General features: G+C 69.0%; 54 protein-coding genes and 1 pseudogene (1 of these 55 cut by a window edge). 31 read left to right on the forward strand and 24 right to left on the reverse strand.

Annotated elements, in window-relative coordinates; all coding sequences use genetic code 11:
• Positions 1 to 185: 185 nt before the first annotated feature.
• The 3 genes from E3O48_RS17130 to E3O48_RS17140 all read right to left on the reverse strand — a co-directional run bounded on the left by E3O48_RS17130 (position 186) and on the right by E3O48_RS17140 (position 3,231).
• Complete coding sequence (locus tag E3O48_RS17130; protein ID WP_198413100.1) at positions 186 to 1,241, reverse strand: maleylacetate reductase; 1,056 nt, start codon at positions 1,239 to 1,241, stop codon at positions 186 to 188.
• A gap of 311 nt (positions 1,242 to 1,552) precedes the next feature.
• Positions 1,553 to 2,242 carry an alpha/beta hydrolase gene (locus tag E3O48_RS17135; RefSeq protein ID WP_134540958.1) on the reverse strand — a complete coding sequence of 230 codons (690 nt, stop codon included), beginning with the start codon at positions 2,240 to 2,242 and terminating at the stop codon, positions 1,553 to 1,555.
• 2 nt (positions 2,243 to 2,244) lie between these two features.
• Entirely contained in the window at positions 2,245 to 3,231 is a 987-nt protein-coding gene (locus tag E3O48_RS17140) for a ring-cleaving dioxygenase (protein ID WP_134540961.1), read from the reverse strand.
• A 200-nt stretch (positions 3,232 to 3,431) separates the two neighbouring features.
• Here E3O48_RS17140 and E3O48_RS17145 point away from each other — a divergent pair, with 200 nt between their 5' ends.
• Positions 3,432 to 4,226, forward strand: a complete 795-nt coding sequence (locus E3O48_RS17145) for a hypothetical protein (RefSeq protein ID WP_134540964.1) — start codon at positions 3,432 to 3,434, stop codon at positions 4,224 to 4,226.
• A 57-nt stretch (positions 4,227 to 4,283) separates the two neighbouring features.
• Here E3O48_RS17145 and E3O48_RS17150 read toward each other — a convergent pair whose 3' ends face one another.
• Both E3O48_RS17150 and E3O48_RS17155 read right to left on the reverse strand, forming a co-directional pair.
• A complete protein-coding gene (locus E3O48_RS17150; RefSeq protein WP_134540967.1) occupies positions 4,284 to 4,568 on the reverse strand; it encodes a glutaredoxin family protein in 285 nt (94 codons plus the stop codon).
• A gap of 223 nt (positions 4,569 to 4,791) precedes the next feature.
• A complete protein-coding gene (locus tag E3O48_RS17155) occupies positions 4,792 to 5,118 on the reverse strand; it encodes a cupin domain-containing protein (protein ID WP_134540969.1) in 327 nt (108 codons plus the stop codon).
• 351 nt (positions 5,119 to 5,469) lie between these two features.
• Here E3O48_RS17155 and E3O48_RS17160 point away from each other — a divergent pair, with 351 nt between their 5' ends.
• Together E3O48_RS17160 and E3O48_RS17165 are read left to right on the forward strand one after the other, a co-directional pair.
• Complete coding sequence (locus E3O48_RS17160) at positions 5,470 to 7,134, forward strand: diguanylate cyclase (RefSeq protein WP_134540972.1); 1,665 nt, start codon at positions 5,470 to 5,472, stop codon at positions 7,132 to 7,134.
• Positions 7,135 to 7,299: 165 nt separating this feature from the next.
• A complete protein-coding gene (locus E3O48_RS17165; RefSeq protein WP_134540975.1) occupies positions 7,300 to 8,091 on the forward strand; it encodes a nuclease-related domain-containing protein in 792 nt (263 codons plus the stop codon).
• Between the two features lie 116 nt (positions 8,092 to 8,207).
• On the opposite strand, the gene E3O48_RS17170 is transcribed toward E3O48_RS17165, so the two are convergent.
• The 3 genes from E3O48_RS17170 to E3O48_RS17180 all read right to left on the reverse strand — a co-directional run bounded on the left by E3O48_RS17170 (position 8,208) and on the right by E3O48_RS17180 (position 9,299).
• Entirely contained in the window at positions 8,208 to 8,486 is a 279-nt protein-coding gene (locus tag E3O48_RS17170) for an HPr family phosphocarrier protein (RefSeq protein ID WP_134540978.1), read from the reverse strand.
• 106 nt (positions 8,487 to 8,592) lie between these two features.
• Positions 8,593 to 9,069 carry a PTS glucose transporter subunit IIA gene (locus tag E3O48_RS17175; protein ID WP_134540981.1) on the reverse strand — a complete coding sequence of 159 codons (477 nt, stop codon included), beginning with the start codon at positions 9,067 to 9,069 and terminating at the stop codon, positions 8,593 to 8,595.
• Positions 9,066 to 9,299 (reverse strand): glucose PTS transporter subunit EIIB, encoded by a 234-nt coding sequence (locus E3O48_RS17180; protein ID WP_134507538.1) that lies wholly within the window; start codon positions 9,297 to 9,299, stop codon positions 9,066 to 9,068. Before E3O48_RS17180 ends, E3O48_RS17175 begins: the two co-directional genes overlap by 4 nt.
• A gap of 188 nt (positions 9,300 to 9,487) precedes the next feature.
• On the opposite strand from E3O48_RS17180, the gene E3O48_RS17185 reads away from it, so the two are divergent.
• The 4 genes from E3O48_RS17185 (at position 9,488) to nagA (ending at position 14,147) form a co-directional block, all read left to right on the forward strand.
• Entirely contained in the window at positions 9,488 to 10,237 is a 750-nt protein-coding gene (locus E3O48_RS17185) for a GntR family transcriptional regulator (protein WP_134540984.1), read from the forward strand.
• A 40-nt stretch (positions 10,238 to 10,277) separates the two neighbouring features.
• Positions 10,278 to 11,519, forward strand: a complete 1,242-nt coding sequence (locus tag E3O48_RS17190; protein WP_134540987.1) for a PTS transporter subunit EIIC — start codon at positions 10,278 to 10,280, stop codon at positions 11,517 to 11,519.
• Positions 11,520 to 11,842: 323 nt separating this feature from the next.
• A complete protein-coding gene (locus E3O48_RS17195; protein ID WP_134540990.1) occupies positions 11,843 to 12,625 on the forward strand; it encodes a glucosamine-6-phosphate deaminase in 783 nt (260 codons plus the stop codon).
• A 91-nt stretch (positions 12,626 to 12,716) separates the two neighbouring features.
• A complete protein-coding gene (gene nagA / locus E3O48_RS17205; protein ID WP_241982602.1) occupies positions 12,717 to 14,147 on the forward strand; it encodes an N-acetylglucosamine-6-phosphate deacetylase in 1,431 nt (476 codons plus the stop codon).
• Between the two features lie 488 nt (positions 14,148 to 14,635).
• On the opposite strand, the gene E3O48_RS17210 is transcribed toward nagA, so the two are convergent.
• Entirely contained in the window at positions 14,636 to 15,730 is a 1,095-nt protein-coding gene (locus E3O48_RS17210) for an NYN domain-containing protein (protein WP_134540993.1), read from the reverse strand.
• Between the two features lie 235 nt (positions 15,731 to 15,965).
• Positions 15,966 to 16,595 (reverse strand): LysE/ArgO family amino acid transporter, encoded by a 630-nt coding sequence (locus tag E3O48_RS17215; RefSeq protein WP_134540996.1) that lies wholly within the window; start codon positions 16,593 to 16,595, stop codon positions 15,966 to 15,968.
• 69 nt (positions 16,596 to 16,664) lie between these two features.
• Here E3O48_RS17215 and E3O48_RS17220 point away from each other — a divergent pair, with 69 nt between their 5' ends.
• Complete coding sequence (locus E3O48_RS17220) at positions 16,665 to 17,561, forward strand: LysR family transcriptional regulator ArgP (RefSeq protein ID WP_198413101.1); 897 nt, start codon at positions 16,665 to 16,667, stop codon at positions 17,559 to 17,561.
• 701 nt (positions 17,562 to 18,262) lie between these two features.
• On the opposite strand, the gene E3O48_RS17230 is transcribed toward E3O48_RS17220, so the two are convergent.
• Positions 18,263 to 18,883: an NUDIX domain-containing protein gene (locus E3O48_RS17230; RefSeq protein WP_134541002.1), complete on the reverse strand. Its 621-nt coding sequence runs from the start codon at positions 18,881 to 18,883 to the stop codon at positions 18,263 to 18,265.
• Positions 18,884 to 19,002: 119 nt separating this feature from the next.
• Positions 19,003 to 20,256: an HNH endonuclease family protein gene (locus tag E3O48_RS17235; protein WP_166788744.1), complete on the reverse strand. Its 1,254-nt coding sequence runs from the start codon at positions 20,254 to 20,256 to the stop codon at positions 19,003 to 19,005.
• 682 nt (positions 20,257 to 20,938) lie between these two features.
• Between E3O48_RS17235 and E3O48_RS17240 the strand changes: the two are divergent.
• From E3O48_RS17240 to E3O48_RS17280, 8 genes and pseudogenes are all read left to right on the forward strand, one after another.
• Positions 20,939 to 21,112: pseudogene (locus E3O48_RS17240) on the forward strand (ADP-ribosylglycohydrolase family protein); the annotation flags it as partial.
• A gap of 292 nt (positions 21,113 to 21,404) precedes the next feature.
• Positions 21,405 to 23,279: an ADP-ribosylglycohydrolase family protein gene (locus tag E3O48_RS18130; protein ID WP_241982603.1), complete on the forward strand. Its 1,875-nt coding sequence runs from the start codon at positions 21,405 to 21,407 to the stop codon at positions 23,277 to 23,279.
• 328 nt (positions 23,280 to 23,607) lie between these two features.
• Positions 23,608 to 23,907 (forward strand): hypothetical protein, encoded by a 300-nt coding sequence (locus E3O48_RS17255; RefSeq protein WP_134541005.1) that lies wholly within the window; start codon positions 23,608 to 23,610, stop codon positions 23,905 to 23,907.
• Between the two features lie 25 nt (positions 23,908 to 23,932).
• Positions 23,933 to 25,636 (forward strand): zinc metalloprotease, encoded by a 1,704-nt coding sequence (locus tag E3O48_RS17800; protein WP_134541008.1) that lies wholly within the window; start codon positions 23,933 to 23,935, stop codon positions 25,634 to 25,636.
• A 69-nt stretch (positions 25,637 to 25,705) separates the two neighbouring features.
• Complete coding sequence (locus E3O48_RS17265) at positions 25,706 to 26,662, forward strand: MvdC/MvdD family ATP grasp protein (protein WP_134541011.1); 957 nt, start codon at positions 25,706 to 25,708, stop codon at positions 26,660 to 26,662.
• A 180-nt stretch (positions 26,663 to 26,842) separates the two neighbouring features.
• Positions 26,843 to 26,983, forward strand: a complete 141-nt coding sequence (locus tag E3O48_RS17725) for a hypothetical protein (protein WP_166788745.1) — start codon at positions 26,843 to 26,845, stop codon at positions 26,981 to 26,983.
• Positions 26,980 to 28,392 carry an FAD-binding oxidoreductase gene (locus E3O48_RS17275; protein ID WP_198413102.1) on the forward strand — a complete coding sequence of 471 codons (1,413 nt, stop codon included), beginning with the start codon at positions 26,980 to 26,982 and terminating at the stop codon, positions 28,390 to 28,392. The genes E3O48_RS17725 and E3O48_RS17275 overlap by 4 nt, the downstream gene beginning before the upstream one ends.
• Before the next feature lie 391 nt (positions 28,393 to 28,783).
• The gene (locus tag E3O48_RS17280) at positions 28,784 to 29,620 is read left to right on the forward strand and encodes a nuclease-related domain-containing protein (protein WP_166788746.1); all 837 of its coding nucleotides are present in this window, start codon (positions 28,784 to 28,786) and stop codon (positions 29,618 to 29,620) included.
• 140 nt (positions 29,621 to 29,760) lie between these two features.
• Here the strand turns inward: E3O48_RS17280 and E3O48_RS17285 are convergent, their stop codons facing one another.
• On the reverse strand, positions 29,761 to 30,675 hold the full coding sequence (locus tag E3O48_RS17285) for a YDG/SRA domain-containing protein (protein WP_134541019.1): 915 nt from the start codon (positions 30,673 to 30,675) through the stop codon (positions 29,761 to 29,763).
• A 132-nt stretch (positions 30,676 to 30,807) separates the two neighbouring features.
• Here E3O48_RS17285 and E3O48_RS17290 point away from each other — a divergent pair, with 132 nt between their 5' ends.
• Positions 30,808 to 31,839 carry an NADPH:quinone reductase gene (locus E3O48_RS17290; protein WP_134541022.1) on the forward strand — a complete coding sequence of 344 codons (1,032 nt, stop codon included), beginning with the start codon at positions 30,808 to 30,810 and terminating at the stop codon, positions 31,837 to 31,839.
• 48 nt (positions 31,840 to 31,887) lie between these two features.
• Here E3O48_RS17290 and E3O48_RS17295 read toward each other — a convergent pair whose 3' ends face one another.
• The 3 genes from E3O48_RS17295 to tkt all read right to left on the reverse strand — a co-directional run bounded on the left by E3O48_RS17295 (position 31,888) and on the right by tkt (position 36,863).
• Positions 31,888 to 33,984, reverse strand: coding sequence for a nuclease-related domain-containing DEAD/DEAH box helicase (locus E3O48_RS17295; protein ID WP_134541025.1), 2,097 nt, complete (start codon positions 33,982 to 33,984; stop codon positions 31,888 to 31,890).
• Positions 33,985 to 34,100: 116 nt separating this feature from the next.
• Positions 34,101 to 34,805, reverse strand: a complete 705-nt coding sequence (gene deoC / locus E3O48_RS17300; RefSeq protein WP_134541028.1) for a deoxyribose-phosphate aldolase — start codon at positions 34,803 to 34,805, stop codon at positions 34,101 to 34,103.
• A 9-nt stretch (positions 34,806 to 34,814) separates the two neighbouring features.
• The gene (gene tkt / locus E3O48_RS17305; RefSeq protein WP_134541030.1) at positions 34,815 to 36,863 is read right to left on the reverse strand and encodes a transketolase; all 2,049 of its coding nucleotides are present in this window, start codon (positions 36,861 to 36,863) and stop codon (positions 34,815 to 34,817) included.
• A 95-nt stretch (positions 36,864 to 36,958) separates the two neighbouring features.
• On the opposite strand from tkt, the gene E3O48_RS17310 reads away from it, so the two are divergent.
• The 4 genes from E3O48_RS17310 (at position 36,959) to E3O48_RS17325 (ending at position 40,700) form a co-directional block, all read left to right on the forward strand.
• Positions 36,959 to 38,143 carry an ROK family protein gene (locus tag E3O48_RS17310; RefSeq protein ID WP_134541033.1) on the forward strand — a complete coding sequence of 395 codons (1,185 nt, stop codon included), beginning with the start codon at positions 36,959 to 36,961 and terminating at the stop codon, positions 38,141 to 38,143.
• Between the two features lie 192 nt (positions 38,144 to 38,335).
• Positions 38,336 to 38,794, forward strand: a complete 459-nt coding sequence (locus E3O48_RS17315) for a PTS sugar transporter subunit IIA (RefSeq protein ID WP_134510662.1) — start codon at positions 38,336 to 38,338, stop codon at positions 38,792 to 38,794.
• A 64-nt stretch (positions 38,795 to 38,858) separates the two neighbouring features.
• A complete protein-coding gene (locus E3O48_RS17320; protein WP_134510663.1) occupies positions 38,859 to 39,131 on the forward strand; it encodes a PTS sugar transporter subunit IIB in 273 nt (90 codons plus the stop codon).
• A 42-nt stretch (positions 39,132 to 39,173) separates the two neighbouring features.
• Positions 39,174 to 40,700 (forward strand): PTS ascorbate transporter subunit IIC, encoded by a 1,527-nt coding sequence (locus E3O48_RS17325; protein ID WP_134510664.1) that lies wholly within the window; start codon positions 39,174 to 39,176, stop codon positions 40,698 to 40,700.
• Positions 40,701 to 40,989: 289 nt separating this feature from the next.
• Here E3O48_RS17325 and deoC (E3O48_RS17335) read toward each other — a convergent pair whose 3' ends face one another.
• Genes deoC (E3O48_RS17335) through deoD form a run of 3 tightly spaced genes read right to left on the reverse strand, consistent with a single transcriptional unit; the run spans position 40,990 to position 43,871 of the window.
• Positions 40,990 to 41,691: a deoxyribose-phosphate aldolase gene (gene deoC / locus E3O48_RS17335; RefSeq protein WP_134510665.1), complete on the reverse strand. Its 702-nt coding sequence runs from the start codon at positions 41,689 to 41,691 to the stop codon at positions 40,990 to 40,992.
• A gap of 9 nt (positions 41,692 to 41,700) precedes the next feature.
• Entirely contained in the window at positions 41,701 to 43,107 is a 1,407-nt protein-coding gene (locus tag E3O48_RS17340) for an MFS transporter (RefSeq protein WP_134510666.1), read from the reverse strand.
• Positions 43,107 to 43,871: a purine-nucleoside phosphorylase gene (gene deoD / locus E3O48_RS17345; RefSeq protein WP_370250377.1), complete on the reverse strand. Its 765-nt coding sequence runs from the start codon at positions 43,869 to 43,871 to the stop codon at positions 43,107 to 43,109. Before deoD ends, E3O48_RS17340 begins: the two co-directional genes overlap by 1 nt.
• A gap of 86 nt (positions 43,872 to 43,957) precedes the next feature.
• Here deoD and E3O48_RS17350 point away from each other — a divergent pair, with 86 nt between their 5' ends.
• A complete protein-coding gene (locus E3O48_RS17350; protein WP_134510667.1) occupies positions 43,958 to 44,749 on the forward strand; it encodes a GntR family transcriptional regulator in 792 nt (263 codons plus the stop codon).
• Between the two features lie 45 nt (positions 44,750 to 44,794).
• On the opposite strand, the gene deoC (E3O48_RS17355) is transcribed toward E3O48_RS17350, so the two are convergent.
• Both deoC (E3O48_RS17355) and E3O48_RS17730 read right to left on the reverse strand, forming a co-directional pair.
• On the reverse strand, positions 44,795 to 45,487 hold the full coding sequence (gene deoC, locus E3O48_RS17355; RefSeq protein ID WP_134541035.1) for a deoxyribose-phosphate aldolase: 693 nt from the start codon (positions 45,485 to 45,487) through the stop codon (positions 44,795 to 44,797).
• A complete protein-coding gene (locus tag E3O48_RS17730) occupies positions 45,484 to 45,624 on the reverse strand; it encodes a hypothetical protein (RefSeq protein WP_166788747.1) in 141 nt (46 codons plus the stop codon). The genes deoC (E3O48_RS17355) and E3O48_RS17730 overlap by 4 nt, the downstream gene beginning before the upstream one ends.
• Before the next feature lie 232 nt (positions 45,625 to 45,856).
• Here E3O48_RS17730 and E3O48_RS17360 point away from each other — a divergent pair, with 232 nt between their 5' ends.
• The 3 genes from E3O48_RS17360 to E3O48_RS18430 are packed head-to-tail and all read left to right on the forward strand — an operon-like array spanning position 45,857 to position 46,346.
• Positions 45,857 to 46,078, forward strand: coding sequence for a TraY domain-containing protein (locus E3O48_RS17360; protein WP_134541038.1), 222 nt, complete (start codon positions 45,857 to 45,859; stop codon positions 46,076 to 46,078).
• Complete coding sequence (locus E3O48_RS17850; protein WP_198413104.1) at positions 46,075 to 46,215, forward strand: hypothetical protein; 141 nt, start codon at positions 46,075 to 46,077, stop codon at positions 46,213 to 46,215. Before E3O48_RS17360 ends, E3O48_RS17850 begins: the two co-directional genes overlap by 4 nt.
• A gap of 47 nt (positions 46,216 to 46,262) precedes the next feature.
• Positions 46,263 to 46,346, forward strand: a complete 84-nt coding sequence (locus tag E3O48_RS18430; RefSeq protein WP_370250397.1) for a hypothetical protein — start codon at positions 46,263 to 46,265, stop codon at positions 46,344 to 46,346.
• 9 nt (positions 46,347 to 46,355) lie between these two features.
• Here the strand turns inward: E3O48_RS18430 and E3O48_RS17370 are convergent, their stop codons facing one another.
• Entirely contained in the window at positions 46,356 to 46,730 is a 375-nt protein-coding gene (locus E3O48_RS17370) for a YccF domain-containing protein (RefSeq protein ID WP_134541041.1), read from the reverse strand.
• A gap of 262 nt (positions 46,731 to 46,992) precedes the next feature.
• On the opposite strand from E3O48_RS17370, the gene E3O48_RS17375 reads away from it, so the two are divergent.
• Positions 46,993 to 47,403, forward strand: a complete 411-nt coding sequence (locus E3O48_RS17375; protein WP_134541044.1) for a DUF3253 domain-containing protein — start codon at positions 46,993 to 46,995, stop codon at positions 47,401 to 47,403.
• Between the two features lie 17 nt (positions 47,404 to 47,420).
• On the opposite strand, the gene E3O48_RS17380 is transcribed toward E3O48_RS17375, so the two are convergent.
• Positions 47,421 to 48,077, reverse strand: a complete 657-nt coding sequence (locus tag E3O48_RS17380) for a triacylglycerol lipase (RefSeq protein WP_241982604.1) — start codon at positions 48,075 to 48,077, stop codon at positions 47,421 to 47,423.
• 59 nt (positions 48,078 to 48,136) lie between these two features.
• Entirely contained in the window at positions 48,137 to 48,964 is an 828-nt protein-coding gene (locus E3O48_RS17385; protein WP_134541047.1) for an alpha/beta fold hydrolase, read from the reverse strand.
• A gap of 188 nt (positions 48,965 to 49,152) precedes the next feature.
• Between E3O48_RS17385 and E3O48_RS17390 the strand changes: the two genes are divergently transcribed.
• The 5 genes from E3O48_RS17390 to E3O48_RS17410 form a co-directional block, all read left to right on the forward strand.
• Entirely contained in the window at positions 49,153 to 49,563 is a 411-nt protein-coding gene (locus tag E3O48_RS17390) for a DUF2256 and DUF3253 domain-containing protein (protein WP_134541050.1), read from the forward strand.
• A gap of 272 nt (positions 49,564 to 49,835) precedes the next feature.
• Positions 49,836 to 51,287, forward strand: coding sequence for a DUF3375 domain-containing protein (locus E3O48_RS17395; RefSeq protein ID WP_134541053.1), 1,452 nt, complete (start codon positions 49,836 to 49,838; stop codon positions 51,285 to 51,287).
• Complete coding sequence (locus tag E3O48_RS17400) at positions 51,284 to 52,033, forward strand: DUF4194 domain-containing protein (RefSeq protein WP_241982605.1); 750 nt, start codon at positions 51,284 to 51,286, stop codon at positions 52,031 to 52,033. The genes E3O48_RS17395 and E3O48_RS17400 overlap by 4 nt, the downstream gene beginning before the upstream one ends.
• On the forward strand, positions 52,030 to 55,422 hold the full coding sequence (locus tag E3O48_RS17405; protein WP_134541055.1) for an ATP-binding protein: 3,393 nt from the start codon (positions 52,030 to 52,032) through the stop codon (positions 55,420 to 55,422). Before E3O48_RS17400 ends, E3O48_RS17405 begins: the two co-directional genes overlap by 4 nt.
• Positions 55,422 to 56,128, forward strand: partial view of a Wadjet anti-phage system protein JetD domain-containing protein gene (locus E3O48_RS17410; protein ID WP_134541058.1) — the 5' portion only. It continues 571 nt past the right edge of the window; the window shows 707 of its 1,278 coding nt (coding positions 1-707); the start codon lies at positions 55,422 to 55,424; its stop codon lies off the right edge, out of view. The genes E3O48_RS17405 and E3O48_RS17410 overlap by 1 nt, the downstream gene beginning before the upstream one ends.

Here is a 56,128-nt window from a genome sequence, read left to right on the forward strand (position 1 = left end):
AGGGCTGGGCAGGGCTGGGCAGGACTGGGCAGGGCTGGGCCGGGCGGGGGCCGGGCTGGGCGGGACTGCGCTGGGCGGGGCCGGGCGGGGCGGGACTGCGCTGGGCGGGGCTGGGCGGAGCGGGGCTGGGCTGGGCGGGCGGGCCGGGCGGGGCCGGGCAGGGGCGGGAGGGACAAGGACCAGGGTCAGGTCGCCGAACCCGGCGCCGCACCGGACCAGGCCGCACGCAGGAGCGCGGAGAGGCCGTCAGCGGTCACCGTGCGCGGGTTCGACGTCGGCACCGCCGCGAGGATCAGAGTCACAGCCCGGGGGATGTCGCCCTCCCGGAAGCCGAGCTCCCGCAGAGCGGTCGGGGCGTGCAGGCGGTCCCGGAGCGCGACCAGCCCGGCCACGGCAGACGGCGCGCCGAGCGCGGTCGCGATCTGCGCCTCGGCCGCCGGGGCGGCGGGCACGTTGAACGCGACCACGTGCGGCAGCACCACGGCGTGCGTCTCCGAGTGCGGCAGCCCGAAGGTGCCGCCGAGCACGTGGCTGATCTTGTGGTGCAGTCCCGAGCCGGTCGCCGAGAACGCGCCGGCCGCCAGATGGGCGCCGAGGAGCGCGTCCTCCCGGCCGGTGAGGGAGCCGGGATCGGCGTCGACGGCAGGAAGGGCGACCGCAAGCATCCGGATCGCGTCGACGGCCACGGCGGCGGTGGCGGCGGTGGCGTCCGGCGCCCAGAGCGCGTCGACGGCGTGGGCGAGCGCGTTCAGCCCGCTCGAGACGCTGAGGCCGCGGGGGAGCGACCGGGTCAGCTCGGCGTCGTAGATCACGACGGCCGGCAGCACCCGAGGGTCGATTCCGGTGGTTTTCAGGCCGCCGTCGACCAGGCCCCAGATCGCCGTGGCCTCCGAACCGGAGTAGGTCGTCGGCACGGCCACGATCAGGAGCGGCCTCGCGGCGGAATCCCGTTGCCCGGCGCGCAGAGCGACCGCCTTGGCCAGGCCGATCGCCGAACCGCCGCCGATGGCCACGAGAGCGTCGACTCCGGCGTCTAGGGCCGCCTGGGTTGCGCGCTCGGCCAGCTCGACCGGCACATGCTGCACGACCTCGTCGAAGACGAGGGCCGGGCGGATGCCGCCGAGCACCCGCGCGGAGCGCTCCAGTTCGCGCCGGGTGCCGATCAGCATCGCCTGCCGCACGCCCAGCTCCGCCAGCACGGTCGGCAGCAGCTCCCCGGCCCGGCCGGTGCCGAACAGCACCCGCTGCCGGTCGGCCCGGCCCGAGTCGGCCGGGCCAGAGGCAGCCCGGTCCGAGTCGGCCGGTCCAGAGTCGGCCCGGTCCGAGTGGGCTGGGCCAGAGACGGCCCGGTCCGAGTGGGCTGGGCCAGAGACAGCCCGGTCCGAGTGGGCTTGGCCAGAGGCAGCCCGGTCCGAGTAGGCTTGGCCAGAGACAGCCCGGCCTGAGTCGGCCCGGTCCGGCTCGGCCCGATACTCGAAACCGAACGGCCGGTCCGGTGCAGCGGGGTCCGCGGCTGCGCCCGGGCCCTCGATGAGATCTTTCGGCGCGGGCATCAGCCGGCGGCCGGCTGCTGGCGGGCCAGCCAGGGCCGGGCGGCGGCGACATCCGTTGCGGCGATGCCGTGCCCGCCGCCCCGGAGTTCCTGCTCGACCGCTGCTCCCCGCGCGGAGAGCGCCGCCGCGACCGTGTCGACGCTGGTCAGCGGGGCCATCGGGTCGGTGCGGCCATTGAGCAGCAGCACCGCGGTCTCGGAGAGGTCGGTCGTGAGGCTGCGGCCGTCGAGCGGAAACATGCCGGAGAACGCGATCACCCGTTTCACAGCCTCCGGGTGCAGCAGCGCCGTGGCGAGGGCGATGTTGGCACCGTTGGAGAAGCCGACGGCGACGATGGGACGCTCGCCGAGGTCGTAGCGGTGACGGGCCCAGGCCAGGAAGCCGGCCAGTTCGGCGGCCCGGCGCACGACGTCGTCCACGTCGAACACGCCCTCGGACAGCCGGCGGAACCAGCGGCGCAGGCCGCCCTCGGTGACCGGCCCGCGCGGGGAGAGCAGGGTGGCGGCCGGGTCGAGGGCGTCGGCGAGGCCGAGGATCTCCTCTTCGTTGCCGCCGGTGCCGTGCAGCATCAGCAGCACGGGGTCGTTCGCCGAGGAAGGCTCACCCGCCCGGTAGACGTGGGTCCAGTCGGGGGCCGGCGGCCCGGCCGCGGTGTCCCGGCCGGGCGTGGGGTTCGTGTTCGCGGTCATCGCTACTCGGCGCCGGGGGTGGTCAGGGCCAGCGCAGGGTTGTTCTCGGCCGGCAGGGTGATCGGTGCGACGGCGTGCTCGATCTGGTCGCGGCTGGGCTCCAGCCACGGCGGCAGCTTGAGCGAGCGACCGAGTTCGAGCAGCGGTTCGTCGATGTCGAAACCGGGGGTGTCCGTGGCGATCTCGAAGAGCACCCCGCCCGGCTCGCGGAAGTAGATCGAGGTGAAGTACTGCCGGTCAAGGATGGCCGTCACACCGTAGCCGCGGTCGACGAGCTCGGCCCGCCACTGCTCCTGGGTGGTCTTGTCCGGCACCCGGAACGCGATGTGGTGCACGGTTCCGCCGGCGGTGAGGCCGACCTGACCCTTCGGGTCGGCGATGATGTCGACGATGTTGCCCGCGGCGCCGTCGCCGGCACCCACCCGGATTCGGTCGCCGGTCTCGGAGAGAATGCGCATGCCGAGGTCACGGGTGAGCACCTCGACGGTGCCGGTCGGGTCGGCGACGGTGAGCACGGAGGAGTGCTGGCCGCGCACGGCGAATTGGGCGGGCACGGATGCCGAGTCCCACGGATTGCGCGGATCCACCGTCGACGACGCCACGAGGTCCAGCTGCAGGCCGTCGGGGTCGCGCAAGGAGAGCCGCTCCTCATCCGAGGACCGGGAGACGAGCGTCGAGTCGACGCCGAGCGCCCTGAAGTGGTCTGCCCACCAGCCGAGGCTGCCGGCCGGAATCGAGAACGCCGTCGATGTCGACTGCCCGGAGCCGGGTCGGCCACTGGCGATGCCGGTCCACGGGAAGAAGGTGAGCAACGAACCGGGCCGGCCGGCGTCGTCGCCGTAGTAGAGGTGGTACGTGCCCGGGTCGTCGAAGTTGACGGTCTTCTTGACCAGGCGCAGGCCGAGACCCTTTACATAGAAGTCGATGTTGCGCTGCGGTGCACCGGCAATCGCGGTGACGTGGTGCAGCCCGGAGGTGCGCATGCTCATGAGGTCCCTTTCTGATGGTGACGCTGACTTTCATGCAAACGCATGTTTCTTCGGATTCATTCCCGATCAGCCGATCAGCCATCCGACCGCGCCCGCCCGACTGTCACCCTTGTCCCGTTCTCACCCGAACTGGGCATTTCGCTCTCCGCCGAACGGGAGCAATATGGAAATCCAACTCTGATCAGGTAGGAGAGCGGGAGATGACTGACGCAGCGTCTAACGACTCCGGCGACAACTACATCCACGACGACGACGAGGATGCCGCCACCACCGACGGCTACGAGGTCTACAACCCGCCCGCCGACCGCTTCCTGACCGCGCAGATGTGGTGGATCGCCAGCGAACTGGTGCGCCGGCATCCGCACCTCCGCATCTCGGGGGTGGAGGTCGACGACGGCGCCCGGCTGCTGATCGTGCACGACGAGCAGAACGCGATGAGCATCCAGTGGGATCTCGTCGGCGGCTGCAAGTTCCTGGTCAACGGGGTCGTGAACAAGATCAGCTGGATCGAGATGATGGCCGCCCTCGGCCCGCACGACATCGTGCGACGGATCGAGGTGGCGACCGGCCTCGGCATCCCGAAGACCCCGCCGGTCACGACGAAACGCGCGCTGACCTACCGCCTGATCGCCAGCGCCCTGGCCACCGCGACCAACGATCGGCAGGGCTGGTACGCCGTTCCGGCGCCGATGCTGCACGACGAGGACCCGGCCGAGCCGGGCTGCGACTACTTCCGCGGCTTCCCCTCCACTGTCGAGGCCCGCTCGCGCTACGTGGCGATGACCCTCGAGGAATTCGACGCCGGCAATCGCAGCGTCTACTTCTTCCAGCCGTTCTGGGCGCTGCTGCGCGACCTGGACCCGGTCGCCATCTTCGACGCGGCGGGCGTGATCCACACGGTCCGCGGGGCGACCGAACTGATGCCGGTCTACGAGCGCACGCACCGCACCCTGTCGATCGCGACCGTGCAGGTGCTCGGGGCCTACCTGCCGTAGCGGCAGCCGGCTGATGCGTCCGGCGACGGATGCCGCTGCCGGTGATTCCCCGGGGTGCTAGTTGATGCTGCCGAACTCGGTGAGCTTCGCGTGCAGCGTCGAGTCGCTGGGCTCGACCACGTGCGTGCCGTCGGGGAACACGATCACGGGAATCCGGGTGCGGCCGCTGATCGCGTGGGCACGGTCCGCGCCATCGTCGACGCTCTCGAGATCGACGTAGTCGTAGTCGACGTTCAGTACATCGAGCAGCTTCTTCGAGCGGCGGCAATCGCCGCACCACTCTGCGCCGAACATCGTGATGCGCTGGGCGGGGGCTGCTGTCGATGCTGCGAGTTCGGTCATCCGCCCATCCTAGGTGGACGCGGTGGGCGTTCTCTGGGCGCGACGAGTGGCGACCGTGCGCGCGCGACGACCGCCCCTCGGCCCAGGCGGGGGAGCTCGTGGCGCACCTTGAGGAAGCGGGCGCACGTTCCTGGGTGCGCCGGCTTCCCGAACCTGCGCCGCGACCGCCGCGACCGGCGCCGCGACGGCGCCGCGACCTGCGCCGTTACCGCGGATGCCCGCGCTACCCGATCATCGTGAGCATCAGCCGCGACTCCTCGAGCGCTTCGACCTCGTGCGTGAGCGAAGCGTCGAGACGCAGCAGCGCGCCCGCGACGAGATCGGTGACCTTCCCGCCGGCGGTGACGCGCAGGCATCCGTCGAGGGCCTGCATGAGCAGGGTCTTCGGCGCCCGGTGTTCCTTGAGCACGTGCCCCGCCGCGAAAGTGAGCACGACCACGCGCACCCCCGGAGCGTTGAGCACGGTGCTGTGCCCGAGGCCGCCGGGGGCCGGGACGGCACCGGCGCGGAGGTCAGGAATGAAGGTGATCGGGGCCGCGGAGGTGTCCATCCCTTCACGGTAGCCCCGAGCCGGTCCGTCCGGGGCGCTGATCGGCGGGATGCCTCGTCGCGAGTTCGCCTCACTCGCGGCGCACCTTGGGGAAGGCGGCGCACGTTCCTGGGTGCGCCGGCTTCCCAAACCTGAGCCGCGAGCAACCGGCTCCGCGCGCAGCTCTGGAAACCGCACCCCTGAGCGCCCGAACGCGTGCGAGAACCCGCCCCTCGCACCCCGAACGGGTGCCCGTGAAAAGTCCGACTTGACTCCAGAAGTGGGGGCTCAGACCCGACCGAAAATCGGCCCGCATCAGCGACAACGCTGCTAGGTTCAGAATGAGGCACGAGCAGTCGGGGGGACTGAGAAATGAACTCGAACCAGGCAGTCTCCGAACGGCGCAAACCGTCGCAGGACCCGATGACACAGACGACGATCGAGGACCTCCTCGACGCGAGCGAACGACTCTCCGCGGCCGGACGCCACCTCGACGGTGCAGTCGCGGCCGAGGAAGCCCTCGCCACCCCGGGCATCATCCCGGTGCAGCAGGCGCAGGCCCGCGAGATGCTCGCCCTGCACCGCCTGCGGCTGGGCGACTACCAGGCATCCGTTCAGAACGGCCTGCTGGCGCTCGAGTATTGGACAGTCAGCGGCGACCTGCTTCGGCAGTCGAAGGTTCACTGCACCCTGGCGCTCGCGTACACCGACACCGGCCTCACCGAGCAGGCCCTCAGCCACGCGGTTCCCGCGCTGGAGGCGGCACGGGCCTGCGGCAGCCTGCTGGCGGAGTTCTGGGCGCTCACCAGGGCGTCGACGGTTCACGGAGCCATGGGCGACGGAGTGCGAGGGGTCGACCTGGGGCGCCAGGCGCTGGCGCTGTCCAGAACGCTGGACGACACCGACGCCAGCCTCGCGGCCGTGAACAACCTGGGCGACAGCTGCCTGGAACTCGCCCGCGCCCAGCGAGAGGACGACCTCGACCCGTCGCAGGCGCTGCAGGAGGGCCTGGTGCTGATGCGCGAGGCGGTGGCCATGGCCCACGCCCGAGGGCACAGCTTCTTCGAGACCATCGCCCTGACCAACCTGGTCAGCATCCTGATCGAGCTGGACGAGCACGACGAGGCCAGGGAGAAGGCGCATCGCTGCACGGACCTGGCGCGCGCGAACGGCTTCCGCACTCTCGAGGTGAATGTCGACGCGCAACTGGCCGAGGTGGTGCGGGCCGAGGGCAACCTCGACGAGGCGACCGCGATGATGGATGCCCAGCTCGCCGACCCGTCGATCGACGAAGACCCGCAATTGCAGATCAGACTGCACCAGGCGCTGTACGAGATGCACAAGCAACGCCGGCGTTTCGAGGGTGCGTTGGGCCACTGCGAGAAGCTGCACGCGCTGACCTTGAAGAGAATGACCCAGACGGCGGGACTCCAGTCCCAACTGCTGATCAACACCCTCGAGGTGGAACAGGCGCGCCACGAGGCCGAGCGATCGCAGCTCGAGGCCGAGGTGCAGCGGGTCAGGGCCGAGGAACTGGACGACCAGGCGCACACCGACCCGCTCACCCGACTACCGAATCGGCGCGCGCTCGACCGGGAACTGCCCCTGCTGATGGACCGCGCCCGCGACCTGTCCCAGCCCCTGTGCGCGGCCATGATCGACTTCGACAATTTCAAGCTCGTCAACGACGAATACGGCCATGCCATCGGCGACCTGGTGCTCACCACGATGGCCGAGATGCTGCGCGCCGTCACCCGGGCGAGTGACCTTGCGGTACGGGTCGGCGGCGAGGAGTTCCTGCTCGTTTTCGGCAACACCGAACTCGACCAGGCCGTCCTGGCCTGCGATCGGCTGCTCGCCTCGGTGCGCGACTACACCTGGGGCGACGTGGCCGTCGGCCTGACCTGCACGGTCAGCGTCGGTCTGGCCGCCCTCCAACCTGCCGAGCGCGTCTCGCACTGGCTGGAACGGGCCGACGTGGCCCTCTACGGCGCCAAGCACCGCGGCCGCGACCGGGTCGTGATCGCCGACGCCTGACCATCCGCGACAGCCGAAAACGGATGCCGCACCGACACATCCGCACAGCTCGATCCGGGGGGATCCATGACAATCCAGGCACCGACAACTCGACCATCCACGGGGAACCAACCGTCAGCGGTCAAGGTTCCGACGGTCGACGCTCCGGCGGTCGGGGGACGGACGATGGGCGAGCAGCCCGCCGCGCAGGCGGTCATCGACCGGCTGCTGCGCCAACAGGCCGAGACGCCGACGAGGAGCGTGGTCGGCCGCGTGTTCGGCTACTCCCCGCTCGCCGCCGAGAGCGTCAGCTGGTACCTCGGCGCGAAGGGTGAGATCGACGTCGCGGCCATGCTCGCCACGCTGCCCGCCAGTTGGAGCGTATTCCACTCCCTCCCCATCGGCAAGAAGGGCGCGGACATCGACCACCTCGTGATCGGGCCCGGCGGGGTCTTCACGATCAATACCAAGAACCACTCCGGCAAAGGCGTCTGGGTTGCCGGGCAGACCCTGATGGTGTCGGGCTACAAGGCGCCGCACATCCGCAACGCCGAGTACGAGGCCGACCGGGTCACGAAACTCCTGCGCGAACGGATGCCGCGCCTCGCCGCCGCGCACCCCGTCGTCGCCGTCGTCAATGCGAAGTCGCTCACGATCACGAAGAAGCCGGAGAGGGTCGCCGTCGTGACCGGGCCCGCGCTGCGCCGCTGGCTGATGACCCGGCCGGTCGTGCTGGGCCCGGCCGAACTGGCCGACCTCCGAGCCGTCATCGACAACCCGGACACCTGGCCGGCGCCGCTGTTCTCAGCCACCCCGAACGCCCAGGAACTCTTCGTGACGCTCGACGCGGAGGTGCGCACGGCTCTGCTGCGGCGCACCATCTGGAAGCTGACCGGGATCGCGGCCCTCGTCGGGGGTCTGCTGCTGGCCGCGCCGGCCCTCTCGGCCGCCATGGTCGGGCTGGCGAGCATAGGCTGACGCGGCCTGACCGGCCGGCGCCGCGGGCCACGCGGCGCCGGGGCCTCATGCGGGGCCTCATGCGGGGCCTCATCCGGGCCCATGCGGGGCCGCGCGGGGTGGTGTCGGGCTAGGAGTTACGCGGCGTCGTGGTCCGTCTCGAGGATCAGGACGAGGGCCTCGAGAGCCTCGTCGGCACCCTCGCCCTCGGCCCGGAGAACGACGACGTCACCGTTGGCGGCGCCGAGGCTCATCAGGCTCAGGATGCTCGAGGCATCCATCGCGTCCTCGGCCGGGTCGCTCTCGAGGCCGATCGTGACATCGATCGACAGTTCGCCGACGGCCGCCGCGAAGATCGAGGCGGGACGGGCGTGCAGGCCGACACGGCTCGCGATGGTGGCAGTGCGTTCGGACATGGTTCCTCCTGGTGGTGCTCGCGAGATCGGTTCTCGCCGATTGTGGTGGGGCTGCTAGTCAACGATGCCGGGTGCGGGCGGTGCAGCGCAAGCTCGACCGGGCCGGTCAGCTGTTGACGGTGATGAACTCGTCGCCGGCGGCGAGCTGCGCGCCGGCGGTGACGGCATCCGCCAGAGTGATGTTCTCGGCGGTGCGTTCGAGGATGATCACCGGCACGATCGGGTTGCGACCGGTCGCCTCGATCGCGACCACGTCGTAACTGACGATCACGTCGCCCGCCGACACGGTGTCGCCCTGGGTCGCGCGCAGGGTGAATCCCTCGCCGTGCAGCTGCACGGTGTCGATGCCGAGGTGCACGAGCACGCCGAGGCCGTCGGGGGAGAGGATCACATACGCGTGCGGGAATACTTTGAGCAGCTTGCCGCTGATCGGCGCGATCGCGTCAACGACGCCGCGCGGCGGATCGATCGCCGCGCCTGGGCCCACGATCGACTGCGCGAAGGTGGGGTCGGGCACCTCTTCGATGGCGACCGCCCGGCCCGGAACGGGCGCGAGCACAACCACGGGAGTGACTGAGCTCACAGAATGTCCTCGATGTCTTCGGCGAGGTTGTCGGCCTCGGGGCCGACGATGACCTGGATGATCGTGCCCGACCGGAACACGCCGTGGGCGCCGGCCGCTTTCAGTGCCGCCTCGTTCACGAGGGCCGGGTCGGTGACCTCGGTGCGGAGCCGGGTGATGCAGGCCTCGATCTCGACGATGTTGCCTGATCCGCCGAGGCCGGCGAGGATCTGTTCCGCTTTGCTGCTCATGGGGTGTTCCTCCTGTGGTGGGTGCTGCTGGTCCGGATTCTAGTGCTCTCCGAGAACCCGGGCGGCAGTGGGGCTTGACAAGCAGGGGGCCGCAGCTTCATCATCGAACTATTGGATCGTACCAGTACGGACCACAAACCGAAAGTGGTCCTATGCTGGAGATCGACCAACGACCTGAAGGTGACACGATGACGAAGATCCAGGACGAGAGCCCGGCCCTCGAGGCGGGCCCCGTGCCCAAGCATGCGCAGTTGCGGGCGATCCTGCTCGAGCGGATCGAGAACACCCTGGCTCCCCACGCGGCCATCCCCGCCGAGCGCAAGCTGATGACCCAGTACGGCCTGAGCCGCTCCACGGTGCGGGAGGCGATTCGCCAGCTCGTCGAAGAGGGCCGCCTCTACGGAGTGCAGGGCAAGGGCACCTTCGTGGCCGGCGAGCGCGTGCAGACCGACCTGCACCTCGCGTCGTTCACCGAGGATATGCGCCGGCGCGGACTCATCCCCGCGACGATCGTGAGCTCGTTCGCCCTGGTCGACGCCCCGCTCGAGGTGCGGGCCGCGCTCGGCCTCGGCGCGAACGCCCAGGTCTACGAGATCGACCGGCTCCGGCTCGCCGGCGGCATCCCGATGGCGTTCGAGCGCGGCTACTACAAGGCCGAACTGCTGCCCGACCTCGAGAGCAAGGACCTGACCCGGTCGCTCTACGCGACCTTCGCCACCGAATACGGACTCCGGATCGACAACGCGGAACAGACCGTGTGGGCCGAGACGGCGGATGCCGGCGCCGCCGACCTCCTGGGCATCACCGAAGGCGCGCCCCTGATGGTGTTTCGCCGCACGTCGTCGGCAGGCTCGGCATCCGTCGAGTACGTCACCTCGTGGTACCGCGGCGACCGCTACCAGGTGCACATGACCCTCAATCTGCAACACCAGCCCTGATCCACCCCCAGAACCCCAACCCATCACCAGGAGGAAATCAATGTCCAGCATCACCGCAGACGCGGGCACGAAACGAAAGTTTCCCGGCCTCGGCCAGGCTCAACGAGTCGGCCGCAGCCTTATGCTCCCGATCGCCGCACTCCCCGCCGCCGGCCTGCTCCTGAGGCTCGGCCAGCCTGACCTGCTCGGCGGGATCCCCGGCTTCGAGACCGGCGGCGCCGTCATCGCGTCGGCCGGCGGCGCGCTCTTCGGGGCTCTCCCGCTGCTCTTCGCGGTCGGTGTCGCGATCGGCTTCGCCAAGAAGGCCGACGGATCGACCGCCCTGGCCGCCGTGGTCGGTTACCTCGTCTTCTCCAAGGTCGGCGAGGCGATGTCGCCGCTGGTCCTCGGGCTGCCCGCCAAGGGCGCAACCCAGGATCTCGTCAACTACAGCGTGCTCGGCGGCATCCTGATGGGTATCGTCTCCGCGCTGCTCTGGCAGAAATACCACCGGATCTCGTTGCCCAGCTATCTCGCCTTCTTCGGCGGGCGCCGGTTCGTGCCGATCATCACCGCCGTCGTGGCGCTGATCCTCGGAGTGCTGCTCAGCTTCGTCTACCCGGCGTTCGCGAACGGCCTGACCGGCTTCGGTGAGGTCGTCACCTCGAACAACATCTGGGGCGGCTTCCTCTACGGCACGACCAACCGGCTGCTCATCCCGGTGGGCCTGCACCACATCCTCAACTCCGTCGTCTGGTTCGTCATCGGCGACTACAACGGCGCCACCGGCGACCTCAGCCGGTTCTTCGCGGGCGACCCCACCGCCGGCTCCTTCATGACCGGGTTCTTCCCGATCATGATGTTCGCCCTCCCCGCCGGCGCCCTCGCCATCTGGCACGAGGCCAAGCCGTCGCAGAAGAAGATCGTCGGCGGCATCATGCTCTCCGGCGCCCTCACCGCGATGCTCACCGGCGTCACCGAGCCGCTCGAATTCTCCTTCATGTTCGTGGCGTTCCCGCTCTTCGTCATCCACGCGCTGCTCACCGGTTCCTCGCTCGCCCTGGTCAATGCCCTGGGCATCCGCGACGGGTTCAGTTTCAGCGCCGGAACGCTCGACTACGTGCTCAACTTCGGGCTCGCCGAGAAGCCGCTCCTGCTCATCCCGATCGGGCTGGCCTACGCGGCGATCTACTACTTCCTCTTCCGCTTCGTCATCCGCAAGTGGAACCTGAAGACCCCTGGCCGCGGCGACGATGAGATCCAGGACCCCGCGGCAGCGGATGCCACGGGGACGACCGTCTAGATCGGCACCTGGTCCGGTCCGCACGGCGGGCCGGACCGGCGACGCACGGCACGGCCGGCCGGGGGTCGCGAGCGATCCGCGCGCGACCCCCGGCAGGCAGCACCACGGTGCCGCCCGCACCGCCGGCACCGCCCGCACCGCCGGCACCGCCCGTGCCGAGGCGCCGCCGGCACCACGTTGCCGTCCGCACCGCCCGCGCCACCGGCACCGCCCGCACCACCCGCACTACGTTGCCGTCCGCACCACGGTGCCGCCCGCACCACCGGCACCGCCCGTGCCACCGGCAACACCCGCAACACCCGCAATTCGAATTGGAGTACACGATGGCCGAAGTAGTTTTTGTTGACAGTGAGGCCGCGGCGGGAACGCTCGCGGCAGCATCCATTCGTTCACTGATCCTGCAGAAGCCGGATGCCGTGCTCGGCCTCGCGACCGGCTCGACGCCGCTCTCGGTCTACGCCGCCCTGGCCGCGTCCCTCACGGCCGACCCGATCGACGTCTCCCGGGTGCGCGGCTTCGCCCTCGACGAATATGTCGGCCTGCCCGCCGGCCATCCCGAGAGCTACCGCTCGGTGATCACCCGCGACGCGGTCGTGCCGCTCGGCCTCAACCCCGCGAACATTCGGGTGCCTGGCGGCGACCCGGCCACCATCCGCACGGCAGGACTCGACTACGAGGCCGCCATCGTCGCCGCCGGCGGCGTCGACGTGCAGATCCTCGGCATCGGCCGCACCGGGCACGTCGGCTTCAACGAGCCCGGCTCGTCGTTCGCCTCCCTCACCCGCATCAAGACCCTGACCGAGAAGACGCGCATCGACAACGCCCGTTTCTTCCCCTCGATCGACGACGTGCCCATCCACTGCATGACGCAGGGGCTCGGCACCATCCTCCGGGCGCGGCACCTCATCCTGCTGGCCTTCGGGGCCGAGAAGGCGGATGCCATCGCCGCCGCCGTGGAGGGACCGGTCACCTCGAGCAAGCCGGGCTCGGTCATCCAGCTGCACCCGCACGTGACCGTGATCGTGGACGAGGCCGCCGCCTCGAAGCTCGAGAACCTCGACTACTACCGGTACGCCTGGGCGCACAAGCCCTGGCCGGGAATCTAGACCGCGCCGCCCCGCTTCCGGTCTGACGATTCTCGTTCCGTCACCTCCCGTCCCGTCTGAACCCCGCGTCTGAATCCTTGGAGCAACCGTCATGACCCCGCTCACTTCCCCTCCGGCCGACCTGGTGCCGGCCGAGCGTTCCGGCACCCCGGCCGTCGCCGGTCAGGACTCGGCGGTGCCGATGCCGGCCGTGCCGGCGCTCGCGGCGCCGATGCTCACGACGCCGATGCTCACGACGCCGACGCTGGCGGCGCCGACGCTGGCGGCGCCGACGCTGGCGACGCCGACGCCGACGGCGCCGACGCCGACGCTGGCGGTGCCGATGCCGGTCGTGCCGGCGCTCGCGGCGCCGACGCTCGCGACGCAGATGCTGCCGACGCCGACGCTCGCGACGCCGATGCTCATCGCGGGCGGAACCGTGATCGCCCCCGACGCCGTCTTCTCGCCCGGCTGGGTGGACATCCGTGCCGGCCGGATCGTCGGCTGCGGCGCGGGGGAGCCGCCGCGGAAGCCGGACTTCAGCTTTCCGGAGAGCACCCTGGCCGCCGGTTACGTCGACATCCACACCCACGGCGGGGGCGGCAGCAGCTTCAACGACGCGGACTCCTCCGTCGCGGCCGCGCAGATCGCCGCCACCCACCGTGCCCACGGCACCACCACGCTGATGGCCAGCCTGGTCACGGCCCCGCTCGATGAGTTCGAGCGCACCGTGGCGGCCCTGGCGGGGCTGGTCGAGCAGGGGCTGCTGGCCGGCATCCACCTGGAGGGGCCGTGGCTGAGCCCGGCCCACCGCGGCGCCCACGACGAGGCGCTGCTGCGCGCACCCGACCCCGAGAGCATCGACCGGATCATTCGGGCCGGCCGCGGCACCGTGCGGATGGTGACAATCGCGCCGGAGCTGGAGGGCGGCCTCGCCGCCGTGCGCCAGATCGTGGGCTTCGGCGCCGTGGCCGCGATCGGCCACACCGACGCGAACTACGACATGACCCGGCAGGCGATCGCCGCGGGGGCCACGGCCGGCACGCACGTCTTCAATGCGATGCGGCAGATCCACCACCGCGAGCCCGGGCCGGCGCTCGCCCTGCTCGAGGACCCGGCGGTCTTCGCCGAGCTCATCGCCGACGGGGTGCACTTGCACCCGGCCATCGTGCGCTTCATCATCGAGAGCCCGTCGCGACCCGTCTTCGTGACGGATGCCATGGCCGCCGCCGGCGCGGACGAGGGCGAGTACAAGCTCGGCGCCCTCGACGTGAGCGTCTCCGACGGGCAGGCGCGGCTGGCCGACGGCACCATCGCCGGCAGCGTGCTCACCCTGAGCGAGGCCGTGCGCTTCGCCGTGCACACCGCGGGTGTGCCCGTCGAGGTCGCGGTGCGCGCCGCCACCCAGAATCCCGCCGACATGATCGGCCTCGCCGACCGGGGCCGCCTGGCGCCGGGCAACCGGGCGGACCTGATCGTGCTCGACGCCGGCCTCCAGGTCACCGCGACCCTCCAGTCCGGCGCCTGGGTGACGCCCGCGTAGATGCTCGGGCGCGACCGCGCCACTTCCGCCGCTTCGCTCCAGGTGTGCGTGGCGCGCAGCGGCGCAAGTGGCGCGCTCGTCGCATCGGCACGCCCAAGAGGTTCCTCGGGCCGAGCTCAGAGCCCGCCGGGCGGCTCCGCTCCGCTCCGCTCCGCTCCGCCCTTTCCCTCCTCCCTGGTCCTGTCCTGCCTTCCTGTTCCTCCTTGCCCCGCCTCCCCGTGGCTAACTCCTGCAATTCGTCGCAGAATGTCCCGATTCGGCTGGTTTGGGCACGATTCCGCGCGAATTGCAGGAGTTAGCCATAGTTGAAGGCGCCCACTCCTGCGCTGACGGGGGCCGGATGCGATCCGGGGGAGGGCAGGTGACTTCAGTTGCGTCGTCGAGCCAGATTCGACGCGAATGCAGGATGCGCCTGAGCCAGGAGGCCCCAGGGCACCGGCACGCGCACGGCATCCTGCATATGGGCCATCCAGCGGCAGTCGCCGAGGCTAAGACCGCAGTTTGAGCAGAACGGGCGCGCCCGCCGTCTGCTCCTTGATCTCGACCGTCTGATGCCGGGACTTGAGAAAGTCGGCGAACTGACTGAACCCGAGCGAGCCTTCCTGGAAGACCGGGTCCAGCTGTCGCATCGCGCCCTTCACAGCGGATGCATGCTGCCATTCCTGGTCGTTCGAAGCAAGCTGCTCCACCGCCCGGAGGAGCAGTGCTGTCGCTGCCTTCCGCGCCTTCGGGCTTGCGTCGAGCCTCCGGATGTCGACCGGTCCCGCGGTGGGCGTGGTCGGCTGGATGGTCGAGGCGGGAGCCGTCTTCGCCGTGCTGATGCCCGCGGCCAGGGCCGGCACACGCTTCGCAGGGGTGTTCTTGGCTATGGTCTTCGCACCGGGGGTCTTCTTCGTACCGGCCATCGAAGCGGCCTTCGCGCCGGCCTTCGGAGCGACCGGCTTCGTCGCGACGACGGAGATGGGCCCCGCCGTCGGGGGAGTGAGCGGCGTGGACCGTGCGGTACCCGGGATCGAGTCGTAGTCGGTGAACACGTCGCAGGCCGAGGCGAGCGCGCTGCTCGTCGCTCCGGACACCCCGATGCCGATCACGACTCGGTCGAGACGCCGGCAGCGCTGCGCCAGCGGGATATAGTCCGAGTCGCCGGCGACGATCACGATGTGGGTGAGGTTGTCGTGTCGGAAGAGGTCTTCCATCACATCGATCGCCAGCCGGATGTCCGCGCCGTTCTTCAGAGTAGCCACGGCAGGGAAGAGCTGGATGAGGTCGACGGCGTGGTCGACGAGCTGCCTTTGATGGCGCGCATTGACCGGCGTCGACCAATCGGCATACGCCCGGCTGACGGTGATCGGACCGAACGTCGCGGCGTAGTCGAGAATGGCGTCCACGTCGACCATGGCCCGACGGATGCGCAACGTCACCTCGGCCTCGGGCTTGTAGGTCACCCGATTGCGCACCTTGTCCTTCGCGAACGCGCCCTCGCCGTGGAGTTGGTTGTACCGCGAGATGACGATGTTCTCGAAGTCGAAATAGACGCCGACCCGCTCCCGGGGCCGCTCAAGCCTCGCAGACTCCTCAGACATGCGGATGCTCCTCCAAGGTTGGTTCCAAAGACGAGCGCCGTGCACATCCCCCGGGCTCAGCATCCTGGATCGGCCTGGGGGTAGGCAAGCCCCAGTACGGGCTGGATACGTTCCTCGGGGCGGGCAGGTGACTTCAGTTGCGCCGCGCCCGTTTCGGCCCGAATGCAGGATCAGCGGCGGCTGCGGGCGCCCCGGCACCTCGCAGCTCCGCGGCATCCTGCATTCGGGCCCGCGCCTACACCCCGAGCGCCATCCGCACCCCGAGCGACAGCATCACGACGGCGATGAAGCCGTCGAGGATGCGCCACGAACCCGGGCGGGCGAAGAACGGCCGCAGGTGGCGGGCACCGAAGCCCAGGCTGAAGAACCAGGCGAAGCTCCCCGTGATCGCCCCGGCGCCCCACCACCAGCGGGCCGACTCGCCCTGCTGGTTGGCCACCGAGCCGAGGAAGATCAGCGTGTCGAGGTAGACGTGCGGGTTCAGCCAGGTGAGAGCGATCATCGTCGCCACCGCGGCCCGGGTGCTGATCGGCACCGGCGCGTCATTCGCCACCAGCGCCTTCGGCTTGAAGGCGCGCACCGTGGCGAAGACGCCGTAGGCGAGCAGGAACGCGGCCCCGACGATGCGGATCACCACAAGCGCCGCCGGGGTCCGTTCGACCACGAGACCGACGCCGAGGATCCCCGCGAAGATGAGCACGGCATCCGAAATCGAGCAGATCAGCACCGCAGGCAGGATGGTGCGCGTGTGGCCCTCGATCCCGAGCCGGAGGACGTATGCGTTCTGCGCGCCGATCGCCACGATCAGGGCCAGCCCGGTGCCGAAGCCGAGGAGTGCGGGGAGGAGGGTGCCGGCGAGGTCCATGCTGGCCAATGTAGGAGACAAATCGCATGTAGTACAGCTAAAGTTTCGAAGGATACCTAAGCGAGGCTAATGATGGCATTCCAGTTGGATCACCTGCACACCCTGGTGGCGCTCGTCGAGGAGGGCACGTTCGAGGCGGCGGCGCAGCGGCTGCGGCTGACGGCATCCGCGGTCTCGCAACGAGTCAAGGCGATGGAGCAGGCGGCCGGCCAGGTGCTGATCCAGCGGGTGAACCCGGTCATTCCGACCGCCGCCGGCGACATCGTGCTGCGCCACGCGCGCCAGGTGCAACTGCTCGAGGGCGACGTGGCCACCGAGCTCGGCGCCGGCCTGCAGCCCGGCGGGCGCACCTCGCTGCCGCTGGCCGTGAACGCCGACTGCCTGGGCACCTGGTTCCTCGACGCGCTCGCCGCCGTGCCCGAAGGCAGCGGCGCGGTCTTCGACATCTACCGCGAAGACCAGGAGCACACCACCTCGCTGCTGCGCTCGGGCACGGTGATGGCGGCGGTCACGTCCACGGCCGAGGCGGTGCAGGGCTGCTCCTCGGTGCGGCTGGGCTCGATGCGCTACCGGGCGGTGGCCAGCCCCCGGTTCGTCGGCGCCTGGCTCGGCGGCGTCGCCGGCACCGCCGGGCTCGACACCGCCCCGATGGTCAACTTCGACCGCCGCGACGACCTGCAGCACCGGTTCCTGCGCGGCATCGGCGGCCGGGCCACGGATGTCCCGCGCCACCACATCCCCACCACGGCCGACTTCGCCCGCGCGGTGGTGCTCGGCCTCGGCTGGGGGCTGCTGCCCGAGCAGCAGTGCCTCACCGAACTCGGCGACGGCCGGCTCGTGGAGCTGGCGCCGGGGCATCCGATCGACGTGGTGCTCTACTGGCAGCACTGGAACATCGCCTCCCGGCTGCTCGACCAGGTGACGGATGCCGTGGGCCGGGTCGCCGCGGCGAGCCTGCACCCGTAGGGGCTCGCCCTGCGGTCGCGCGACTTGTGGCCCGCCCGCCCGGTGTCGCCCGCCCGGCCTCGCGGTCTGTGCGGCCGCCCGTCGCCCGTCCGCCCGTCGCGGCGCACCTTTGAGAAGCGGGCGCGCCGTGGAACGTGCGCCCGCTTCTCAAACCTGCGCCGCGAGGTTGCGGGATGCCGGCGCCGGGGCCGGTCGTTGAGCCGAAGGTCGCAACGCCGAGCCGGTCCGCATGCCCTTCTGACCACAACAATCGCCCGAATTCAGGATGCCTGGCACGGTTGGGGCGATTGGGGCCCCGCACACCCGTCGCATCCTGCATTTGCTGTGGGGGCCCGGGCGGGCGGCAGGAGTGGTCGCCAGGGCGCGGTGAGGAGTGCCGCTGACTTTGCCGGTGCCGGTGCGCGAATGCAGGATGCGCGCTAAGACTGAGGCCGAACAGGGCCCACCCGACCTTCGCATCCTGCACTTGGTGATGTTCGGGGCACGTCGGGGTGCAGCAGCGAGTCAGCGACCTGTCTGGTGCGGTCGGGCACCGCGGTGGATGCGGGCACCAGCGGCTCCAGGGGTGCCGGCGCCGGCGCCGGTGCCGGCGGCGGCGACGGCGATGGCGCACCGTCGGGAGCGGCGGCAGCGGGAGCGGCGGCGGCAGCGGTGACGGTGACGGTGACGGTGACGGTGACGGCCCGAGGCTGCCGGCCGCGTCACCGGTGCCGGAACAGCTGCGCCGGCTTGCCGACCTTGCCGGGCTGCACGGCATCCGTCGCGACGAGGCCGGGCAGCACCCGACGGCGGAACGTGTCCTTGCCGAGGCGCTCGCCGGACACGCTCTCGTGCAGCCGCAGCAGCTCGAGCAGGGTGAACTCGGGCCCGAGCAGGCGCTCGGGGTCGGCCGCGGCGGCGTACTCGGCGCGAACGGTGTTCACCGCCAGCCTGAGGATCTGCTCGTGGTCGTAGACCAGCCCCTGCGCCGCATCCCACGGGGTGAGCGCGCCGGCGGGCACGGATGCCGCGGGCACCACCACGAGGTGCGCCACCGACATCACCCAGCCGCGATCATCCCGTTCCGGGGCGTCGAACACGTGCAACTGGCGCGGGCGCAGCCCCTCGATGCCGGCCTTGTCGCGCAGCGAGCGGAGCACGGCGTCGGCGAGGGTCTCGCCCTCGTGCACGAACGTTCCGGGCAGCCGCCAGCCGCGCTCGTTCTGCACGAGTACGACGCAGAGCGCGTTCGCCTGCACCGTGAGCACGGCCGTGTCCACGGCCACGGAGGGGCGCGGGTAGTCGGCCAGGGGTGTGGAGGGGGAGTCGCGATGGTCGCTCATGCGGCAATTGTCGCAGGTCTGATCTATGACGGGTGGAGCGGATGCCAAGTGGCGGCCGCCCTGGGGATGTCGCCGTTGCGGTGGCCGTCGCCGGGGGCGTTTCCCGAGCCGTCAGGCCGTCATTGCCGGTGCCAGCGGGCACGATCGGGGCTGTTCGGGGTGGTGCCGCAGACCATCGCGGTGCCCGCGGTGGTCACGCCCGTCGCGCCGGCCGGTGCGCAGAATGAGCCGGGGTGCACCGTGTCGGCCGCAGGTGCCGGTGCGGGTGCAGGTGCCGGAGCGGGAGCAGGAGCAGGTGCGGGTGCAGGCGCGGGCGCAGGTGCAGGTGCAGGAGCAGGTGCGGGAGCGGGTGCAGGAGCCGGAGCAGGCACCGGAGCCGCCCGAGGGGCGAAGTCCGAGGTCACCGCGGGCTGGCCGGGGCAGGCAGAGAGGATGCGCGTCATCGCCGCAGACTCGGCCGGCGTGACCCACAATCCGTAGGTCGCCTTGACCGAAATCTGCCGGGCGACGTAAACGCAGCGGAACGACTTCACCGGTGGCAGCCAGGTGGCCGCGTCGCCGTCGCCCTTCTGGGCGTTCGTCCGGCCGTCGACGGAGAGAAGGTTGAGCGGATCGTTGGCCAGGGACGTGCGCTGGGCCTGGGTCAGGAGCTGGGCGCCGGTCTGCCAGGCGTTGGACAACGCCACGACGTGATCGATCTGCACCAGCATCGAGGTCTTGTTGCCGCGGACGAAGCTGATCGACTTGCCCGTGTACGGCCCGTTGAGAACGCCGCTCATCACCCGGCAGGGCCCGGAACGCACGATGTTCTTCAGGTCCCGGGCGAGGATGTCGTTGCGGGTGTCGCATCCGTTGTGGTCCACGTCCAGCCAGGCTGTCCCGAATTGGGTGGTGCGGGCGTATCCCGTCTTCGGGGCCTTGCCCTTCACCGCGAGCGTCTGCAGCAGCGCCTCGGCCGTCGCATCGGTGACCGCACGGTCGGCGATGACCACGGATGCCGGTGCGACCGAGGACACCGAGACATCCGGGTCGATCGGGGCTTCCGCGGTGAACGCGGCCTTGAGTGCAGCCTTCGGAGCGGGGGTTGCGGGGGCCGCCGTGGTCGCCACGGTCGACGCGGGCGTTGCGGCGCCCGTGAGATTCGCGGGGGCGTCGTAGGCCGACGCGCCGATTCCGGTGCTGACCAGGGCCGCGACGAGGGCCACGGCGGCGATCGGTCGCGACGGGATTCTCGCCCAGGACCTGCGCCCGGTGACCAGGGAGTAGAACGCGGTCACGAGGCCCGCCAACCCGGCCATCGTCAACATGCCGGGGAACCCGCCGGATGCCCAGCCTGAGATAACGAAGATGGCGATCACCGCAATCACCACCACGGTGCCCACACGGGGTCGGATTCGTTTTCGGCCTGGTGAGGTGGGCGGTGATGCGGGGGAGGTCAAGGGATTCCTTCGGCTGGGACTGTCGTGTCTGGGACTGTCGCTGGTTCCAACCTAGGCGCGGCAGGGAGTCGTGAGGTCGCGCAGATGAGCAGGTCAGGGCCCCAAAAAGGGGCGAGAGTGCGCCGATCCCTGTCCTGCCGCGGAACGGCGGCATCCTCCCGTCGTCTTATCTCCCCTGAGTTGCGGAGAAAACACCCCTTTACTTAGCCCGGGCGCGAAGGTGTCTTTTCCGCAACTCAGAGCCGACCACGGATGCGCGATGGCGCTGCTTAGGTCGGCAATAACAAGCCCTGTGGCTTCGTAGCCATGGACAGATACGAAGTGTCCACGATGTCGTGAGACATCGCATGGCGCGCGAGGGTGTTGTTTGCGCAACCCCGCCGCTCCCGGCGAGCGGAGCGGCGCTGCCCCTCGAATGCGGCGGCGCCGGCAGGCCCGTTTCGGCCTTAGTCTCAACGTGGGGGAGTTGAGCCTGAACGGCATCCGGTATTCGACAGCAGGTCGTCAGGTGCCCGCCATGGTTTAGCAGGGCACGTCCCGTCACAAAGCTCGCTGGGGGAATCGCATGAAACTCACGTCCGCACAACTGGACCGCGCCGCCGGGGTGCTTCTCGGCATGGCCTGCGGCGACGCGCTCGGCGCCGGCTATGAGTTCGGGCCGCCGCTTCTCTCTGGTGCCGACGTGACGATGAGGGGCGGCGGCGGGTTCGACTGGGCGCCCGGCGAGTGGACCGACGACACCTCGATGGCCGTGCCGATCATCCGGGCGATCGCCGACGGCAAGGACCTCCGCGACGAATCGGTGCTCGACGAGATCGTGGCCGCCTGGATCGACTGGGCGCGCACCGCACCCGACGTGGGCAACCAGTTGCGCGCGGTGCTCTCCCGCACCGACCGGAATCTGGCCGAGGCGCGCGATGGGGGAGCCGACCCGGACCCTGCCGACCCTTCCGAGCGCGGCAACCCTGCCAGCCCTGCCAACCCTGCCAACCCTTCCGAGCGTGCCAACCCTGCCGACCCTTCCGAGCGTGCCAACCCTGCCGACCCTTCCGAGCGTGCCAACCCTGCCGACCCTTCCGAGCGTGCCAACCCTGCCGACCCTTCCGAGNGCCAACCCTGCCGACCCTTCCGAGAATGGCAACCCTGCCGACCCCTCCGAGAATGTCAACCCGGCCAACCCTTCCGCGCGTGCCAACCCGGCCAACTCTTCCGACCCTGCCGACGACGCCGACCCCGCCTACGCCGACCCGCCCCGCCCCGCCCGGCCGTCCCACGCGGGCGCGGCATCGGCGGTGCGCCTCGTCGCCCAGGCCCACCACGACCGACACGGCCGCAGCGGTGGCAACGGCTCGCTCATGCGCACTGCGCCGGTGGCCCTCGCCTTCCTCGACGACCCGGCCGGGCTCGCCGAGACCGCCCGCGCGATCAGCGACCTCACCCACGTCGACCCGGATGCCGGCGACGCCTGCGTGCTCTGGTGCCTGGCGATCCGGCGCGCGGTGCTCTCGGGCGAACTGAACGTGCGCGCCGGCCTCGAAGCCCTGCCCGCCACCCGGCGCGCTCTCTGGGAGTCCCGCCTCGTTGCCGCCGAGGCCGGCGCCCCGAGGGACTTCGACCGCAACGGCTGGGTCGTCGAGGCCCTGCAGGGAGCCTGGTCGGCCATCACCGAGCCGCTCCGCGAGGTCACCGACTGCGAGGGCGTGGTGCAGGCCGACCATCTGCGGGAGTCCTTCGAGGGCGCCGTGCCGGCCGACCATCTGCGGGAGTCCTGGGCCGGCGCCGTGCCGGCCGACCACCTTCGGGAGTCCTTCGAGGACGCGGTGCCGGCCGACCACCTTCGGGAGTCCTTCGAGGGCGTGGTGCCAGCCGACCATCTGCGGGAGTCCCTCGAGTGCGCCGTGCGCGGCGGCCGCGACACCGACACGGTGGCCGCGATCGCCGGCGGCCTGCTCGGGGCCCGGTACGGGGCATCCGCGGTGCCGGCCCGGTGGCGGCGGATCGTGCACGGCTGGCCGGGACTCCGCGCCGACGAGCTCGTGCGCCTCGGCGTGCTCGCCGCCCGCGCCACCGGTCGTCGACCGGCCGTGGCCGGTCGCGCCCCGTTCGCCGATCGCGCCCGCCGGGCCGACGTCGCCATTCTCGCCGGCCGGGCGAGCCTCGAGGCCGCGGCCGGCGGTCGCGCCGACGACGGTCGACCCGGCCCCGGTGGTCGAGCCCGTCGAGACCCCGCAACTCCCGACCGTCGTGACCCGGCGCACCCCGACACCCGCGCCCCGGGCGCGCTCGACCGCCGGGACCCGACCCGCCCCGACCGTCGCGACCCGCTCGTTCCCGACCGCCGCGACCCGCTCGTTCTCGACCGTCGCGACCCCCTCACTCCCGACCGCCGGGCCGCCCTCGCCGACCAGGCCCAGGGCGATTCCACGGCACCGGACCGCCGCCCCCGCCGCGACCGCGCCAACACCACCTGGCCGGCCGCCGACCGCCTGTCCTACGCCACCTCCGGCGACATCTCGACCCTGGTGCGGCATCCGCACGACCCCGGCGTGTGGCTCGGCGCGATCGGCGCCCTCGACGCGCTTCCGGCCGAGATCGACGCCGTGGTGTCGCTCTGCCGGGTGGGCCGCGGCCAGGTGCCCGCGCGCATCCGGCCGGAGAACCGGGTGGCGGTCTGGCTGGTCGACGAGGTCGACCCGCGGGCCAACCCCAATCTCAGCTTCGTGCTCGGCGACACCGTCGACGCGATCGCGGCGCTGCGGGCCGAGGGACGCACCGTGCTCGTGCACTGCGTGCAGGCGATCAGCCGCACCCCCACGGTCGGCGCCCTCTACGCGGCGCGGCACCGGGGCGTGCCGATCCACCAGGCGCTGCGCGAGGTGACGGATGCCCTCCCGCACGCCAACCCGAACGCCACGTTCGTCGAGGCGCTCATCCCCAGGACGATGGGCGGTTTCTGAGGCCGCCCGCCGCCCGCTTCCCGACCACCGCGCGCTCTCCCGGCGCACCTTACGGAAGCGGGCGCACCGTGTAACCTGCGCCCGCTTCTCAAACCTGCGCCGCGAGCGTTCAACCATGCGCCGCGAGCGCTTAAACCTGCGCCGCGAGCGCTCAACCCTGCGCCGCGAGCGCTCAACCATGCGCCGAGATGCGCCCAGTTCGCCCATTGTCGCCCCGGGACCCCGAGGCTACACTGGCCCGTAACCGCAGGGGATCAGACGACGTGAGCGCGTCCGTGCCTCGCGGGCACAACGGAATCCCGGTGTGCACAACGCCGGGGAGGACGCCATGAATCGCGATGACCTCGTCGGCATCTGGATCCACTCCCACGAAGAAAGCCGCGACGGGGCTCAGGTCTATCGACCTGGGGCTTACCCTTTCCCGCCATCCCGCGGACGGACATCCTTCACCCTGCGCGCCGACGGCAGCGCCCTCACCGGCCAACCTGGTCCGGATGATCGGGGCACGTCCGCCGACGGCAGCTGGCGACTTGATGGCACCGTCCTCGCCCTGCGTAGTCCCGAAGGGACTGCACGATATGAGGTGCTGGCTGCAGACGGGCAACATCTGGAGCTGCGACCGGCCTGACTCCTTGAAGTGAAGGAGGCCAGAAATGGCTGTCAAAGAAAAAGACCCAGGAATCACCGAAGAAGATCTGCCCGCGCGACGCTCGTGTGGCACCAGCGAGGTCAATGAGCGTCTGATGCGCACGGTCGACGGTTACGCCGAGGCTCGCGCGGAAATCGAGAATCGCACGTCCCGCGTGCTCGATGCGGGGGTGGCGCTCCGAACGGGGTGCACCCAGATCCCCGTCGTGGTGCACGTCGTTTACCGCAACGCCGCGGAAAATGTGTCGGCCGCGCAGATCGACAGTCAGATCGCCGTGCTCAACGCGGACTTCCGGGCGACGAATGCCGACAAGTCCTCCACGCCCCCGGTCTTCCAACCGCTGATCGGCGACGCGAGGGTGACGTTCAAGCTCGCGACCACCGATCCGTCGGGCAACCCGACCGACGGCATCACCCGCACCTCCACCACGACGACTCCGTTCAGCTCCGCGACCGACAATGTGAAGTCGGCCGCCACGGGCGGGGCGGACCCGTGGCCGTCGGACAAGTACCTCAACCTGTGGGTCTGCGGCAATCTGCGCAGCGGCTCAGGCCAGGCGCTGCTGGGTTACGCGCAGTTCCCCGGCGGTCCGGCCGCCACCGACGGGGTGGTCCTCGTGCACACCGGCTTCGGCAGCACGGGAACCGCCGCGTCGCCGTATGACCTGGGGCGGTCGGCCACCCACGAGATCGGCCACTGGCTCAACCTGCGGCACATCTGGGGTGACGACGGCACCGGATGCTCCGGCAGCGACTTCGTTGCCGACACCCCCAACCAGGCCGGGCCGAACTACGGGGCGCCGGCGTTCCCGCATCCGTCCTGCTCCAACGGCCCCAACGGCGACCTGTTCATGAACTACATGGACTACACCGACGACCGGGCGATGTTCATGTTCACTCAGGGGCAGGCCGACCGGATGCAGGCGGCTCTCGACGGTCCCCGATCGAGCATCGGGGTCAGCGGGCCGTGCATCGGCAAGCCGGTCAAGGAGTTCGTGAAGGACCTGCCGAAGGACCACCCGAAGGACATCATCAAGGAGAACCCGAAGGACTTCGCCAAGGATCTCCCGAAGGACTTCGTGAAGGACAAGCCCAAGGACCTCGTGAAGGACAACCCGAAGGACCTGATCAAGGACGGCCCGAAGGACTTCGTGAAGGACAAGCCCAAGGACCTCGTGAAGGACAACCCGAAGGAGTTCTCGAAGGACATCGTGAAGGACAAGCCGAAGGAGGGTGTCAAGGACCGGCCGAAGGAGTTCGCCAAGGACTTCGTGAAGGACCGGCCGAAAGACCTGATCAAGGACCGGCCGAAGGACCTCGTCAAGGACCGGCCGAAGGACCTGGGCAAGGACTTCATCGACGACATCCCCAAGCAGCTCCGCGACCCCGTCAAGGAGCTCGGCGGCGAAATCGGGCCGATCGATCCGGTTCCGCTGGGCAACCCGCCGTTCACCGGTCCGCTCACCGGTCCGTTCGGCGGCGGTGCGACGCCGTTCGTGATCGGCACCGGCCGCGACAACGTGCCGGACGAATCCCAGGTCGAGCAGGGTGACCCCATGAGCTCGCTGATGGGTATCCTGCAGCAGCTCGGCGCCATCCTCGCCGACTACTCGAGTGCCGCTGAGGCCGGTGAGCTCACCGCCGCCGATGTGGCGCGCTGGCAGCAGCTCGCCGGTGTCTATGTCCAGATCATTGCACTCCTGGGCTGAGCACGACCGCTCCGTGACTGCCGCCGGGGCACAGGCAGACTGTGCCCCGGCGGCGGGCAGGCGCGCGTCGTGATTCTCATCGTCAGCTTTCCCGACAATAAGCACGTCACCCGGGTGCTCGAGCACATCACCCGGCCGACCACCGTGTTCGACATCGCGGACTTCCCCGTGCGCTCCCTCCTCAACGTCGAGTTCAGCGGCGTGGTCGACGGCGCCGACCGTCTCGCGTTCACGCCGCCAGGCATGGCGGAGATCAACCTGGCCGAGATCGGCGCGGTCTGGTTCCGGCGCATCCGCCCGATCGGGCTCGAACCGGCGTTGACGGATGCGACGAGCCGGCTCTTCGCCTGGTCGGAGAGCACCGAGGCGCTCACCGGCCTGTGGCACGCGATGGAGTGCTTCTGGATGAACCCGCCCGCCGCCGACGAGGCCGGCCAGCGCAAGATCCGGCAGCTGCAAGTGGCCCGGCAGGTGGGCCTGTCCGTGCCGGAGACCCTGATCACGAACGATCCCGTGCGGGCGGCGGCCTTCATCGATCAGCGCGCGGAGGGCACGGTGATCCGCAAGGCCTTCCGCAACATCGCCGAGGCCCCGCGGTCGACGGCGGTGGTCACCGCGGAGGACCGGGCGCACATCGACGATGTGCGCTACGCGCCGGTCACCTTCCAGCAGTTCGTGCCCGCCGACCTCGACCTGCGGGTGATCGTCATCGAGCAGGAGATCTTCGCGGCCTCGATTCGCTCCGAGCCGGAGTACCGCACCGACTACCGGCTGGGCATCGGCTCCGCGGAGTTCAACCCATACCAGCTGCCGCACGACGTCGCCTCGGCGCTGCTCGCCCTGCACGCCCGGCTCGGCCTCGCCTACGGCGCCTCGGACTTCCGGGTCACCCCGGACGGTGAGCACGTCTTCCTCGAGGTGAACCCGGGCGGCGAATACCTCTTCGCGAGCGACCGCACCGGCCAGCCGGTGCCGCAGGCCATCGCGGCGAGCCTCGAGCGTCACGATCGGGACCACGCCGGCTGACCCGCGCCCCAGCGCCCAGCCCCCGCCCAGCTCGAGCCCCCGGTGGTCGAGCCCCCGGTGGTCGAGCCCCCGGTGGTCGAGCCCCCGGTGGTCGAGCTTGTCGAGACCAGGCCCCTCGGCGCTCGACCAAGTCGGTGGTCGAGCTTGTCGAGACCCCCGCGACCCCGAGATCGCCTCACCGTGATTTCGACAAGCTCAATCACCGAGACCCCCGCGACCCCGGTGGTCGAGCTTGTCGAGACCCCCGAGACCCGGCACTATCGCATCATCCCGCCCGGTTCTACCATGTACTCCGTGGACGCGAAGAAGCAGACGCCATGACCATGCTGGCGACGATCAGCAGCGGCCGCGTCGACGTCGATGAGCGCGCGGTGGCCGACCTCGCCGCGCACCTGCGCGGCGAGCTGATCCAACCCCGCGACGCGGCCTACGACCAGGCGCGCCGAGTGTGGAACGGCTCGATCAGCCGATTCCCCGGCCTGATCGCCCGGTGCGCCTCCCGCGACGATGTGAGTGCCGCGGTTCGCTTCGCCCGAGGCAATGACGTGCTGGTGGCGGTGCGCGGCGGCGGGCACAGCTTTCCCGGATACTCCGTCTGCGACGACGGACTGGTCATCGACCTGTCGCCGATCCACGGCATCCGGGTTGATCCCGACGCCCGCACGGCGAGCGTGCAGGCCGGGGCGCTGCTCGGCGATCTGGACCGCGCCACCCAGCAGCACGGGCTCGCGGTGCCGTCGGGGATCGTGACCCACACCGGTGTCGCCGGGCTGACCCTCGGCGGCGGCCTCGGCTGGCTGATGCGCAAGCACGGGCTGACCATCGACCAGCTGCTGTCGGTCGGCATGGTCACGGCCGACGGCGAGTTCGTGCGGGCGAGCGCCACCGAGAACCCCGAGCTGTTCTGGGGAGTGCGCGGAGGCGGCGGCAACTTCGGGATCGTCACCGAGTTCGAGTTCCGGCTGAACCCGGTCGGCCCGATCCTTATGGCCGGGCCGGTCTTCTGGCCCGGGACCGAGTCGGTGAAGGTGCTGCGTTTCTACCGCGACTGGATTGCCGAGGCGCCCGACGACCTGATGACCATGGTGGTGCACCGCCGCGCCCCCGATGTCGACTGGATGCCGTCCGACCTGCGCGGACAGCCCGTCGTCGCCGTCGTCAGCTGCTTCGCGGGGTCGGTGGAGGACGGCGAAGAAGTGATGAAGCCGCTGAAGGCGTTCGGCCACCCGGTACTGGATCTGTGCCGGCCGAAGCCGTTCCTGGAACACCAGGCCATGTTCGACCCCAGCTACCCGCCCGGCCGGTGGTACTACATGCGGTCCTGCGATGTCGCCGAGCTCACCGACGAGGTCATCGACATCACGGCCGATCACGCGGCCAGGATCACGTCGCCGCTGACCGCATTCCCGATCTGGCAGGGTGGGGGAGCTGCGGCCCGCGTGCCCGAAGACGACACCGCGTTCCACGGACGCGCCGCCGGCCACACGTTCAACATTAACGCCGCCACCGAGGGCCCCGACGGGTTCGACCGGGAACGCGACTGGGTGCGCAATTTCTGGTCGGACCTCGAGCCCTTCCACACCAGCGTCTACGTGAACTTTCTGATGGACGAGGGCGAAGAGCGGGTTCGGCAGGCGTACGGCGAGGCGAAGTACACCCGGCTCCGTGCCCTCAAACGCGCCTGGGATCCGGAGAACTTCTTCCGGCTGAACCAGAACATCGCGCCTTAGCCCGCGTCAGCGTGACACCGTGGGGGGCTTGACCGCACGGCGACCACGGCACGAATGCCCTGGGTAGCGTTCGCGACGGCGCCCGGCTCCCGCGGGAGCCGCGCGATCGGGTAGCCCTGACCTGGGAACAGTTCGCGATCGGTCCTCTCGGCCGACCGGCGTGCGCCGACGCGGGCTGTGTGCGGTGGAGAAGCGCTGAATGTCGGAGGCTCCCTCTGGATTCGGAATAGATCAAGTTGGATCGAATCCGTTCGACTCGCAGGGGGACTCCATGGAACACACACTTCACGTCGGCCACACTGGGGGCATGTCCCCACCTGCCAGCTGCGACAGAATCGACCGTGGGGGTGAATTGTTCTACGCTTCCGCGAAGAAGTGGGGAATGGGAAACATGGAAACTGACACCGAAGGGGCCGCTAGCGATTCGACGATGCGCGAACGAGTGGGCGGTCAGAAGTTCATCATGCAACTACTGGGTGTGCGGGAGGCTCAGGGGCCGCGATCCCGGAGTCACCGTTTCTTCGGCCGACATGTATTCCGCAATACAAACGCGTACGGCGTGTTTTGGCAGGCAATGGCGCGGAAATCGGTTGCCGACTCCCTGATGGAATTAGGGCCAGGCTGGGCTGTGTTTCATGATGTCCCTGTCCGGGGCGCCGATGACGCAATTTCTCATCTCGTGGTCGGGCCCGGTGGCGTATTCGTCATCACGAGCTGGGCCTCGTTCCGTCAGGATGTCTGGGTTGGCGGCCGCACGATGCGCGTCGGTGGAGCAACAGTGTTCGTCTTGCCTTCAGCTGAGGATTTGGCGGAGCGCGCGTCGAATGCCCTCAGTGTTGGAGCAGGACTGAAGATCAGGTGCGAGGCCGTCGTTGTTTTGGTTGATCCGGGGCAGGTGACAGTCCCGATCTCGCCAGTCGCTGTCAAGCTTGTCCACAGTGAGAACGTGCTCGTGTGGCTTCGGGATCGTCCACAGATCCTGGATAAGGAGACCGTTCAACTCATCACCGCGGCGGCAGCAAGCCCCGGGACTTGGAGCGACGACGAAATAGAGCGCGTCAGCCCCGGGACAGTCTTGGACGGCTTCTCATCAATTCTCCTGGACATTCAAGATCGTCAACGTGTTCGCGGTAACTGGAAAATCGCGCGGAGAGTGGGCGGCTGGATACTCTTGCTTGTTGCCGCCGGGGCGGCTATTCCTGTCATGTTGGCGTTTATGCCCAGGTGAGTTCTCAAAGGCGCACAGTTGCCTTCAACGCGGCCGCAAGAAAACAATGTTGGGAAATTGCCACTACCCGTAGCTGTCGCTGGACCACTGACCGTGCTTCGTGCTGAACTACGGCTCGTAGCTGATGCCGTCCCTGGCGATTACGCAGAGGGCTGCAGTAAACGCATGTCGCTCGACAGGCCACGTGCGCCTAGCCAGAGAGCGCGATGATAGCTGGCATTCGACGGTGCAACGACGTGAAGTTTGCGGAAGGAAAGGCTGGCGATTGGGGTCATCGTCTGTGTTTCAATGGCCTCCATCTCGTCCGTCAAAATGAGTCCTCCCAGATCGAACTGTGTGTGGTGATTCGGGCAGAGACAGAGAATGTTGCTCAGAGCATCATGGCCAAGATGGGGTCGCCCCAACGGTCTGACGTGAGCGCCCTCGGCATAGAAGACATTGTTCGAGGTCAGCACTGCGTGCTCGCACACTTGACACTGATAGTCGTAGAGCTTTTTCACCTCACGCGCCAGCTGCGAGTCTCGAATCCGGCGGGACACGATTGTCGTGGCGAATTCTGGGTCGGGCACGTTGAACGATTGCGGTTCAAGCGGGACCTGTTCATCGATCCGTTCGAGTCGGAAGCGAATGATCTGAAAACCATCCCGACCCACCTCCATCCACCACTGGGTGACCAAATAGAGTCCGGAGTAAATGTAGCCCGCGGGAGGGGCAAACGGAGAGCCCTTGTGTTTGCCTCGAACGACGCGAACGGGCAGAGCCGCGGCGTGGCTCGTGATGAGACCTGCATTACCCGAAGAATCCCGCGACTGATCCATGATTTGACGCGGGCTGTTGGGGTCTTTGCCGCCGTGGCCGGAGTAGATGACGTAGTCGCCATGGTCTTCGTCGTCGACGTAGCCGCCAGAAATGACGATGGAGTCGGAGCCCTCCAACTTTGTGCCGCTGATGCCGGCCTGAGTTGGGCGGTGGACGAAGGCTTCGTGAAGCTCGCGGCGGTCGATAAAATATTGGCCGACTTTGACCCCGGCCGGTGTCCCAAAGAATCTACTCATGGTGAAAGCCCCCGCCACTTACTCTATCGTTTCAGCTCGAAGAAATTGTGCAGGCTAGAGGCTGTTTATCTGGTCGCAGCGACGATTGCAGTTATCGGGAAACATTCCACCCCCGCCCGCGTTACCCCTGGCATGAAGACCATTGTGTACAGCCAGACCGGTGACCCGTCCGTGCTCCAGCTCGTCGATCGCCCGGTGACCAAGCCCGGAGCCGGCGAGGTGCGGGTGCGGATCGTGGTCAGCGGGGTGAACCCCACCGACTGCAAGTCACGCCGCGGCTCAGCGCCCGGCGAGGCGCTCGCATTCGACGACGTCGTGCCCGGCCAGGACGGCGCTGGCATCGTCGAGGCGGTCGGCGACGGCGTGACGCACGTCAGCGTGGGCGACCGGGTGTGGCTGGCCCTCGCCGCGTATCAGCGCGCGAGCAGTGGCACGGCCCAGGAACACGCGGTGCTTCCCGCCGAGCGCGTCTTCCTGCTGCCGGCGAAGGCGAGCTTCGACCAGGGCGCGAGCCTCGGAGTGCCGGCGATCACGGCGTACCGCGCGCTGACGGTCGCCGAAGACGGGCCGGACCGGTTGCATCCGGGTGCCCTGACCGGCAAGGTCGTGCTCGTGGCCGGCGGCGCCGGCGCGGTCGGGCATGCGGCGATCCAGCTTGCCCGGTGGGCGGGAGCATCCGTCATCACGACCGTGAGCGGGCCGGCGAAGGCGGCGCTCGCCACGGCGGCCGGCGCGCAGCACGTGCTCACCTACAGCGACCCGGACATCGTCGACCAGATCCGGGCGATCGCGCCGGAGGGGGTGGACCTGATCGTGGAGGTCGCGCCGGCCCAGAACGCGCCGCTCGACCTGGCCGTCATCCGCAACCGCGGGTCGATCGCGGTCTACGCCAACAACGGCGGCGACCAGATGACGCTCGACGTGCGCCGGCACTTCAGCCTCAACGTGCGCTACCAGTTCGTGCTGCTCTACACGGTGGGCGCCGACGTCATCCGCGCGGCGGCCGAGGACATCAACGCAGCCCTCGCCGACGGCGCCCTGGCCGTAGGGGAGGAGGCCGGGCTGGCCCTGCACCGCTTCGACCTCGCGCACACCGCGGATGCCCACGCCCTGGTCGAGAGCGGCGCGGTCGGGAAGGTGCTGATCGACGTGTCTGTGGGGTGAACTTCGCGGCGGTTCAGGTATCCGAACCCGTATCGGTCGCCGGGACGTTCACGCAGATGATCCCTGCGCCGCGATGCAGCCGACCCACACACCGTCGCGGGCTCGGGTGATACCCACGAACAGTTCGCGGCGGTCGCGCTCGTCGCGTTCGATCTGGGAATCGGTCCACCCCGCTCCGATGACGCCGGGGGACATCAGGCGCTCGGCGATCCAGGGCAGCAGCACCTGCTTGAACTCCAGCCCCTTGGCCCGTTTGATCGTGCCGACCTTCACGGCATCCGTTGGGCTACCGTCGTAATCGGTGAGTTCGACCACGGGAATCCCAGCGGTGCGGAGCAACGTCACCGCGTCACGCACCTGCCAGTTGGTGGAGCAGAGCACACCCACGTCACCCCAGCCCACACTCACACTCTGCGCGGCCCGGCGGATGTGCTGCACCAGTCTGCCGTCGTGCTCGGTTCGGGTGCGCGCCCGGGCGAAGAGGGGACGTTCGCCGTGTCGCGGCGAGGTGATCGCGGCGGTGCTGGCTGCGGTGCCTTCGATGTCGACGTAGCTGCCCCCGTCGACGACGCGGGCCGCCAGGGCGAGGATCTCGGCGGTGTTGCGGTAGTTCACGTCCATAATGACTCCGCGGCCGGCGACAGAGAGGCCAGCCTCGGCGAGGGTGTACCCGCCGGGGTAAATAGTCTGTTGGCCGTCGCCGATCAGGGTGAAGGCATCCGCACCGTCACCGGCCACGGAGGCGAGCATGCGGATCATTGCGCACGACAGGTCCTGAGCCTCGTCGACGATGACGGCGGTGTACGCGACCATCGGATTGGCGCGCAGAGCCGCTTCGGCGAGCAGGATCAGGTCGGCGTAGTCGTGCACCTCGCGAGTGCGCAGCAGCGATTCGTAGCGTTGGTAGAGCGCCCAGACCGAGCGGCGCTGGTCGAGGGTGAGGCGGCGGCGTCGGCCGATGCGGGCACAGTCGGCGTACTCGTCGAAGGTGGTGAGACCGCGGCCCTTGATCACGTGATCGAGTTCCTCCCGCCAGTAACGGGAATTCGTGTCGATTTTCGTCAGCGGGCCGCAGGTCTGCTTCCAGGCCTCGTCGAATGACAGATCGGCCAGCTTGGTATTGACGCGCACGTCGATGCCGCGCTCGTCGAGCACCCTGCGGGCGAAATGGTGCACGCCGCTGAATTCCACGCGACCCGCGACATCCGGGGCCATGCGGCCGAGCAGGTTGCTCAAAACATCGGGCAGCGTGCGCACGTAAGTGGTCACGAGCACGCGGGCGTTCGCCTGCGACCGTGCCAGGTAGGCGGCACGGTGCAGCCCCACGACGGTTTTGCCGGTGCCGGCAGCCCCACGGATGCGCGAGGGCCCGTTGAAACTGCGGCGCACCAACTTCGCCTGGTCGGGATGCAGGAACGTCATCCACTCCTCGATCGGAGGGGCAAGGAGTCCCTCGAGGATCGCGGCCTCGATGTCGCTCTCGCTCGGGAGATGGTCCAGATCGAGAGCTGGTTCCGGGCCGATGATCGGTTCAGGCAGGGTCACATCGACCGGTGCCGGCGCGCCGATCAAGGGGAAGTACGCGATCGCGGCGGCCAACACCTGCTCGACGGCGGACGCGGTGAGTCGCTGCCCGCGGCGGGCGATGTGGCGCACGATGTCACCTTCACCGACAATCTCGACTCCGCCGACCGACGCGTTGACGCCCTTGTGTCCGGCGAAAACGACCACGGGTCGCACCTCGCCCGGGGCGAGGCCGATCTCGGTCAGAGCCGCCTCCGTCTTCCAGGCGAGGTCGGCCAGACCGTCGAACTCGTCGGTGACGTCGGCTTGCCCGCGGAATACCCGGCCCGCCGCGATGATGGGGTCCTTCCATGCCTTGGTGTCCACGATGAACAGGCCGCCCGGCCCGACGACGACCATGTCGACCTGAGCGCGCCGGCTGCCGGGCCACTGACGATCGGGCAGGAAATGGTAGCCAGCCGCGGCGAGGGGTGCGAGAACGTGGGCGATGCGTTTCTCGCTGTCGGCGGCGGCGAAGTAGTTGGCGGCCTTGGCCCGCGAGGATTCAGCGGCGAGTGCGTGCGCTTCTGAGAGCGCCAGTTGACGCGTCGCTTCGCTCCATGCCGATCCGCCTGCCGACATGCGCTCCCCCAAGCCTAGATACAAGCTGAGCATATCGGCATGTACTTGATCGGGGCGCCCCCTCGCCTTGGGGAGGAAGCGCGTGCTCGTGGTCGACTGTCAGTAAGCGCCGACGGTCAGTAAGCGCCGGTCAGCACGGTGGGTGTGGCGCCGCTGAGTAGTGCGGCGCTGCCGGAGACGCCGAGGCGGCTCGCGCCGGCGGCGAGCATGGCGAGGGCGTCATCGTAGCTGCGCACGCCGCCCGACGCCTTCACCTGGGCTCGGTCGCCCACGGTTTCCTTCATCAGGCGCACGGCGTGCACGGTCGCCCCGCCGGCAGGGTGGAAGCCGGTGGAGGTCTTGACGAAGTCGGCGCCCGCGGCCACGGCGGCCTGGCAGACGGCGATGATCTCGGCGTCCGTCAGCGCCGCGGATTCGATGATGACTTTGAGAACCTTCGGCGCCGGGATGCTCGCGCGCACGGCGGCGATATCGGCCTGCACGTCGTCGAAGCGGCCGGCCTCGGCCGCGCCGATGTCGATGACCATGTCGATCTCGTCGGCGCCTTGCGCGATGGCGAGCGCGGCCTCGGCGGCCTTGATGACGCTGTGGTGCTTGCCGCTGGGGAAGCCGCAGACGACCGCGACCTTGAGGTCGGAGCCGGCGGGGATGCAGAGCGGCAGCATCGACGGGGAGACACAGACCGAGTAGGTGCCGAGCCTGATGGCTTCGGCGATGAGTGCGGTCACGTCTGCTGCGGTTGCCTCGGGCTTCAGGAGGGTGTGATCAATGTGCTGGGCGACGATGGCGGAGCTGAGGGTGATGGTGGGGGTCGAACTCACGGATTGTCCTTAGTTGGTTACAAGTGCGGGTGTGGCCAGGGTCGCATGCGCTGCCGCGACCACCGCGTCGAGGTGGATGCCGCGGCGGCGCATAACCTCGGGGCCGCTGCCCGACTCGCCGAACTCCTCGATGGACACCACGCGTCCGTCGAGACCCACCCAGCGGTACCAGGCGTCGCCGCGGCCCGCCTCGACCGCGACCCGGGCACGCAGCGCGGCCGGCAGCACGGACTCGCGGTAGTCGGCGGTCTGTTCGGCGAACCACTCCAGGCAGGGCATGGAGACCACGCGGGCGGAAATGCCCTGCTCGGCGAGGTGGGCGGCGGCTTCGATCGCGAGGTGCACCTCGCTGCCGGTGGCGAGGATCGCCAGGTCGTTGCCGTCGCCGTGCTGCCAGCGCACGTAACCGCCAGCGGTCACCCCCGCGGGGGTGGTGTCGGTGCTGTCCAGCACGGGCAGGTCCTGCCGGCTGAGGATGAGCGCGACCGGGCGGTCGGGGGAGGCGAGGATGCGGCGCCAGGCCGCAACGACCTCCACCGAGTCGGCGGGGCGCACCACGTCGAGCCCCGGAACGGTGCGAAGTGACGCGATCTGCTCGACCGGCTGGTGGGTGGGACCGTCTTCGCCGACGGCGACGGAATCGTGGGTGTACACGTACACCGCGCCGAGGCCCATCAGCGCTCCGAGACGGATGCTCGGCCGCATGTAGTCGCTGAACACCAGGTAGGTGGAGGCGAACGGGCGCCACGGGCCTTGCAGGGCGATGCCGTTGAGGATGGCGGCCATGGCGTGCTCGCGGATGCCGAACCGGATGAACTCGCCGCCGGGATTCGTGGCAGAGAAACGGTCGCCGTCGACCTCCACGGTGGTGGAACCGGCGAGATCGGCCGAGCCGCCCCACAAGGGTGCGGTCCCCTGCAGTGCGCGGAGCACGGCGCCGTTGGTCTTGCGGGTGGCGATCATGTCGCCAGCGCTGCCGACGTTCACAGCGTCGAGGGCGGAGCTGTCTGACTCACCGCCGCGGAAGGCGGTCCAGCGAGCGGCCGCTGCGGGATCGCCGGTGCTCCAGGCAGCCAGGTCGGCCTCCCAGTCGCGGTGCAGCTGGTCGCCGCGGGTGAGCGCACCGCGGGTGTGCGTGAGGGGCTCGGTAGTTACGAGGTCCTCGAGGGGAGCGTCGGGGGCGAAGCCCAGCGTGGTCTTCACCGTTGCGAGTTCGTCGGCGCCGAAGCCGCCCGAGTGCGCGGCGGACGTGCCACCGAACTTCGCGGAGGGGGCGCCGATGACGGTGCGGAGTGCCACGAGGGTGGGACGGCCGGTGCGTTCCGCCGCCGCGCGGAGGGTGGCCTCGATGGCGTCGAGGTCGTCGGGGGTGTCGATCTCGAGCACGCGCCATCCGTAGGCCCGGTACCGGGCGCGCACATCTTCGGTGAAGGTGTCGGCGGTGCCGGAGTCGATGGTGATGCCGTTGTCGTCCCAGATCAGAACCAGGTTGTCGAGGCCGAGCGTGCCGGCCAGGCTCGATGCCTCACCGGAGACGCCCTCCTGCAGGCATCCGTCGCCCGCCAGCACCCAGGTGGTGTGGTCGAGTAGCGCGGATCCGGGGGTGAACACGGCGCTCTCGTGCCGGGCGGCCATGGCCATCCCGACCGCGGAGGCGACGCCCTGACCGAGGGGGCCGGTGCTCATCTCGACGCCGACGGTGTGGTGCACCTCGGGGTGCCCGGGTGTCTTCGAGCCGAGGGTGCGGCTCTTGGCGAGGTCGTCGAGGGTGAGGCCGTAGCCGGTGAAGAACAGCTGGGTGTAGAGCAGAAGGCTGGCGTGACCGGCCGAAAGAATGAAGCGGTCTCGGGCAGGCCAGTCGGGGTGGGCGGGGGAGTGGCGCAGAACTCGGGAGAACAACACGTGGGACAATGGCGCCAATGCCATGGCGGTGCCGCCGTGTCCGTGTCCCTTGGCCTGCACTATGTGGGCGGCCAGGGCCTGGGCGCTCGCGACAGCGCGGGCGTCGAGCTCGGTTTGCGTCGTCGTTGACGTGGGATTCGTTGATTCGGTAGCCATGGGAGACACTTTGGTATACAAATGTACTTAAGTCAATAACGGATCCGGCGGGTGTGCAGTGCGCCCGCGGATGCGTCGAAGGGGGTAAGGATTCGATGGCGCACACTCTATCCACGGGCTCGGGCGTGGTGCTCGGCCTGATCCGATCCGGCCTCGCCACCACCCGCAGCGACCTCATCGACCAGCTCGGTTGGTCGCGGATCACTCTGGCGCGGCGTCTGGACGAACTGCTGCTCGCGTCGATCGTGGTGAGTGTGGGGCAACTCGATTCCCGCGGCGGCCGACCGCCCGAGGAGTTCGCGGTCAATCCGCACGCCGGCCTGCTGCTCGCCGTGGACATTGGCGGGTCGCACACCCGCCTGGCCATCACCGACCTGGTCTCCACCATCCTCAGCGAGGATGAGGCCGACATCGGACTGAGTGAGGGCCCGGCCGAGATCTTCGAATGGGCCGGCCAGGTCTTCGACCACATGCTCGACCGGCTCGGCAAGACCCGCGCCGACGTGGTGGGCATCGGCGTGGGAGTGCCCGGCCCTGTCGATTTTGTGACCGGGCGACTCGCCACCCCGCAGGTGGACGCGCAGTGGGACGGCGTCTTGGTGAAGGACTACTTCGCCGGCCGCTTCAACAATGCCGTCTTCGCCGTGGACCGGGATGTCAACATCATGGCGCTCGCCGAGGCGCGGCGGGGCTGGAGCGAATACCGGGACGTCACTGTGCTCAAGGCCGGCATCGGGGTCGGTCTGGCGTTTGTGCTCGACGGCTCGATCTACCACGGCTCCCGGGGAGGCGCGGGCGATCTCAGCCCGGTGCGTTCCGGCGGAGCCCGCACCGAACGGCTCGAGACGATCGCCAGCGGTGCCGTGATCCGCCGCGAACTGCAGCGCAGGGGCTATCGCGTGCGCACCAGCAACGACATCGTCGGCCTTGCCAACCAGGGCGACCCGGAGGTGCTGCGGCTACTCAGAGAGACCGGCACCGCCATCGGGCAGAGCCTGGCGCACGTGGTGGGCCTGCTCAACCCGCAGGCCGTGGTGGTCGGCGGCAACCTCGCCCAGGCCGGCGAGCCCTTCCTCGGGGCCATCCGCGACGCTATCTTCGCCGGCGCCCGGGACTTCGCCCTGCAGGGGCTGGTGGTGGAGAAATCCCGGCTCGGCCACATCGCCGGCATCACGGGAGCCTCGCTCATCGCCCAGGACGCACTCTTCGAGGCCGACCGCATCAGCCGGCTTACCCGCGGCGGCCTGCCCGGTGTCTCCCTGCTCGTTCCGTCGATCTGATTCGAGCTCGGGGTGGTTCCCACGCTGCCCGCGCCCGCATCCGCTGCCCCCGACGCCATGTCGAGACGCCCGGCAGTCAATCTCAAAAAACTTTGGTTCATTTGTAGACAAAAGGTCGCTTAGGCTTATACAGTCATCCCAGTTGCCCTCGCAGTCAGGGGGTGGCTCGAATCCAAACAAAGGAGTTCAGTCGTGGCTTTCAACCTCGCCGAATCACTGTCGTCCATCGTGACCCAGGCGAATGCAGCCGACTGGCGTGCCGCGATCCGTCTCGCCGGCGACGGTCTCGTGTCCGGTGGAGCAACCACGGATGCCTACACCGACGAGATGATCGCCGCTGTCGAGAAGCACGGCCCGTACATCGTCATCGCCCCGGGCATCGCCCTGGCGCACTCCCGGCCGTCGCCGGCGGTTCTCACGGGCGGACTCAGCTGGGTGGGCCTGGCCACCCCCGTCGAATTCGGCAACAAAGCCAACGACCCCGTCAACCTCGTGATCGGGCTCGCCGCCGTCGACCACGACGCTCACCTCACAGTGATGCGTGCGCTGGCCGGTGTTCTCTCCGACAGCTCGGCCATGGAGCGCCTCACGGCGGCCACCAGCCCGGACGACGTTCGCGCCGTGCTCGGCGGGCTCGCCGCGGTCGCCTGACGCGCGACACACGCATCCACCCCACTCTTCTGCCCTCTTATCTCACCCAATCGAAAGGCACCCCATGAAAATAATCGCCGTCTGTGGAATGGGCATCGGTACATCCGTGCTCTTGAAAATGAACGCCGAGAAGGTTCTCGCGAAGCTCGATATCGATGCGGATGTCGAGGCCGCCGATATGGGAGTGGCCCGCGGCGCCGCGCAGACGGCCGACATCGTGCTCACTTCCCAGGAGCTCGCCGAGGAACTCGGCGATGTGCCCGCCGAGGTCATCGTCATCAACAACTTCTTCGATCTCGAGGAGATCACCGAGAAGCTCACCGCCGCCGTCGAGTAGTCCCTTTCACCTTCCCTTCTCACAGAAAATGGAGCTCCCACAATGGAGTGGCTCGTCGTCGTACTGAATTTCATCGGACAGCAGATCCTCAATGTGCCGGCCTATCTGATCGGCATCATCACCGCCATCGGGCTGATGGCGCTCAAGCGCAACTCCGGACAGGTGATCGGCGGCGCGCTCAAGGCGGCCCTCGGCTTCCTGATCCTCGGAGCCGGCGCCAACGTCGTCGTGGGCTCCCTCGACCCGCTTGGCAGACTGATCCTCGCGGTCACCGGCGCCCAGGGCGTCATCCCCACGAACGAGGTCATCACCGCCATCGCGCAGGAGCAGTTCGGCGCCCAGAGCACCTACGTGCTTAGCCTCGGGTTCCTGGTGATGCTTGCACTGGCCCGCTTCACGCCGCTCAAGTACGTGTTCCTCACCGGGCACCACATGGTCTTCATGGCCACCATGCTCACCGTGGTGCTCTCCGTCGGCTTCGGCGACGGTGCCAGCTGGCTCGTGGTCGTCGTCGGCGCCCTGCTGCTCGGCGTGATCATGGTGGTCATGCCCGCATTCGTGCACCCCTGGACCAAGAAGATCACCGGCAACGACACCATCGCCATCGGCCACTTCGGCACCCTCGGTTACATCGCCGCCGGGGCGGCCGGCCAGGCCGTTGGCCGCCGCAGCAAGTCGACCGAAGAGATCAAGTTCCCGCAGGGACTCAAATTCCTGCGCGACTCGATGGTCGCCACCTCGCTGTCGATGGTGCTCATCTACCTGGTCTTCGCCGTCTGGGGCCTCATCGCCCTTCCGCTGAAGGAGGCGCTCGACATCTTCGGCTCCGCCGACGCCGGCGCGTTCATCATGGCGGCCTTCGCTCAGGCGCTGCAGTTCGGCGTGGGTGTCGCGGTCATCCTCTACGGTGTGCGCACGGTGCTCGGCGAGTTGGTGCCCGCGTTCCAGGGCATCGCCGAGAAGGTTGTTCCCGGTGCGCGTCCCGCGCTGGACATCCCGATCGTGTTCCCGTTCGGCGCCAATGCCGTGCTCATCGGCTTCCTGAGTTCCTTCGCCGGTGGCCTCCTCGCGCTGGGGGTGCTGGCGATCTGGCTGAACCCGGTGTTCGGGCTCGCGCTCATCCTCCCCGGTATGGTGCCGCACTTCTTCACCGGCGGTGGAGCCGGGGTCTACGGCAACGCCACCGGCGGCCGCCTGGGCGCGATTATCGGTGGATTCGTCAACGGTGTGATCATCACGATCCTGCCTGCCATCCTGCTGCTGGTCCTCGGCGATTTGGGCTTCGCGAACAGCACCTTCGGCGACGCCGACTTCGGTTGGTTCGGCACCCTCATCGGTGTCAGCGTCGGTGTCGGCGGCGGCCTCGGAGTCATTCTCGCAATCCTCATCGCGGTGGTGCTGGTCAGCGTCGCGATCGTCTACCAGATCCGCGTAGTGGACAAGGGCTGGGTGCCCGGGGCGAAGCGCGACGCCTGGATCGCAGAAGAGAAGGCGGCCGAGAAGGTCATCCTCGACGCCGAGAAGGCTAGGCGCAAGGCAGAGAAGGAAGCAGCGGCCCAGGCCGTCTAGCTTCGCCAGTTCCATGTTTCGCCAGAGGGCGGCTCCGCGGTGCGGGGTCGCCCTCTGTTCGTGTCTGCGTATACTTGGCCACCGACGTGATTCGGGCGGCGGTCGAGGACATCAACGCAGCCCTCACCGACGGCGCCCTGGCCGTGGGGAGGAGGTCGGGCTGGCCCTGCACCGCTTCGACCTCGCGCACACCGCGGATGCCCACGTGCTGGTCGAGAGCGGCGCGGTCGGGAAGGTGCTGGTCGACCTGTCGGCGGGGTGAACGCCAGGACCCGGCGGGCGCCGGAGGTTAGTACGCGCCGGTCAGGACCGGTGTGGCGCCGCTGAGCAGTGCGGCGCTGCCGGAGACGCCGAGGCGACTCGCGCCGGCGGCGAGCATGGCGAGGGCGTCATCGTAGCTGCGCACGCCGCCCGACGCCTTCACCTGGGCTCGGTCGCCCACGGTCCTCTTCATCAGGCGTACGGCGTGCACGGTCGCCCCGCCGGCAGGGTGGAAGCCGGTGGAGGTCTTGACGAAGTCGGCGCCCGCGGCCACGGCGGCCTGGCAGACGGAGATGATCTCGGCGTCCGTCAGCGCCGCGGATTCGATGATGACTTTGAGCACCTTCGGGGCCGGGATGCTCGCGCGCACGGCGGCGATATCGGCCTGCACATCGCCGAAGCGGCCGGCCTCGGCCGCGCCGATGTCGATGACCATATCGATCTCGTCGGCGCCCTGCTCGATGGCGAGCGCGGCCTCGGCGGCCTTGATGACGCTGTGGTGCTTGCCGCTGGGGAAGCCGCAGACGACCGCGACCTTGAGGTCGGCGCCGGCGGGGATCGTGAGCGGCAGCATCGACGGCGAGACACAGACGGAGTAGGTGCCGAGCCGGATGGCCTCGGCGACAAGGGCCGCCACGTCTGCGGTGGTGGCCTCGGGCGTGAGCAGGGTGTGGTCGATCTGGCGAGCGACGCTAGCGGCGTCGGGGGCGATAGTGGGGGTGGAAATCATGGTTTGTCCTTAGTTGGTGACGGGTGCGGGTGCGGGTTCGCCCTGGCGCTCCAGGACCGCGACGAAGGCGCGGTAGAGCACCAGGCCGAGGGCAGCGACCGCCGCGAGAATCAACAACACAGTTCCGTAAGAGGAGGCCTGGTCGGTGCCGGCGATCCCCCCAAGCAGGTTGGGCTTCAGGTTCATCAGTGCTGCGGTGTAGGCAATGCCGATCGGCACGGCAATGTTGATGGTGAGGTTGTAGAAGCCGATGGCGATACCCGAGTTCTCGACCGGCACCCGCCTGATGGCAGTCGACACGAGGGGGCCGTACATCAACGCGAAGCCCATCCCGAACAAGATCATCGAGATCACGAAAATCCCGATCCACTTGTCCACCACCAAAGCCGGGATCAGCATCGAGGCGATGATCACGATCAACGCCGTGGTGACGGCCTGCTTGGATGTGAGGACCCGGGCGATTTTGCCGGTGGCCGAGCCGACTATCACGGCGGCGATATAGCCGGGGATCAGCAGCAGGGAGACCTCTCCGAGGTTGTAGCCGTAGATGTCGGATACCAGGAACGGGAAGAGGAAGGTGTAGCCCAGCTGGACCGAGTAGATGACGAACACAACGATGATCATCAGCGAGTATTGAGCGTTGGCGAAGAATGCCATGGTGATCACGGCATTTTCGTGGGTTCGGATGTGCCAGATGAACAGGATCAGCCCCGCGACGACTGGCATCAGATACCACACGTTGAAGTTCTGCATGAAGAGGATGATGCCGGTGGCGAACACCGCGATCAGGAAAAGCCCGAACACGTCCACGTGGCCCTCATGCGTTGCCGCAGCAGGAACCGTGCGGAGCACGACCGGGATGGTCAGCAGCGAAAGTAAGGTGACCAGGAAGAAGGCCGCCCAGCCGATGTAGGTGGCGATGAAGCCGCTGCCGACGGTGCCGATCAGTAGCGACAGCTGGAAGGCTGCGGTGCTGAAGCCCAGGTACTTCTTCTGCTCGTCGCCCCTGAAATGCTTGGTGACGTAGATCACGTAGAGGGTCTCGGCGGCTGCCAAGCCGGCGGTCTGGATCATCCGGCCGACCAGGATCAGCCAGAAGTTGGTCTGGAAGATGAAGCCGATGATCGAGCCGATCGTCATCACGAGGATCGCGAAAATGATGAGTTTCCGGATGCTGATTGAGTCGGCCAGCGCGGCGTAGACCACGGCACCGATCCCGATCAGGATGCCGGTCAGCGTGGCTTGCAGACTGACGGTGTTGACGGGCAGGTTGAGATTCTGCGCCAGCGCCGGCGACATGAACTTGAAGCCATTGTCCAGCACCAGCGAAAACACGAAGAGGAACAGCAGGATGGGGACGGCCCGGGTCGGTGTGAAGACCTGGGTTGGACGCTTGGCGTGAGTCGTGGTGCTCATCAGATCAGTTCCAGCGCGATCTCGATCATTCCTGTGAAGGCGGTCTGCCGTTCCTCGGGGGTGGTCTTGGCGTTGGTGACGAGGTGGTCGCTAACAGTGAAGATGCCGAGCGCATCGACGCCGCCGGCCGCGGCGTTGGCGAACAGACCTGCCGACTCCATCTCGGCGGCCAAAATGCCCATCTTCATCCATTTCCCCATGGCGTCGGGATCGGCGCCGTAGAACAGGTCGGACGAGAGCACATTGCCCACGTGGGTGCGTTGACCGCGCTCGTCGGCGATCCGTTTGGCGTGCTCGAGCAGCCTGTAGGACGACAGCGGCGCCCATGAACCGGGCAGGTTGAACTGGTTCAGGTAGTTGGAGTCGGTCGACGCGCCCTGGGCGATCACCACGTCGTAGAGCTCCATGTTCTCCTGCATAGCGCCGCAGCTGCCCACCCGGATCAGGTTCTTAACCCCAAAAAAGTGGATCAGCTCGTAGCTATAGAGCGAGATGGAGGGGATGCCCATACCCGTGCCCATCACGGACACGGGGCGCCCCCGGTAAGTGCCCGTAAAACCCAACATGTTACGAACCTCGTTGAAGCAGCGGATGTCGTCGAAGTATGTCTCGGCGATGAACTTCGCTCGCAGCGGGTCCCCCGGAAGGAGGATCGTCTCGGCGATGTCCACCCCCTTGGGATCGATATGCGGCGTGCTGCTCGTGGGGGGATACAGGCCCTTCATCGTTGACTGTGATCCGACCCTCATGGTGGTTGAACTCATGTTGACTCCTTCGTCTATGCAGTATGAGGTTATACCTCTCGGGTACCATGTCAAATGTGATACGTTCGGCGTGACAAGGAGGTCTCGTGACGACCCGTTTGGAACCGCACCCGTTCTTGCACCAGCAGCTCCACCTCACCGTCGGCCAGCCGATTCGAGTCGCCGTCTACACGCGGCTCGCGGATGGAATCCGCTCCGGCGCGTTTCGGCTCGGCGAGATGCTGCCGAGGGAAACGGAGCTTTCGGCCATGCTCGGCGTCAGTCGCACACCCGTACGCGAGGCGCTGATGCTCCTCGAAGAAGACGGGTTACTGGTCACCCGTCGCGGAGTTGGGCGATTCGTCACGGACTCTATCCCGCACGGCGGACTGGAGCAGCTGCAGCCATTTGAGATCGCCTTAGCCGAACCGAACACGACGTTGACTGTCCAGCCGGGGCGCTTCGAGTTGGAAGGGGTTACAGACTTCGTGTCCCACCGACTCTCGCTCGACCCGGCTGCCAACGCCTGGATCCGCGAGAGCGTCTTGCTGCAGGATGGCGTTCCCGTTGCCACTGTGCAAGAGCATCTCCCCGCTGGGCGCTACCTCAGTGATGTGAGCGCGCGAATCGCATCCGAGCTCTCGGAGATCGCCGCTGAACCACGAACACTCCTCGCATCCATGCAGGCCAACGGCCACGTCTTCACAAACGGCGTGTGCCAGATCGTCGCAACCGAGGCCGGCCCCACGCGAGCGAAACCGCTGAACATAGGGCCGTCAGCGGCGGTCCTCATCCTCACCCAGACAGCGGAGCACGGCGGAGTTCCGATCTACGCCGCAAAATGTGTCGTCGCGCCCGGTCACGGGTCACTCTCGGTCAGGCAACACAACCCGAACTAGTGGTGCTTCGGCGGGGGGCAGGCCGTGGCGAGCCGGCGGGGACGCCTAATAGGCGCCGGTCAGCACCGGTGTGGCGCCGCTGAGCAGTGCGGCGCTGCCGGAGACGCCGAGGCGACTCGCGCCGGCGGCGAGCATGGCGAGGGCGTCATCGTAGCTGCGCACGCCGCCCGACGCCTTCACCTGGGCCCGGTCGCCCACTGTTTCCTTCATCAGGCGCACGGCGTGCAGGGTCGCCCCGCCGGCAGGGTGGAAGCCGGTGGAAGTCTTCACGAAGTCGGCGCCCGCGGCGACGGCGGCCTGGCACACGGCGACGATCTGGGCATCCGTCAACGCCGCGGATTCGATGATGACTTTGAGCACCTTCGGGGCCGGGATGCTCGCGCGCACTGCGGCGATGTCGGCCTGCACGTCGTCGAAGCGGCCGGCTTCGGCCGCACCGATGTCGATGACCATGTCGATCTCGTCGGCGCCTTGCGCGATGGAGAGCGTGGCCTCGGCGGCCTTGATGACGCTGTGGTGCTTGCCGCTGGGGAAGCCGCAGACGACCGCGACCTTGAGGTCGGCGCCGGCGGGGATCGTGAGCGGCAGCATCGACGGCGAGACGCAGACGGAGTAGGTGCCGAGCCGGATGGCCTCGGCGACAAGGGCCGTCACGTCGGCGGTGGTGGCCTCGGGCGTGAGCAGGGTGTGGTCGATCTGGCGGGCGACGCTAGCGGCGTCGGGGGAGAGGGAGGTCATGAAGTGCGTCCTTGGTTGGTGATGAGTTCGTTGGTGATGAGTTCGGGGGTGCCCGGCGGCATGGCGGGGTAGCCGGTGAGGGTTACCGGAGTGGCGGCGGTGACCTCATCGAGGTGGATGCCGCGGCGGCGCAGCAATCGGGGCCGCTAGCGGACTCGTCGGATTCATCAACGAACACCACGCGGCCATCGAGTCCCACGCCACGATACCAAGCGTCGCTGTGGCCTGCCTCCACGGTCACGAGGGTGCGGAGGGTCGAGGGCAGGGCCGACTCGCGGTAAGCGAGCGCGGAATGCCGCCGAACTCTGCAACGCGAGATTCCTTCGGAAATCTGGGCGCGTTAGATACTTGTATCTCAAGGAGGTTCACGTGGCCATTTCAGTACGACTGTCTCCCGAGGATGAACAACGTCTCGAGCAGCTCGCGGCGCGCACGGGGCGCTCGAAGACCTTCTACGTTCGCGAGGCGATCCACGAACATCTCGATGACCTGGAAGAACGGTATTGGGCCGATCGGGTCATTCGTGAGTGGGAAGAAACCGGAAAGAAGAGCAAGCCTGCGGATAAGTTGTGGGCTGACCTCGGGCTATGAGCCGCTGGCGATTGGAAACCACGGCGGAGTTCGATCGCGCGGCCCGAAAACTCGACAGATCAGCGCTGATCCGGGTCAAAAGGTACCTGGACGGGTTGCTGGAACTGGATGACCCTGTGAGCGTGGGCGTCGCCTGACCGCAGACCTTTCAGGCTATTGGCGCTTCCGTATCGGCGACAATCGCTTGATCGTCGAGATTCACGACGACGTGCTGGTTTTGATCGCAGTCGGACTGGGGCACCGGTCCGAAATCTATCGGAAGAGTTAGGCAGAGAGTTTACGGCAGGTCGACGATCTGCTTGCCGAGCGGCAGGAGCGCGACCGGGATCAGCTTGAAGTTGGCGATCCCGAACGGGATGCCGATGATCGTGATGCAGAGCGCGATGCCCGAGACCAGGTGGGTGAGGGCGATCCACCAGCCGGCCAGCACCACCCAGACGAGGTTGCCGAGGAAGGAGCCGACGCCCGCGTTCGGCGTGTTGACCACGGTCTCGCCGAACGGCCAGAGCGCGTAGAGGCCGATCCGCGCCGCCGCGATTCCCCAGGGGATGGTGACGATGAGCACGAACATGATGAGCGCCGCCAGCATGTAGCCGAGGAACAGCCAGACGCCCGAGAGCAGGAGCCAGATGATGTTGAGGAGGGTCTTCATGATGGGTTCATTCTCTCAGCACCCTCGCCGACTACGTGCGAGAGATCGCCGGGTCCGGTTTTCCCGGTCTCCGTGGTGCATGTGCGTGCAAATGCAGGATGAGTGTGGCCTGGGGCCTGGCGATGGGGTTCGCGGGGGTTGTCATCCTGCAAACGGGCGTTGCCTCAGCGGACAGGCGGAAGATGCCTCGGCCCCGGGAGTGGTCGGCCACCGCCGGCAGCAGGCCGGCGCGCGCGCTCCAGCAATCACGCAGGATAGAGGCATGGCCCACCGTCAACGAAAATCCGCTGATTCTGACCCCGCACGGGGCGGGGCCGACAGGACGTGCGCGGCGTGCGGGCGGCGCATCGAGTGGCGCACGAAGTTGGCCGGCAGCTGGGATTCGGTGAGGTACTGCTCGGCCGCGTGCCGCGGACACGGCGTCAACGCGACCGATCTCCGGCTGGAAGAGACCATCGCACTGCTGCTCAGTGCGCGGGCGCAGGATGCGACCATCTGCCCGTCCGACGCGGCGCGAGCGATCGGCGGCGCGGAGTGGCGCGACCTCATGGAGCCCGCCCGACGAGCCGCCCGGCGCATGGTCGCCCGCGGCGAACTGCAGATCACGCAACGCGGAACGGTGGTGGATCCGTCCACCGCGAAGGGTCCGATTCGGTTACGGCGGCCGCGGTAGCGCTCCCGTCAGTGGCGTCAGTCCACCGGCGCCGCGGCATCCGTCACCGCGTCGAGCACCGCCCGCGCGGTCCTCGGGTCGCCGAGGATGCGGAAGTGCCCGCCGATGCTGAGCCGGATGTTGCGGGCGCCGACGAGTTCACTGCCCTCGGGGATGTGCGGGTCGAACACCCCGTAGATGGACACGATCCGGTGGTTGACGCGTTGGTCCAGGCCGAGGTCGCGCAGGGCGAGGTTGGTGGGGGCGAAGGCACGGATGCTCGGCACGACCCAGTAGCGCGCATAGCGGGAACCGGCGAAGGGAGCACTGATCGCGGCCATTCCGCTCACCCGATGCTCCGGGTCATCGGTCGTCATGAGCCGTTTGCCGATCAGGCCGCCCTTGCTGTGCGCCACGATGATGACACCGGTCAGGTTCTCCCGGTCAAGGTAGGCGGCGACGGTCGCGGCGGCATCCGCCAGGGAACGCCGGTTGCGGCCCAGCGCCGCCACCACGTGCACGGGATGCCCGTGGTCGTGCAGGGTCTGGATCAGCGGCCGCATGAACCGCCAGGATTCGTACACCCCGGGGATGATGACGATCGGGGCTTTGCCGCCGGAGCGGAAGTCCTCCGGCCGGGCACGGGAGAAGAAGGCGCGGGTCTGCCCGATCCCCGCGTACACGTAGTCGAGCATCCACCACCTGGCCTCGCGCAGCCGGTGACTCAACAGGCGGGGGTTCAGCAAACGGTGCCTCATGGGGCCGGCCGCGCGACCGGCGGATGCTGCCGGACGTGTTCCTCGATGCGGGCGGCGGTCTGCGCGGCGGCGCTGTGGTGCACCAGGTGCCGGTGCCCCGGGACTTCCAGGAGTTGCCCGTGTGGCGCGGCGGCGGCCAGCACAGCACACCAGTCGCTGCCCGAGACGGGATCGTCGGAACCGCGGACCACGAGGGTGGGGGAACGCACCTCACGGAGGGCAAGGTCGGTGCGGTATTCGAGCATGGGGACGAGCTCGGTGGAGAACCAGCGCGGGCCGCACTCGAGGTAGTCCTGGAAGACGATCAGGTTGCCCGACGGCGACTCCTTGACCACATCCCGGGTCAGGCCCATCGCCTGTTGCACGGCCGTCGCCCGGCGGGGATCGGTGACGGCGCCGATCAGAACCAGGTGGGAGACGGCATCCGGTCGTTGCCGGGCCAGCTCCGTGACGAACTGGGCACCCATCGAATGGCCCACCACGACCACCCGTGGCACCGCGAGCTGGTCAAGCAGCCGGCCGAGCAGGGCGCCGTATTCTTCTACGGTGAGCGCCCGCGCGGGCCTGCGGGTGCCGCCGAACCCGGGGAGGTCGACCGAATGGGTGTGCCCGGTGAGAGCCAGACGCTTCTGAATCCGGCGGTAGTAGCGGTGCGACGCCCCGATGCCGTGCACGAGCAGGTAGGTCGGCGCCTCCGGCGACCGGGAGGCGCTGGGCATGGAGTGCACCGTGAACTGATGCCCGTCCACCTCGACGCTGCGGCCACGGGCAGTCACGGCGGCTACGCGTCGTCGTTCGGCACGCACACGGTCGGTGCTCGTCACGGGGGTTTCCTTCGGGTTCAGGTCGAGAATCCTAGCGCCCTGAGGGGGCGGCCGGTCTGAGAAGTCGCGGGCGGGGACATCCGTCACTGATAAGACGGCTCCCGGCTGGATTCGTCACGCCCGCGGCGCCGATCGGTGGTCTGGCCGGAAGGATGCCCAGGCCCCCGCAATCCCGGAGGATAGAAGGCATGGCCCACCGTCAACGAACACCCACCGATCCTGACGCCACCGGTGGCCGGGCGGTCAAGACGTGCTCCTCGTGCGGGCGGCGCATCGAGTGGCGCGCGAAGTGGGCGAACAACTGGGATTCGGTGAAGTACTGCTCGGCCGCCTGCCGCGCTCATGGAGTCAGCGCGACAGACCTCCGGCTTGAGGAGACAATCGTTACGCTGCTCAGTGCACGGGCCACGGATGCCACGATCTGCCCGTCCGACGCGGCGAAAGAGGTCGGCGGGGAGGGGTGGCGCGAACTGATGGAACCGGCCCGACGAGCCGCACGCCGCATGGTCGCCCGCGGTGAACTGCAGATCACCCAGGGCGGCGCCGTGGTCGATCCGTCGACGGCGAAGGGGCCGATTCGGTTGCGGCGGGTGCGGTAGCTTGGCTGCGACCACGCGGCGAATGCGGGCCTTGGCGCTCTGACCCGCGCGTGGCGGGCACAACTCCTTCAAATTCTGCCTGCCCATTTTTCCGCTCGCGTAATCACGCGGAACGTGCCGGGAGTGTCACCGATTTGCAGGAGTTATGCACGGAGGGTGGACGTTCGAGCTCAGCTCAGCGACACGACCACCGATATCCCCGCCATGCGGCATGATTAATCGGGGGCCTCGTTCCTGTGCCCAGTAGCCCCGAGCCGAAGGAGGTGTGACCCGTGTCCGCTCTGAGTCAGACCCACGCGCTCAAACACCTTGTCGACACGGATGCCACCTGGCGGCTCCTGCGGGCCGACAACGCCCCCGTGATCGCGGCCCTGCTCAGCGAGCATCTCGGGGCCGAAAGCCGGCGTCTGCCCACCGACGAGCTCTACGAGCGCCTCGACCACGACCTCGAGGCGCTGCGCGGCCACGGCTTCGAGCTGCCGCAGAGCGCCCAGGGCTACTGCGCCGAATGGCGCAAGGCCGGCTTTCTCACCCGCCGCCCCGCGGAGGAAGCGCGCGGCGAGACGTTCGAGCTGGCAGCGGGCGCGCTGGGCGCCATCCGTTTTCTGGAGCAGCTCGCCGCGCCCCGGCAGACGGTCACCGAGTCGCGGCTGGCGAGTATCGGGGTGCAGCTGGGTCAGCTGGCCATCGAGACCGATCCCGATGCCACCCGGCGGCTCGAGCAGCTGCACGCGCAGCGGGACCGGATCGACGCGCAGATCGAGCGGATCCATTCGGGCGACCTCGACACCCTCGATGCGGCCCGGGCGCTCGAGCGGGTGCGGGATATTCTCGCCCAGGCCGAGGATATCCCGTCGGACTTCGCCCGGGTGCGCGCCGAATTCGAGACCCTCAACCGTGACCTGCGGGCGCGGATCGTCGAATCCGACGACACCCAGCGCACCGTGCTCGATGAGGTGTTCCGCGGCGTCGACCTGATCGGCGAGTCCGACGAGGGCCGCAGCTTCGCCGGGTTCTCCGCGCTCGTGCTCGACCCCGCCGTGGGCGCGACGTTCGACGACGACATCGAGCGGGTGCTGGCCCGTGACTTCGCGGGTGAGCTGACCTCGGCGCAGCGGCGCTACCTGCGCCGCTTCATCGGCACCCTCAAGGACCACAGCGGCGAGATCCACGAGGTCATCACCGCGTTCGCCCGCGGGCTGCGCCGCTACGTGCAGTCCCAGGACTACCAGCGCGACCGGGTGCTGCGCGGGCTGCTGCGCACGGCGCTGGCCGCCGGCGTGGAGGCATCCGGGCACACCAGGCCCTACCAGCCGACGACCCTGCACCTGGAACTCTCGGCGGTGGCGCTCGGCAGCGTCGGCGCCATCCGGCTGCACGACCCGGCCGACCTCGACGCCGGCGCACCGATTGAGGAGCACGTGGCCGGCGTCGCCGACCTCGAGGCACTCCGCGCCCTCGCCCGCGCCACCGAGATCGATTTCGCCGAGCTCATCGGCAACGTGAATGCGGTGCTGGCCGAGGCGCCGCAGTGCACCGTGCGGGAGGTGCTCGAACGGCATCCGGCCAGCCAGGGTGTGGCCAGTGTCGTGGGACTGCTCACCCTGGCCGCTAACCAGGGCACCGCGCCGGGCGGCATGGAGACGGTGCGCTGGCTGGGCTCCGACGACAGGGCCCGCGCCGCCGACATTCCGATCTACCGCTTCACGGGGAGACTACTGTGACCGACGACTTCAACACCGAGACCGGCACCGGGTCCGGCTCCGCGACCGGCATCGGCACGGATGCCGCGCCCGCCGCCGCCCTCTGGCCCGGCGACACCGGCCTCATCGGCGAGCAGGCGCGGCGGGCGCTGCTCGAGCTGATCAAGGGCCCTTACCTGTCGGGCGTGAAGGCCCCCGCGCTGTGGTCGGCGCTGCTGGCCGACGAGGTGGGCATCCGTTCTCGCCTGCACGAGCTGTTCCTCGAGCTGGTCGTCGACCGGGTCGGCGAGTTCGCGTTCGTGCGCAATGTGAGCACGACCGAGCTCAAGCTGCCGAGCACCGTGCGCACCGCCGCGCTCACCTTCCTCGACACGGCGATGCTGCTCGTGCTGCGCCAGATGCTGCTCGCCGGGGAGGGCGACGGCCGGGTGATCGTGGGGCAGGAGGACGTCTTCGAGCAGCTGCGGGTCTACCGCACGGCGGATCGTGACGAGACCGACTTCAACAAACGGCTGAACTCCACCTGGCTGAAGATGAAGAACACGCTGCGGGTGATCCACCAGGCCGGCGCCGAGGACCGGGCCGAGATCTCGCCCGTGCTGCGGCTGATCGTCGACGCCGAGCAGATCGCGGCGATCAGCGGCGAGTACCGGCGGATCGCCGAGGGCGGGACCGGTCCTGACCTGAATGTCGGTGGTGTCGACGATGCTGATTCCGACCTCACGGATGACGCAACACCCGACCAGGCCGAGGAGATGACCGCATGACGATGCTCGAGATGACGGGCCTCGACGACTCGCTCGAGCCCGGAGCGCAGCCGGCCGCGAACGGGCCGATTCACGTGGGCCAGTGGCGGCTGGCCCGGGTGGAGCTGCTCAACTGGGGCACCTTCGGCGGGCACCACCGCATCGACGTCGCGCGCACGGGGCACCTGTTCACCGGGGCGTCCGGCTCGGGCAAGTCCTCGCTGCTGGATGCGATCGGCACCGTGCTCACCCCCGACAAGTGGCTGCGCTTCAACGCCGCCGCCCAGGACTCCACCAGCCGCAACGACGACCGCACCCTGGTCAGCTACGTGCGCGGGGCGTGGAGCAAGGAGGCCGACGAAACCCTCGACCGCGCGGTGAGCACATACCTGCGCAAGACCGCCACCTGGAGCGGCATCCTGCTCTGCTTCGAGAACGAACGGGATGCCCCGGTCACCCTGGCGCGCCTGTTCCACCTGCGCGGGTCCAGCGTCGACAAGGCCGACCTCAAGGACGCCTGCTTCATCGATCGGGTCGACGTGAGCCTGCTCGACTTTCGCGAGCACGTGGCATCCGGAATCGAGGCCCGGCGCATCAAGAGCGCCTGGCCGAACGCGGTCGTCACGACCACCGGGTCCCACGCGCCGTTCTACTCGCGCCTCCGCCGCCTGCTCGGCATCGGAAGCCTGAACGCCCTGCACCTGCTGCACAAGACCCAGTCGGCGAAGAACCTCGGCAGCCTCGACCAGCTGTTCCGCGACTTCATGCTCGATGAACCGGCCACCTTCGCCCGGGCCAAGAACGCCGTGGAGCAGTTCGGCGAACTCAACCAGGCCCACCAGCACGTCGTCGAGTTGCGCCGCCAGGCCGAGCACCTGAAAACGCTCGAGACATCCATCGCCGGCTACGAGAGCGCGGCGACCGCGGGAGCAGAGGCCGACCGGCTCAGCGACCTGATCGACCCGTTCCAGAACCGGCTGACCCTGCGCCTCGCCGAGGACGAACGCGGGCTGCTGCGCTCCGAGCAGGCACGCGCCGTCGACGACGCCCGCACCACGGATGCCTCCCTCGCCGAGGCCGCCGAACTGTTGCGCGCCGCCGAACGCCGGGCCCTGCAACTCGGTGGGTCCGATGCCGCCCAGATGCAGGAACGCGTGAACGACGCGGTGAAGGATGCCGCGGCCACCGCCACCCGCTGGAGCCGGTTCGCCGAAGAACTCGCCGGCGTCGGCGTCGACGGTGCCCCCACGAACGGTGAGGAGTTCGCCGAACTCGTCGAGTCCTCCCGCCGCGCCCTCGCCGAGACGGCGCCCGCCGCCGCCCACGAGCACGGCGACTACGAGCAGTACTCCGCGGCGAAGCGAGAGCTCGCCGCGATCGACGGCGAGCTCACCGAGATGCGCACCCGCAAGAGCAACCTGCCGGCGGCGCTGCTGCTCGCCCGCAAGCGCCTGGCCGAGGAACTCGGCGTCACCGAGTCGGCCCTGCCGTTCGCCGGCGAGCTGATTGAGGTGCTGCCCGAGTTCGCCGACTGGAGTGGCGCGATCGAACGGGTGCTGTTCCCGATCGCGAGCGCGCTGCTCGTGCGCGACGACCACCTCCCCGAGGTGCGACGCCGGGTGGAGGCCCGCAACCTCGGCGCCCGGCTGGTCTTCGAGGCGGTGCCCGCCGTCGCCGACCAGCCCCGGGCCGCCCGCACTTCCCGGTCGCTGCTGCACCGCATCCGGGTCAGCGACGGACCGTTCCACGACTGGCTGCAGGCGCGCGTCGCCGCGGAGTTCGACTTCGCCTGCGTCGACAGCCCCGACGAACTCGACACCGTCGACCGGGGTGTGACCATCGGCGGGCAGGTGAAGAAGTCCGCCCGCCGCTACGAGAAGAACGACCGTCACCGCATCGACGACCGGTCCCAATGGATCCTCGGCGCCGACAACGAGGCCAAGGTCGACCTGCTCCTCACCCGGCGCCGCGACGCCGAACGGCGCAGGGACGAGGCCGGGGTGCGGCTCGCGCAGGCGGACGCCGCGAAGACGGCCGCCATCCGCCGCCGCACGGTGCTCGAACGGGTGGTCGGCCAGGAGTGGGCCGAACTGGACCGAGCGGCCGCCGACGAGCTCGTGCGCGCCCGGAACCGACAGCTCGAGGCCCTCACCACGGGCAACACCGAGTTGCAGGATGCCCTGGGCCTGGAGAAGCAGGCGCGCGAGAGCCGCCAGGGAGCCGACGCGCGTGCTCGCGAGGCCGCGCTGCGGGTGAGCCAGGTCAACGCCACCCTCGCCACGGTCGACGCGCTCATCGCCGATCTGCTTCTGCGGGCGCAGGACCAGCCCGGCGTGATGGGCGAATCCGATGTGGCCCGGCTGGAGACCCGGTACCGTTCGGTGCAACGCAAGATCGATCGCGGCAACATCGGCGAGGTCGGCCGCAAGGTGAGCGAGGTTCTGCACAAGGAATCGAGCGCCGCGCAGGCTCTGCTCCGGCGTGCGGAATCGGACTTCATCGCCGGTGCCAGCGCGTTCAAGGCGAAGTGGGCCGCGGCATCCGGCGACCTGACCATCTCCATCGACGACCGGGCCGGTTATCGTGCGCTGCTCTCGGGGATCCTCGAGCGGGGACTGCCCGAGCATGAGGGCAACTTCCTCAAGCTGCTGCGGGACAAGTCACGCGACCTGATCGGGCACCTGGCCTCGGACATCCGTGACGCCCCCAAGCTGATCGCCGACCGTATCGATCCGGTCAACGCGTCGCTGGGCCGGTCGCGCTTCGACGTGGAGCGTTACCTGCGCATCGAGGTGAAGACCCGGCGCACCCCCGAGGTGCTGCAGTTCATGGCCGACCTGAAGACCGTCGTCGACGGGGCCTGGGGCGAGGACACCCTGGCCGCCGCCGAGCAGCGCTTCGCCGTGCTGAACCGGCTGATGCAGCGGCTCGCGTCCAGCGAGAACGCCGACCTGGCCTGGAGCCGGCGCTGCCTCGACACCCGCCAGCACGTCACGTTCATGGCCCACGAGGTGGACCTGGCCGGGCGCACCGTGAATGTGCACGACTCGAGCGCGGGCCTCTCGGGCGGTCAGCGGCAGAAGCTGGTGATCTTCTGCCTCGCGGCGGCGCTGCGCTACCAGCTCGCCGCCGACGAAGACGAACTGCCGTCGTACGCCACGATCATCCTCGATGAGGCGTTCGACAAGGCCGACAGCCGCTACACCCGGATGGCGATGGACGTGTTCGTGGAGTTCGGCTTCCACATGATCCTGGCCACGCCTGAGAAGCTGTTGCAGACGATCGAACCGTATGTCGGCGGCATCACCTCGATCACGAATGCCTCCCGCAAGGACTCGCGCACCGCGGCCGTGATCTATCGCACCGAGGATGCCCCGCCGGGGCCCGCGCCCGACCGGGCTGAGCGCTGATGGCACCGGCGCGCGGGATGCTGACGGTCGCCGAGGCCAGGGCCCGCGCGCTCAAGAAGGTCACGGCCGACCAGCGCGACTGGGCGGCGCTCGGCGGTGAGGATGCCCTGCTCGAGATCGTGCTGCACCCGCCGACCGAGCGTTCCGCCCTCGCCGACCAGTCGGCGGCGATCGCCTGGGTGCGGGAATGGCAGGCGGTGGCCGGCGACGCTACGGCTCCGGCTGCGCCGGTTGGGGTGCCTGCGCTGGTTGGGGCGGCTCCGGCTGTGTCCGCTCCGGCTGTGTCGGCCGCGCCTGTGTCGGCTCTGCCTGTGTCGGCTCCGGCCTTCTCGGTGACCTGGGGCGGTCGGCAGTGGCCGAGCCTCGGAGCGCAGTCCGTGCCCGAGCGGTGCGTGCTCCGGGGAGCGGATGCCATCGCCGCGTTCGCCGGGGCCGCTGCAGGCCGGGAGTGGAGAACCTTGCGCGACCGGGCGGCGGTGGTGCGCGGCGCGTTCGCCGGGCCGGCGGCATCCGTCGACGCGCTGGCGGCGGCGATCCGCACCCACGGGCGCACGCTCCAACTGCTCGCGGAGACGGACTTCAGCACCCTGGTGCTCGTCGTGGAGTGGCTCGCCGAGCACCCGGCCTCCGGCTGGCGCATTCGGCAGCTGCCGATTCGCGGGATCGACACGAAGTGGCTCGAGCGACACCGCGCGGTCGTCGAGAG

Origin of the sequence: Cryobacterium sp. HLT2-28 (genome assembly GCF_004402495.1) — a bacterium.
Lineage (GTDB): Bacteria > Actinomycetota > Actinomycetes > Actinomycetales > Microbacteriaceae > Cryobacterium > Cryobacterium mannosilyticum.

Excerpts from the sequence above, each read along its gene's own strand:
- E3O48_RS17135 (WP_134540958.1), bottom strand. The coding sequence starts at position 2,242 with ATGACCGCGAACACGAACCCCACGCCCGGCCGGGACACCGCGGCCGGG.
- E3O48_RS17140 (WP_134540961.1), bottom strand. The coding sequence starts at position 3,231 with ATGAGCATGCGCACCTCCGGGCTGCACCACGTCACCGCGATTGCCGGT.
- E3O48_RS17145 (WP_134540964.1), top strand. The coding sequence starts at position 3,432 with ATGACTGACGCAGCGTCTAACGACTCCGGCGACAACTACATCCACGAC.
- E3O48_RS17150 (WP_134540967.1), bottom strand. The coding sequence starts at position 4,568 with ATGACCGAACTCGCAGCATCGACAGCAGCCCCCGCCCAGCGCATCACG.
- E3O48_RS17155 (WP_134540969.1), bottom strand. The coding sequence starts at position 5,118 with ATGGACACCTCCGCGGCCCCGATCACCTTCATTCCTGACCTCCGCGCC.
- E3O48_RS17160 (WP_134540972.1), top strand. The coding sequence starts at position 5,470 with ATGAACTCGAACCAGGCAGTCTCCGAACGGCGCAAACCGTCGCAGGAC.
- E3O48_RS17165 (WP_134540975.1), top strand. The coding sequence starts at position 7,300 with ATGGGCGAGCAGCCCGCCGCGCAGGCGGTCATCGACCGGCTGCTGCGC.
- E3O48_RS17170 (WP_134540978.1), bottom strand. The coding sequence starts at position 8,486 with ATGTCCGAACGCACTGCCACCATCGCGAGCCGTGTCGGCCTGCACGCC.
- E3O48_RS17180 (WP_134507538.1), bottom strand. The coding sequence starts at position 9,299 with ATGAGCAGCAAAGCGGAACAGATCCTCGCCGGCCTCGGCGGATCAGGC.
- E3O48_RS17185 (WP_134540984.1), top strand. The coding sequence starts at position 9,488 with ATGACGAAGATCCAGGACGAGAGCCCGGCCCTCGAGGCGGGCCCCGTG.
- E3O48_RS17190 (WP_134540987.1), top strand. The coding sequence starts at position 10,278 with ATGTCCAGCATCACCGCAGACGCGGGCACGAAACGAAAGTTTCCCGGC.
- E3O48_RS17195 (WP_134540990.1), top strand. The coding sequence starts at position 11,843 with ATGGCCGAAGTAGTTTTTGTTGACAGTGAGGCCGCGGCGGGAACGCTC.
- nagA (WP_241982602.1), top strand. The coding sequence starts at position 12,717 with ATGACCCCGCTCACTTCCCCTCCGGCCGACCTGGTGCCGGCCGAGCGT.
- E3O48_RS17210 (WP_134540993.1), bottom strand. The coding sequence starts at position 15,730 with ATGTCTGAGGAGTCTGCGAGGCTTGAGCGGCCCCGGGAGCGGGTCGGC.
- E3O48_RS17215 (WP_134540996.1), bottom strand. The coding sequence starts at position 16,595 with ATGGACCTCGCCGGCACCCTCCTCCCCGCACTCCTCGGCTTCGGCACC.
- E3O48_RS17220 (WP_198413101.1), top strand. The coding sequence starts at position 16,665 with ATGATGGCATTCCAGTTGGATCACCTGCACACCCTGGTGGCGCTCGTC.
- E3O48_RS17230 (WP_134541002.1), bottom strand. The coding sequence starts at position 18,883 with ATGAGCGACCATCGCGACTCCCCCTCCACACCCCTGGCCGACTACCCG.
- E3O48_RS17255 (WP_134541005.1), top strand. The coding sequence starts at position 23,608 with ATGAATCGCGATGACCTCGTCGGCATCTGGATCCACTCCCACGAAGAA.
- E3O48_RS17800 (WP_134541008.1), top strand. The coding sequence starts at position 23,933 with ATGGCTGTCAAAGAAAAAGACCCAGGAATCACCGAAGAAGATCTGCCC.
- E3O48_RS17275 (WP_198413102.1), top strand. The coding sequence starts at position 26,980 with ATGACCATGCTGGCGACGATCAGCAGCGGCCGCGTCGACGTCGATGAG.
- E3O48_RS17280 (WP_166788746.1), top strand. The coding sequence starts at position 28,784 with ATGGAAACTGACACCGAAGGGGCCGCTAGCGATTCGACGATGCGCGAA.
- E3O48_RS17285 (WP_134541019.1), bottom strand. The coding sequence starts at position 30,675 with ATGAGTAGATTCTTTGGGACACCGGCCGGGGTCAAAGTCGGCCAATAT.
- E3O48_RS17290 (WP_134541022.1), top strand. The coding sequence starts at position 30,808 with ATGAAGACCATTGTGTACAGCCAGACCGGTGACCCGTCCGTGCTCCAG.
- E3O48_RS17295 (WP_134541025.1), bottom strand. The coding sequence starts at position 33,984 with ATGTCGGCAGGCGGATCGGCATGGAGCGAAGCGACGCGTCAACTGGCG.
- tkt (WP_134541030.1), bottom strand. The coding sequence starts at position 36,863 with ATGGCTACCGAATCAACGAATCCCACGTCAACGACGACGCAAACCGAG.
- E3O48_RS17310 (WP_134541033.1), top strand. The coding sequence starts at position 36,959 with ATGGCGCACACTCTATCCACGGGCTCGGGCGTGGTGCTCGGCCTGATC.
- E3O48_RS17320 (WP_134510663.1), top strand. The coding sequence starts at position 38,859 with ATGAAAATAATCGCCGTCTGTGGAATGGGCATCGGTACATCCGTGCTC.
- E3O48_RS17325 (WP_134510664.1), top strand. The coding sequence starts at position 39,174 with ATGGAGTGGCTCGTCGTCGTACTGAATTTCATCGGACAGCAGATCCTC.
- deoC (WP_134510665.1), bottom strand. The coding sequence starts at position 41,691 with ATGATTTCCACCCCCACTATCGCCCCCGACGCCGCTAGCGTCGCTCGC.
- E3O48_RS17340 (WP_134510666.1), bottom strand. The coding sequence starts at position 43,107 with ATGAGCACCACGACTCACGCCAAGCGTCCAACCCAGGTCTTCACACCG.
- deoD (WP_370250377.1), bottom strand. The coding sequence starts at position 43,871 with ATGAGTTCAACCACCATGAGGGTCGGATCACAGTCAACGATGAAGGGC.
- deoC (WP_134541035.1), bottom strand. The coding sequence starts at position 45,487 with ATGACCTCCCTCTCCCCCGACGCCGCTAGCGTCGCCCGCCAGATCGAC.
- E3O48_RS17850 (WP_198413104.1), top strand. The coding sequence starts at position 46,075 with ATGAGCCGCTGGCGATTGGAAACCACGGCGGAGTTCGATCGCGCGGCC.
- E3O48_RS17370 (WP_134541041.1), bottom strand. The coding sequence starts at position 46,730 with ATGAAGACCCTCCTCAACATCATCTGGCTCCTGCTCTCGGGCGTCTGG.
- E3O48_RS17375 (WP_134541044.1), top strand. The coding sequence starts at position 46,993 with ATGGCCCACCGTCAACGAAAATCCGCTGATTCTGACCCCGCACGGGGC.
- E3O48_RS17380 (WP_241982604.1), bottom strand. The coding sequence starts at position 48,077 with ATGCTCGACTACGTGTACGCGGGGATCGGGCAGACCCGCGCCTTCTTC.
- E3O48_RS17390 (WP_134541050.1), top strand. The coding sequence starts at position 49,153 with ATGGCCCACCGTCAACGAACACCCACCGATCCTGACGCCACCGGTGGC.
- E3O48_RS17405 (WP_134541055.1), top strand. The coding sequence starts at position 52,030 with ATGACGATGCTCGAGATGACGGGCCTCGACGACTCGCTCGAGCCCGGA.